At 32.1% G+C, this 57,671-nt stretch carries 48 protein-coding genes and 1 tRNA gene (1 of these 49 running past the window's edge); 20 read left to right on the top strand and 29 right to left on the bottom strand.

Annotated elements, in window-relative coordinates:
* The 5 genes from cysS to ACVC5O_RS01010 form a co-directional block, all read left to right on the top strand.
* On the top strand, window positions 1-489 hold the 3' portion of the coding sequence (cysS, locus tag ACVC5O_RS01030; protein ID WP_452219600.1) for a cysteine--tRNA ligase. 993 nt of this gene lie to the left of the window's left edge; 489 of the gene's 1,482 nt are visible here — the last part of the coding sequence; its start codon lies off the left edge, out of view; it ends in the stop codon at window positions 487-489.
* A gap of 30 nt (window positions 490-519) precedes the next feature.
* Window positions 520-753, top strand: coding sequence for a membrane protein insertion efficiency factor YidD (gene yidD, locus ACVC5O_RS01025; RefSeq protein ID WP_452219599.1), 234 nt, complete (start codon window positions 520-522; stop codon window positions 751-753).
* Between the two features lie 105 nt (window positions 754-858).
* Complete coding sequence (gene lgt, locus ACVC5O_RS01020; protein WP_452219598.1) at window positions 859-1,785, top strand: prolipoprotein diacylglyceryl transferase; 927 nt, start codon at window positions 859-861, stop codon at window positions 1,783-1,785.
* On the top strand, window positions 1,782-2,273 hold the full coding sequence (locus ACVC5O_RS01015; RefSeq protein ID WP_452219597.1) for a DUF192 domain-containing protein: 492 nt from the start codon (window positions 1,782-1,784) through the stop codon (window positions 2,271-2,273). Before lgt ends, ACVC5O_RS01015 begins: the two co-directional genes overlap by 4 nt.
* A gap of 96 nt (window positions 2,274-2,369) precedes the next feature.
* Window positions 2,370-3,959 carry a hypothetical protein gene (locus ACVC5O_RS01010; RefSeq protein WP_452219596.1) on the top strand — a complete coding sequence of 530 codons (1,590 nt, stop codon included), beginning with the start codon at window positions 2,370-2,372 and terminating at the stop codon, window positions 3,957-3,959.
* A 96-nt stretch (window positions 3,960-4,055) separates the two neighbouring features.
* Here the strand turns inward: ACVC5O_RS01010 and secDF are convergent, their stop codons facing one another.
* The 6 genes from secDF to gyrB all read right to left on the bottom strand — a co-directional run bounded on the left by secDF (window position 4,056) and on the right by gyrB (window position 12,741).
* Window positions 4,056-7,079, bottom strand: coding sequence for a protein translocase subunit SecDF (gene secDF / locus ACVC5O_RS01005; RefSeq protein WP_452219595.1), 3,024 nt, complete (start codon window positions 7,077-7,079; stop codon window positions 4,056-4,058).
* A 132-nt stretch (window positions 7,080-7,211) separates the two neighbouring features.
* Window positions 7,212-7,826 (bottom strand): hypothetical protein, encoded by a 615-nt coding sequence (locus ACVC5O_RS01000; RefSeq protein WP_452219594.1) that lies wholly within the window; start codon window positions 7,824-7,826, stop codon window positions 7,212-7,214.
* A gap of 67 nt (window positions 7,827-7,893) precedes the next feature.
* Window positions 7,894-8,556, bottom strand: coding sequence for a hypothetical protein (locus tag ACVC5O_RS00995; RefSeq protein WP_452219593.1), 663 nt, complete (start codon window positions 8,554-8,556; stop codon window positions 7,894-7,896).
* Window positions 8,557-8,660: 104 nt separating this feature from the next.
* A complete protein-coding gene (locus ACVC5O_RS00990; RefSeq protein WP_452219592.1) occupies window positions 8,661-9,587 on the bottom strand; it encodes a malate dehydrogenase in 927 nt (308 codons plus the stop codon).
* A 90-nt stretch (window positions 9,588-9,677) separates the two neighbouring features.
* Entirely contained in the window at window positions 9,678-10,694 is a 1,017-nt protein-coding gene (locus tag ACVC5O_RS00985) for a DUF6588 family protein (protein WP_452219591.1), read from the bottom strand.
* 97 nt (window positions 10,695-10,791) lie between these two features.
* Window positions 10,792-12,741: a DNA topoisomerase (ATP-hydrolyzing) subunit B gene (gyrB, locus tag ACVC5O_RS00980; RefSeq protein WP_452219590.1), complete on the bottom strand. Its 1,950-nt coding sequence runs from the start codon at window positions 12,739-12,741 to the stop codon at window positions 10,792-10,794.
* Between the two features lie 435 nt (window positions 12,742-13,176).
* Here gyrB and ACVC5O_RS00975 point away from each other — a divergent pair, with 435 nt between their 5' ends.
* Window positions 13,177-14,688, top strand: coding sequence for a hybrid sensor histidine kinase/response regulator (locus tag ACVC5O_RS00975; protein WP_452219589.1), 1,512 nt, complete (start codon window positions 13,177-13,179; stop codon window positions 14,686-14,688).
* Window positions 14,689-14,690: 2 nt separating this feature from the next.
* On the opposite strand, the gene ACVC5O_RS00970 is transcribed toward ACVC5O_RS00975, so the two are convergent.
* From ACVC5O_RS00970 to ACVC5O_RS00945, 6 genes are all read right to left on the bottom strand, one after another.
* A complete protein-coding gene (locus ACVC5O_RS00970; RefSeq protein ID WP_452219588.1) occupies window positions 14,691-15,278 on the bottom strand; it encodes a TMEM175 family protein in 588 nt (195 codons plus the stop codon).
* A gap of 176 nt (window positions 15,279-15,454) precedes the next feature.
* A complete protein-coding gene (locus tag ACVC5O_RS00965; RefSeq protein ID WP_452219587.1) occupies window positions 15,455-16,327 on the bottom strand; it encodes a pirin family protein in 873 nt (290 codons plus the stop codon).
* A gap of 62 nt (window positions 16,328-16,389) precedes the next feature.
* The gene (locus ACVC5O_RS00960; protein WP_452219586.1) at window positions 16,390-16,743 is read right to left on the bottom strand and encodes a hypothetical protein; all 354 of its coding nucleotides are present in this window, start codon (window positions 16,741-16,743) and stop codon (window positions 16,390-16,392) included.
* 100 nt (window positions 16,744-16,843) lie between these two features.
* On the bottom strand, window positions 16,844-17,446 hold the full coding sequence (locus ACVC5O_RS00955; protein ID WP_452219585.1) for a Crp/Fnr family transcriptional regulator: 603 nt from the start codon (window positions 17,444-17,446) through the stop codon (window positions 16,844-16,846).
* Window positions 17,447-17,542: 96 nt separating this feature from the next.
* Window positions 17,543-19,213 (bottom strand): asparagine synthase B, encoded by a 1,671-nt coding sequence (gene asnB / locus ACVC5O_RS00950; protein WP_452219584.1) that lies wholly within the window; start codon window positions 19,211-19,213, stop codon window positions 17,543-17,545.
* 310 nt (window positions 19,214-19,523) lie between these two features.
* Complete coding sequence (locus ACVC5O_RS00945) at window positions 19,524-20,156, bottom strand: 7-carboxy-7-deazaguanine synthase QueE (RefSeq protein ID WP_452219583.1); 633 nt, start codon at window positions 20,154-20,156, stop codon at window positions 19,524-19,526.
* A gap of 106 nt (window positions 20,157-20,262) precedes the next feature.
* Here ACVC5O_RS00945 and ACVC5O_RS00940 point away from each other — a divergent pair, with 106 nt between their 5' ends.
* The 7 genes from ACVC5O_RS00940 to ACVC5O_RS00910 all read left to right on the top strand — a co-directional run bounded on the left by ACVC5O_RS00940 (window position 20,263) and on the right by ACVC5O_RS00910 (window position 25,836).
* Window positions 20,263-21,789, top strand: coding sequence for a helicase HerA-like domain-containing protein (locus ACVC5O_RS00940; protein ID WP_452219582.1), 1,527 nt, complete (start codon window positions 20,263-20,265; stop codon window positions 21,787-21,789).
* A gap of 89 nt (window positions 21,790-21,878) precedes the next feature.
* Window positions 21,879-22,430, top strand: coding sequence for a hypothetical protein (locus ACVC5O_RS00935; protein WP_452219581.1), 552 nt, complete (start codon window positions 21,879-21,881; stop codon window positions 22,428-22,430).
* A 28-nt stretch (window positions 22,431-22,458) separates the two neighbouring features.
* The gene (locus ACVC5O_RS00930) at window positions 22,459-23,427 is read left to right on the top strand and encodes a YitT family protein (RefSeq protein ID WP_452219580.1); all 969 of its coding nucleotides are present in this window, start codon (window positions 22,459-22,461) and stop codon (window positions 23,425-23,427) included.
* 7 nt (window positions 23,428-23,434) lie between these two features.
* The gene (locus ACVC5O_RS00925; protein WP_452219579.1) at window positions 23,435-23,803 is read left to right on the top strand and encodes a cupin domain-containing protein; all 369 of its coding nucleotides are present in this window, start codon (window positions 23,435-23,437) and stop codon (window positions 23,801-23,803) included.
* Window positions 23,803-24,630, top strand: a complete 828-nt coding sequence (locus ACVC5O_RS00920; protein ID WP_452219578.1) for an alpha/beta fold hydrolase — start codon at window positions 23,803-23,805, stop codon at window positions 24,628-24,630. The genes ACVC5O_RS00925 and ACVC5O_RS00920 overlap by 1 nt, the downstream gene beginning before the upstream one ends.
* Window positions 24,631-24,645: 15 nt before the next feature.
* Window positions 24,646-25,401: a 23S rRNA pseudouridine(2604) synthase RluF gene (gene rluF, locus ACVC5O_RS00915; RefSeq protein WP_452219577.1), complete on the top strand. Its 756-nt coding sequence runs from the start codon at window positions 24,646-24,648 to the stop codon at window positions 25,399-25,401.
* Between the two features lie 12 nt (window positions 25,402-25,413).
* Complete coding sequence (locus ACVC5O_RS00910) at window positions 25,414-25,836, top strand: VOC family protein (RefSeq protein ID WP_452219576.1); 423 nt, start codon at window positions 25,414-25,416, stop codon at window positions 25,834-25,836.
* Window positions 25,837-25,838: 2 nt separating this feature from the next.
* On the opposite strand, the gene ACVC5O_RS00905 is transcribed toward ACVC5O_RS00910, so the two are convergent.
* From ACVC5O_RS00905 to ACVC5O_RS00890, 4 genes are all read right to left on the bottom strand, one after another.
* A complete protein-coding gene (locus tag ACVC5O_RS00905) occupies window positions 25,839-26,552 on the bottom strand; it encodes a YwaF family protein (RefSeq protein WP_452219575.1) in 714 nt (237 codons plus the stop codon).
* Window position 26,553: 1 nt separating this feature from the next.
* Window positions 26,554-27,432 (bottom strand): bifunctional 5,10-methylenetetrahydrofolate dehydrogenase/5,10-methenyltetrahydrofolate cyclohydrolase, encoded by an 879-nt coding sequence (locus tag ACVC5O_RS00900; protein WP_452219574.1) that lies wholly within the window; start codon window positions 27,430-27,432, stop codon window positions 26,554-26,556.
* 144 nt (window positions 27,433-27,576) lie between these two features.
* Window positions 27,577-28,905 carry a signal recognition particle protein gene (gene ffh / locus ACVC5O_RS00895; protein ID WP_452219573.1) on the bottom strand — a complete coding sequence of 443 codons (1,329 nt, stop codon included), beginning with the start codon at window positions 28,903-28,905 and terminating at the stop codon, window positions 27,577-27,579.
* A 181-nt stretch (window positions 28,906-29,086) separates the two neighbouring features.
* Window positions 29,087-31,126 carry a hypothetical protein gene (locus ACVC5O_RS00890; protein WP_452219572.1) on the bottom strand — a complete coding sequence of 680 codons (2,040 nt, stop codon included), beginning with the start codon at window positions 31,124-31,126 and terminating at the stop codon, window positions 29,087-29,089.
* Between the two features lie 132 nt (window positions 31,127-31,258).
* Here ACVC5O_RS00890 and ACVC5O_RS00885 point away from each other — a divergent pair, with 132 nt between their 5' ends.
* The 3 genes from ACVC5O_RS00885 (at window position 31,259) to ACVC5O_RS00875 (ending at window position 35,130) form a co-directional block, all read left to right on the top strand.
* The gene (locus ACVC5O_RS00885; protein WP_452219571.1) at window positions 31,259-31,774 is read left to right on the top strand and encodes an RNA polymerase sigma factor; all 516 of its coding nucleotides are present in this window, start codon (window positions 31,259-31,261) and stop codon (window positions 31,772-31,774) included.
* A 148-nt stretch (window positions 31,775-31,922) separates the two neighbouring features.
* Window positions 31,923-32,822 carry a FecR family protein gene (locus ACVC5O_RS00880; protein WP_452219570.1) on the top strand — a complete coding sequence of 300 codons (900 nt, stop codon included), beginning with the start codon at window positions 31,923-31,925 and terminating at the stop codon, window positions 32,820-32,822.
* Window positions 32,815-35,130, top strand: a complete 2,316-nt coding sequence (locus tag ACVC5O_RS00875) for a TonB-dependent receptor plug domain-containing protein (RefSeq protein WP_452219569.1) — start codon at window positions 32,815-32,817, stop codon at window positions 35,128-35,130. Before ACVC5O_RS00880 ends, ACVC5O_RS00875 begins: the two co-directional genes overlap by 8 nt.
* Here ACVC5O_RS00875 and argS read toward each other — a convergent pair whose 3' ends face one another.
* A complete protein-coding gene (gene argS, locus ACVC5O_RS00870; protein ID WP_452219568.1) occupies window positions 35,131-36,945 on the bottom strand; it encodes an arginine--tRNA ligase in 1,815 nt (604 codons plus the stop codon).
* 473 nt (window positions 36,946-37,418) lie between these two features.
* Here argS and ACVC5O_RS00865 point away from each other — a divergent pair, with 473 nt between their 5' ends.
* Entirely contained in the window at window positions 37,419-39,497 is a 2,079-nt protein-coding gene (locus tag ACVC5O_RS00865) for an ATP-binding protein (RefSeq protein ID WP_452219567.1), read from the top strand.
* A gap of 1 nt (window position 39,498) precedes the next feature.
* On the opposite strand, the gene ctlX is transcribed toward ACVC5O_RS00865, so the two are convergent.
* A complete protein-coding gene (gene ctlX / locus ACVC5O_RS00860; protein WP_452219566.1) occupies window positions 39,499-40,434 on the bottom strand; it encodes a citrulline utilization hydrolase CtlX in 936 nt (311 codons plus the stop codon).
* Window positions 40,435-40,684: 250 nt separating this feature from the next.
* Between ctlX and ACVC5O_RS00855 the strand changes: the two genes are divergently transcribed.
* Window positions 40,685-41,452, top strand: a complete 768-nt coding sequence (locus ACVC5O_RS00855; RefSeq protein WP_452219565.1) for a hypothetical protein — start codon at window positions 40,685-40,687, stop codon at window positions 41,450-41,452.
* Here the strand turns inward: ACVC5O_RS00855 and ACVC5O_RS00850 are convergent.
* The 8 genes from ACVC5O_RS00850 to porU form a co-directional block, all read right to left on the bottom strand.
* Window positions 41,449-42,132, bottom strand: coding sequence for an SDR family NAD(P)-dependent oxidoreductase (locus tag ACVC5O_RS00850; RefSeq protein WP_452219564.1), 684 nt, complete (start codon window positions 42,130-42,132; stop codon window positions 41,449-41,451). The genes ACVC5O_RS00855 and ACVC5O_RS00850 overlap by 4 nt on opposite strands.
* Window positions 42,125-42,997: a M28 family metallopeptidase gene (locus ACVC5O_RS00845; protein WP_452219563.1), complete on the bottom strand. Its 873-nt coding sequence runs from the start codon at window positions 42,995-42,997 to the stop codon at window positions 42,125-42,127. The genes ACVC5O_RS00850 and ACVC5O_RS00845 overlap by 8 nt, the downstream gene beginning before the upstream one ends.
* A complete protein-coding gene (locus ACVC5O_RS00840) occupies window positions 42,975-43,169 on the bottom strand; it encodes a hypothetical protein (protein WP_452219562.1) in 195 nt (64 codons plus the stop codon). Before ACVC5O_RS00840 ends, ACVC5O_RS00845 begins: the two co-directional genes overlap by 23 nt.
* Before the next feature lie 142 nt (window positions 43,170-43,311).
* Window positions 43,312-44,997, bottom strand: coding sequence for a pyruvate dehydrogenase complex dihydrolipoamide acetyltransferase (locus tag ACVC5O_RS00835; RefSeq protein ID WP_452219561.1), 1,686 nt, complete (start codon window positions 44,995-44,997; stop codon window positions 43,312-43,314).
* 3 nt (window positions 44,998-45,000) lie between these two features.
* Window positions 45,001-46,002: a pyruvate dehydrogenase (acetyl-transferring) E1 component subunit alpha gene (gene pdhA, locus ACVC5O_RS00830; RefSeq protein ID WP_452219560.1), complete on the bottom strand. Its 1,002-nt coding sequence runs from the start codon at window positions 46,000-46,002 to the stop codon at window positions 45,001-45,003.
* A 163-nt stretch (window positions 46,003-46,165) separates the two neighbouring features.
* Complete coding sequence (cdd, locus tag ACVC5O_RS00825) at window positions 46,166-46,648, bottom strand: cytidine deaminase (protein ID WP_452219559.1); 483 nt, start codon at window positions 46,646-46,648, stop codon at window positions 46,166-46,168.
* 70 nt (window positions 46,649-46,718) lie between these two features.
* Window positions 46,719-47,960, bottom strand: a complete 1,242-nt coding sequence (gene porV, locus ACVC5O_RS00820) for a type IX secretion system outer membrane channel protein PorV (protein WP_452219558.1) — start codon at window positions 47,958-47,960, stop codon at window positions 46,719-46,721.
* A gap of 33 nt (window positions 47,961-47,993) precedes the next feature.
* The gene (porU, locus tag ACVC5O_RS00815; RefSeq protein ID WP_452219557.1) at window positions 47,994-51,896 is read right to left on the bottom strand and encodes a type IX secretion system sortase PorU; all 3,903 of its coding nucleotides are present in this window, start codon (window positions 51,894-51,896) and stop codon (window positions 47,994-47,996) included.
* 259 nt (window positions 51,897-52,155) lie between these two features.
* Between porU and gldJ the strand changes: the two genes are divergently transcribed.
* The gene (gldJ, locus tag ACVC5O_RS00810; protein WP_452219556.1) at window positions 52,156-53,838 is read left to right on the top strand and encodes a gliding motility lipoprotein GldJ; all 1,683 of its coding nucleotides are present in this window, start codon (window positions 52,156-52,158) and stop codon (window positions 53,836-53,838) included.
* Between the two features lie 65 nt (window positions 53,839-53,903).
* Entirely contained in the window at window positions 53,904-55,181 is a 1,278-nt protein-coding gene (locus ACVC5O_RS00805; protein WP_452219555.1) for a UDP-N-acetylmuramoyl-tripeptide--D-alanyl-D-alanine ligase, read from the top strand.
* A gap of 46 nt (window positions 55,182-55,227) precedes the next feature.
* On the opposite strand, the gene ACVC5O_RS00800 is transcribed toward ACVC5O_RS00805, so the two are convergent.
* From ACVC5O_RS00800 to ACVC5O_RS00790, 3 genes are all read right to left on the bottom strand, one after another.
* A tRNA-Val gene (locus ACVC5O_RS00800) sits at window positions 55,228-55,302 on the bottom strand.
* 63 nt (window positions 55,303-55,365) lie between these two features.
* The gene (locus ACVC5O_RS00795) at window positions 55,366-56,583 is read right to left on the bottom strand and encodes a bifunctional folylpolyglutamate synthase/dihydrofolate synthase (protein WP_452219554.1); all 1,218 of its coding nucleotides are present in this window, start codon (window positions 56,581-56,583) and stop codon (window positions 55,366-55,368) included.
* Window positions 56,584-56,586: 3 nt separating this feature from the next.
* Complete coding sequence (locus tag ACVC5O_RS00790; RefSeq protein ID WP_452219604.1) at window positions 56,587-57,387, bottom strand: energy transducer TonB; 801 nt, start codon at window positions 57,385-57,387, stop codon at window positions 56,587-56,589.
* Window positions 57,388-57,671: the final 284 nt, after the last annotated feature.

Raw genomic sequence — 57,671 nt, 5'->3', positions numbered from 1 at the left:
GATTTAACAGATAACGGACTTTTAGCTAGCGAAAAAGGTTTTAATAGATTAATGAATGCTGTTGATGATTTAGAAAATCTAAAACCCTCAAACACCTCTTCGTTTAATGTTGAAGTATGGATCCAAAATTGCTACAATGCAATGAATGACGATTTTAACACACCTATTTTAATCGCTAATTTATTTGAAGCAGTAAGCCATATTAATGCGATAAAAGAAGGAAACAAAACAATTTCTACTGAAGACTTAGAGCGCTTTAAAAACGCAATAAATATTTTTGTTTTTGATATTTTAGGTTTAAAAAATGAGCAAAACACTACTGCAGGTGTAGATAAACTTACTGGAGCTGTAGAATTACTCATACGCTTAAGACAAGAGGCTAGAGCCAATAAAGACTTTGCCTTGTCAGACAAAATACGTGACGAACTCGCCGAAGTTGGTATTACCTTAAACGACAGCAGAGAAGGCACAACATTTTCTACAAACTAGGTTTTTATAAAAGCTTAATTGGTTCATATTATGAAAAAAATACTAATTGCACCAATTTTGTTTTTAATAAAAATTTATCAAACATTTATTTCGCCATTAACACCACCTACGTGTAGATTTCAGCCTACTTGCTCCCATTATGCTAAAGAGGCATTAGAGGTACATGGCTTTTTTAAAGGTGGTAAACTAGCATTAAGGCGGATTTTTAGTTGTCATCCCTGGGGAAGAAAGGGTTATGATCCCGTTCCAAAAAAAGAAGAGTAATACTTAACATGTAGCAACTAATAACATAAATTATAGTTAATCCTATTTAATAAATCCAAATAAATTCAGCATTAATACTATATTTACAGCTGTAAAATAATAATTATGTTTTTATTAAAATTTGATTGGAATCCAATAACAGGAATTGACATTGTAGGCAATTTCAAAATACATTTCTACAGTTTAATGTGGCTAGCTGCATTTCTTATAGGATTGCAAATCATAAAACGCATTTATAAAAAAGAAAAGGTAAGTTTAGAGTATTTAGATCCTCTTTTTATATACACAGTAATTGCAACCATGTTAGGTGCACGCTTAGGCCATGTATTATTTTATCAATCGGAATTAATTAAAGACGATTTTTTTAGCATTTTCCTCCCTTTTAGTTTCAAAAATGGTTTTGAATTTACTGGATTTCAAGGTTTAGCAAGCCATGGAGCTGCTATTGGCATTATAATAGGCATGTACTTTTACCGAAAAAAATACAATTACAAATCACTAATGTGGATTTTAGATCGCATTGTAATACCTGTTGCTTCTGGAGCAGTTTTTATTCGTTTTGGTAACTTTATAAATTCCGAAATTATAGGAAAAGTAACCAATTCTCCTTTTGGTGTTCGGTTTATCCAAGAAGAATATAATAAATACGAAATTGTTAAACTTACAGGAATTAAAGACGTCAAAAAAGCTTATGCTGCAGTAACCGATAATCCACAATTTGCCAACCTATTAAACGATGTCCCTTTTAGGCATCCAGCACAATTATACGAAGCTATTAGTTACGTGTTTTTATTTGCAATTCTATGGTATTTTTATACTAAAACCAACAAGAAAGACCAAACAGGATTCTTATTCGGCTTATTTTTAGTATTACTTTGGACTATTAGATTTTTTGTAGAATTTGTAAAAGAGGCTCAAAATCCAGAACGCGCAGACTGGCTTCTTAATACTGGACAATTATTAAGTATTCCGTTTATTTTAATAGGCTTGTATTTTATGTTTGTGTATAAACCTAAAACTGTTGTAAAATGAAAAAATTGAGTGTATTATTATTAACTATTTGCTTAATCGCTACTTTTTTATCTTGTAAAGAAGAAACCAAAGCACTTAAACAAGCAAAAGTGGAATTTAAAAAAGAAGGTGAATTAACTATATATAAATCGACTTCAGACTCTATAATTGCGAAATTAGACATTGAAATAGCAGATACCGATTACGACATCCAAACTGGATTAATGTATAGAGATTCCATGAAGGATTCTCAAGGTATGTTATTTGTTTTTCCTAGTAGCACGCTACGATCTTTTTACATGAAAAACACTAAAATTCCTTTAGATATTATATTTTTAAACGGTCAAAAGCAAATTGTGAGTTTTAAGGAAAATGCTGTTCCCTTTGACGAAAGTGGTTTACAGTCTGAAGTGCCTGCTCAATTTGTACTAGAAGTAAATGCTGGATTAGCCGAAAAATGGTTGCTAGAAGTTGGAGACCGATTAGAGTATTATGAATTTAGAGAATAACTACACGTTTTTTAAAAAATAATATAAATACCTTTAATTAGGTATTTTTTTTTGCTTTAAACTTTGTAGATTTAGATATCGCTAAAACAACCAACCATGAAAAAAATTATCTTTTTACTACTTTTAGTTATAGTATCCTTTGCTTCTGCGCAAGATTATATTCCTATAGATAATATTATAATAAACAACTCTGCTTACGAAGTACAAGCAAAGTTTGATTCCTCTAGTTTTAAATTGAAGACCATAGATGCTTCAAATAAAAATAAAGAAACAATAAATTATATGTATGATATTGAATTAGAGGTTTTTGCTGCGAGCTTTATTAACCATTTAAAAACAATAGATAATGGAGTAAAAGACAATATTCTTGAAGAAAAACAAGCCATTGAATCTCTACGAAAAAAAATATTAGCTAAAAAAGAAGCTTTAAAAACAGAATCGCAAAGGCTTACAGAAGGTATTGATGGACTTGAAGATGAATATTCTGGTAAAATTATTTTAAATAAAACAATAACTCTAAAGCCAGATAAGAAATGTAAAGGTCAAACAGACAATGTAAATTCTCTTACAGAAGCTACACTAAACATTGAAAAAGCGTATCTCAATTTTTTTAATAATAAAGCGTCAACCATTTTAATTGAAGGGAATATAAATGGTAACGACAATGTTGTAATCCTTAATGATGAATATAGTATTCCTATAAGATATTTTAATAACTCAGGCAATACCAATAGTTTTAAGGTAAACGGAAGCTGTTATACTATAGATTACAATTCGGTTTTTGATTTTAAATCCGATCAGCATTTTAACTATTCTCTTGCGAACGAAGAACTAGTTTTAACACCAGATAAACCATCGCAACGTGTTAAACAACGTCGCTTTTTCGATTTTTTTACTGCCATTTTATATACAGATGCTATGGCTTTTGACAATAACCAAACCAATAGTTTAGTAAATGCACAAGCTAGATTATTACTTCCTTTAAATCAACGAAATTCTAGTAATTTTCTATTTACAGGTGGCAATTACACCTTATTAAGGCAATTAACAACAGAAGTAAACGTGGCTTTATACAATGGATCAAATAACGAATTGAGAGAAATACAACTCGTTACAAATGGTAGTGAGCCACTAAGTTTTGAGCATTTTGAGTTACTTACCAAAAACAATTTTTCTGGGACGTTAAATTTAGAACTATTAACACATGAGGCTAAACGCTTTTTCTCTCATATAAGTTTAGGTTACAATGCTTCGTTTTACAGAACGGCAATTAATAATACTATTGTAAATACAGTTGGACAAGACGATAATAAAACAGGTTCATTATTTTCTGTTAGTCATGGACCAATTTTAAACATAGAAATTAGACCGCAAACTAACTTTGGTGCAGATGTAAATGTGAGTTTAAACAACTTAACATATAATGGAGCAGACAGTGTTGCTGGTATTGAAGATGTTTCAGCACTAATAAATAATAATGATATTAGACATTTTGTGGCTAAATATAATGTGGTAAATATTAAAGCCGATTTCTACTGGCTAACTAATCCTGAAAAAGGAAGCAAAAGCGGTATATTTGCTAGGCTAGGTGGCTTTTACCATGCAGACAGCTACCAAATTCACCCACAACTATTTGTTGGTTATGCTACCAATTTAACATCTTTTGTAAATCGTTTTAAAAAGTAAAATCTATTCGACGTTTAAATTGTTGTCGCATAGTAATATAAGTAAAAAGCCTTTCTGCTAAACAGAAAGGCTTTTTATATAATGGATATAAAAGAATTACGCTTTAACGTTTTCTAAATCATCCTCTTCTTCTTTTACTTTATCTTTTAACGCTTCGGTAGCTCCTCCTCTTTTAACAGAGTCATACATTATTGGCGTTGCAATAAATAATGAAGAGTATGTACCTACAATTACACCTACAATTAAGGCAAACATAAATCCTCTAATAGATTCTCCACCAAAAATGAAGATGGCTAACAACACTACTAAAGTTGTTAAAGAGGTATTTAATGTTCTACTTAAGGTACTACTTAAAGACTTGTCTATTACTTTATTAAACTCCCAACCTGTATGTTCATTAAAGAATTCTCTAATTCTATCAAACACAACAACCGTATCGTTTAACGAGTAACCAATTACAGTAAGTATTGCTGCGATAAAGGCTTGGTCAATTTCCATTGAAAATGGCATAAATTTATGTGTAATTGAGAATACACCTAATACAATTAATACATCGTGGAATACAGCTGCTACTGCACCAAGTGAGAATTGCCATCTTTTAAAACGGAAAAGAATATAAAGGAATACCACAACTAGTGATCCTAATATAGCCCAAAACGATGCTTTTTTAATATCATCAGCAATAGAAGGACTTACTTTGTATTGTTGCATAATACCTACTTGCTTATTTTGGTTTCCGTTATCAACAAAATCTTCGTAAGATTGTCCGTTTAAATAAGGTTGTAAAGCAGTATATAACGTATTACGCATTTCTTCATCTACTTCGTTACCTGTTGCCTCAACTTTAAATTTGGTTGTGATTTTTAGATTATTATTATCACCTACAGTTTTAGCTTCTGCACTATTAAACACATCTGGTTGAGATAACACCTCAGCAATTTCTGATGCACTTACATCCTGAGCAAAACGTACTTGGTACGTTCTACCTCCAACAAAATCAACACCTTGATCTAAACCATTAGTAAATAAAGAAGCGACACTACCTAAAATTAAAATTGCAGAAATGATATAAGCTGTTTTACGTTTCTTTAAGAAAGCGATATCGATATTACTGAATAAGTTTTTAGTGATTCCTGTAGAGAACTCTAACTTACCTCCTTTATTATCGTACCAATCTACAAGTAATCTTGTAATAAATATTGCAGTAAATAATGATGTTACAATACCTATTAATAAAGTAGTTGCGAAACCTTTAATTGGTCCTGTACCAAAAATAAATAAAATTAAAGCGGTTAAACCTGTTGTAATATTAGCATCTAAAATCGATGATAATGCATTTGCAAATCCATCTTTAATAGATGTTTTTTGGTCTTTACCTTTTGCTAATTCTTCTCTAATACGTTCAAAAATAAGTACGTTTGCATCTACAGACATACCTATTGTTAATACAATACCTGCAATACCAGGTAAAGTAAGTACAGCTCCTAATCCAGAAAGTACACCAAATATTAAAAGGATATTTAATAACATAGCGATATCTGCAAATAAACCTGCTTTACCATAATAAAACACCATCCATATTAATACTAACCCTAACGCAATTAAAAAGGACATAGAACCACTATCTATAGCTTCTTGTCCTAAAGATGGTCCTACAACATCACTTTGTATAATATCTGCTCTTGCAGGTAATTTACCAGCACGTAATACGTTTGCTAAATCGGTTGCTTCATTTAAAGTAAAGTTTCCTGAAATTTCAGTGTTTCCTCCAGCAATTGGTCCACTAGAAGATGTTGGAGCAGAATATACTTTGTTATCTAAAACAATAGCAATATGTCCACCTGTTTGAGATACAGTCCCTGTCATTTCCTCCCAAACTTTAGCGCCTTTACCATTCATTTGCATAGTAACTGTTGGCTTATTTGTTGGCCCATAAGACTGTCTTGCATCTGTAACCACACCTCCACTTAAAGGTGGCGCGTTATCTCTATTTCCTTGTAATACATAAAGTTCAGACACTTCACTACCTTTTGCAGCTTTACCAAATAAAAACTTTACATTTTTTAGTTCTGCAGGCAATAATGCTCTTACTTCTCTCATATTTAAGTAATCGAGTACTTTTTGCTCATCACTTATTTTAAACTGTCCTAATATTGGTCCTCCTTGGTAACCTGGTCCTTGGTATAAATCTAATAATGGATTTACCTCATCTGTAGTCACATCGTCTCCACCTGTTAAGGCTTCAATTGTTTTATCCACATCATCTTCTGCTGTGTTTGTATTAGAGGTGTCTTTGGTTTTAGTACCTTCTAATTTTTCTTTTAATAGGTTATTAGCTTCGACTAAAAAAGGTTGAAACTGTTCACCTTTAAAACCATACCAAAATTCTAGTTGTGCAGTACCTGTAATTAAATCTGTAGCACGTTGAACATCTTTAACACCTGGCATTTCTACTAAAATACGACCAGAACTTCCTAAACGTTGAATGTTTGGAGAACTTACACCAAACTCATCAATACGCTTACGTAGTACCTCGAAAGCTGAAACTATTGACTCATCAATTTTACGAGAAATCACTGCTTTTGTCTCAGAGTCAGACATATTCATGTTAATCTCATCTACTAACGTTCTGTTAGCAAAAATATCTGGAGATGCTAATTTTTTTCCACCACTAATTTTATCGAATGCTACATAAAAGTCTTCGATGTAGTCATTCTGACTGTCTTTTTGAAGCTCATCTGCATCATCTAATGCCTTATTAAATATTGGGTCTTTAGAGTTGTTGGCTAATCCTTTTAAGATGTCTTTTACAGATACTTGTAAGATTACGTTAAGTCCACCTTTAAGGTCTAGACCTAATTTCATTGCTTTGTCTTTAACTCCACTATAATCGTTTCCTAAAAAAACGGTTTCTTTTTGAGTTAATAGAGAATCTAAATAAGCATCCTCAAATTCTGTTACTTTGTTATTGTAATCTGCGTCAGATTGGTCGAACTTGCTTTCTGCAATTTCTCTTGCTTGTTTTTCAATTGCATTCTCCTTAAAAGTGAACGACAATTGATAAATACTTACCAATCCAAATAGAATTGCAAAAAGTATTACTAATCCTTTGTTTTGCATAATGTTGTTTTTTAGTCAAAATTTAACGCGCAAATATAATACATGCTGAAAAACTTGACACTGTTTTTAATATTTAAATGTAATTTTTGTTTTGCTCTTTATAAATTTTGAAAAGAGGCTTTAATGCTAGGTTTAGCAATTAGGTCCAGCTCTTACTTCTGGAATATTATAAGACCTATAATCTATAGCAAGTACTATAGTTTTATTTGAAGTGTTTTTAAATAATATAGTATTACAGAATTCATTAGCAGGCAATGTTCCTGAAAAGGCATTTGAATTAGGATTGTAAAACCTTATATATTCTTGCTTAAGCTCAAACACATATTTATTGTTTAAGCCAGAATTTGGATCTCCAGTTTTAATGTCGAAAACTTCTAAATTATAATTTTCAAACTGTTGATTTTTATGGTTTTCTGAGGGTAAACTATCCTTTTCTTTTGAAACGGATTTAAAAGAAAGATTCCGGTTAGAGAGAAGCTTTTGTTTTATTCTGAAGCTATTAGTGCTGCTGTAATATTTAATTTTTAATTGTCCGTTGTGAAGCTCTTCAACCTTAACATTAGAAACTCCTAATACAATTAATTGCTCCTTAACGGCATTAATAGTGGTTTGAGAAGTATTGGTAGAGACTTCTCCATGAGTAAACTGGATAACAATTTCCTGATTTGGTACATCTACCTGATTTTGGGAAACACCAAAATAGGTTAGAATAAGTAGTAAAGCACCAAAATACCATTTTGTTCTCATACGCCAAATATAAAAAAAGCAACTCTAATATAGAGTTGCTTTTTAAAAAATTGAAAATTATTATAAATTACATACCTTGTAAAGCATCTGTTTTTTCGTAACCCTCTGGTGGTGTCATATCAAACTTAGCGTCTGCAACAGTCTTTTTTTCAATACCTGTTACTTCGTAAGTCATTTTCATATCCATACCAGCTTGGTTAATATAAATGTTTAATAACAGTGGAAATCCTTTAAACTTATCGCCTAAAGCTTCAGTTTGTTGGTTAGCTGCACTAATTTTTTCGGTACTGTAAATATCCATTTTCATATCTACACCATCTTTACTCATAACCACATTATATTCTTGACATTCGTAACCTAAAATTGTTTTAGTTTTTTCACCTTTAGTTACTTTAATATCGTCTAAGTCTTCATTAGATACATCTATATCATTAATGGCATATTTTTTACCCATCATTGGGTTATTAATCATAGACATTGTTTTGTTAGCATCTTTGTCTATAATCGTAGTGGATTCTCCAGTCATTGGATTATTTAGCTCAGACCTTGTTTTATTGTTTTTAAAATAGGTAGTGATATTCATATCTCCAATCATAGCAAATTGCGCTTTCATTTGCTCATTATCGCTAGACATTGTCATTTTAGAAGCTATAACACCTTCGGTCATATTTTCTTGAGCTACAGCATTAAAGCTAATAGCGACTAATAAAATAAAAAGTAATTTTTTCATTGTTTTAAATGTGTTTTTAATTTAATATTTGTTTTAGATTTTTGTTACTTTATAGATTAAGACAAATACCTTGCCATAACATTTAAACAACAAATTTTATTGGTTTATAGTTCTAGCAAACCGTTAGTTTTTTTAACGCCTTCTGCGCTTTCTGCTAGTTTTTCTTTTTCTGCATCACTTAAACTAATTTCAACAATTTTTTCAATACCATTTGCACCTAATACACAAGGCACACCAATTGATAAATCGCTTAATCCAAACTCACCATCTAACAATGCAGAGCAAGGGAATATTTTTTTAGTATCGCATGCAATTGCCTGTACCATTGCAGATACAGCAGCTCCTGGTGCATACCAAGCAGATGTGCCAAGTAAACCTGTAAGTGTTGCTCCACCCACTTTAGTATCTTGTACTACTTGATCCATACGTTCCTCAGATAAAAACTCTGAAACTTTTACACTATTTCTAGCTGCTTTATTAATTAATGGTACCATACCTTTATCGCTATGTCCACCAATTACCATTCCATCTACATCACTAATCGGAGCTCCTAGAGCTTCGGCTAATCTGTACTTAAAACGTGCAGAGTCTAAAGCGCCTCCCATACCAATAATTTTACTTTTTGGTAATCCAGTGGTTTTATGTACTAAATAGGTCATTGTATCCATTGGGTTACTCACTACAATAATAATTGTATTTGGAGAGTTTTCGATAAGGCTTGAAGATACAGATTTTACAATTCCTGCGTTTATACCTATTAACTCTTCGCGAGTCATTCCTGGTTTTCTTGGAATTCCAGAGGTAATGACACAAACATCTGATCCTGCTGTTTTAGAGTAATCGTTTGTAACTCCTGTTATTTTTGTATCGAAACCGTTTAACGATGCTGTTTGCATTAAATCCATTGCTTTACCTTCAGCAAAACCTTCTTTAATGTCTAATAATACAACTTCGCTTGCAAAATCCTTAATTGCAATATACTCTGCACAACTTGCTCCTACTGCTCCTGCTCCAACTACTGTTACTTTCATTTTGTTATTTATGTTTTAAATTAGTGATAAATGTTTTGTTTCCACAAAATTAACATTTTAAAATAACTTTTACTTAAGAAATTATTAAATCTAGAACATGAAATGTATTCCTAACGAAGCACTATCGAATTCCGCAAGTGTGTAAGATGCATTTAAACCAAAGAAACCTAGTTTTAAATTTGCTCCTAATGTAGCTGTTACTCCACTAGTTTCGTAATCTACAGAAAAAGGGTCCACAATTTCTTCTGAAAACAATACACCATCGGACACTCTGTAGGTTCCTAATAAATCTGTAGTTGTGTTTGCATTTAAGTAACCCAAACCTGCATAAGCATTAAGCTTTTTAAATGTTGTGCCTGCAATTAATTGGTATAGCATGCTGTTTACTTTAGTTTGAACTTGCTGGTTGCTTCCATCCACAATATTAGTGCTAGTAAAATCATAATTACCATCTAAATGCGTATAGGCTATTAAACCAGATAGTGCTACTGGGAAATTATTATCTTCTGGCAACCAGGCTGTAAATTCTTGCTGAATACCAAATCCATACAAGCCAATTTCAACATCTTCGGTATTAATTTTTGGAAAAAATCTGGCTTTAACTTGTGTGCCTTTAAATACTGAAAAACTCCCTTGTAAATATGCCGTTGGTAATAGATTTACATTCTCTGCTCCTACTCCTGTTGGCAAAGTAAGTTCAAACTCTTGATTTCCAAAAATAGGATCGTCATAAGTTACAATAACATTAATTTCTGGAGTGTTATGGCCTAAAGCTGTTGCTACAGTTTTTGAAGGACTATTATCCGAAAATCTTATGTTTTCGTAATCTGAAACATTAAATTCAAAAGATTTACTCTCGTCTTTTATAAAGGAAGCATTACCAATAATAGACAATTGAAATTCATGTTGTTTTGGCGATTTTGCATTATCAAACCATCCATTATTGATGGCGTAGGCTAAACCATCGTTTGCTGGAGCTACATAATTTTGAGAAAACTGCTTAGCATCCTCAATACCTGCAGCTAATAAATCGTTTAAATTTTCTTGAGCAAAGCTTCCTATAGAAAAGCTTACTCCTAACATAACTAATAGACTCTTTTTTAACATTTTTTGGACTTTTAAATTTAATTTATACACTATAAACGAAAAAACACCCTCAAAAGTTTTATTGAGGGTGTTTTATTCGGATTATAAAGTTAATTATTTATGCATCAATATTAGCATAAATTGCATTTTTCTCTATAAATTCTCTACGTGGTGGTACTTCATCTCCCATTAACATTGAGAAAACTCTATCTGCTTCTACACCATTATCTATATGGATTTGACGTAAGGTTCTAAACTCAGGATTCATTGTTGTATCCCAAAGCTGTTCTGCGTTCATCTCTCCAAGACCTTTGTAACGTTGTATTTTAGAGGATTCTCCAAATTCTTCCATTATCTCTATACGCTCTTCATCGCTCCAAGCATAACGCTTTTTAGCTCCTTTTTTTACTAAATATAGAGGTGGAGTTGCAATGTATATATGACCATTTTCAATTAGTTCTTTCATATATCTAAAGAAAAACGTCAAAATTAGCGTTTCAATGTGAGAGCCATCAATATCAGCATCACACATAATTACTATTTTATGGTATCTTAATTTTGAAAGATTAAGTGCTTTACTATCTTCTTCGGTCCCAATGGTTACACCTAAAGCTGTAAAAATGTTCTTAATTTCTTCGTTTTCAAACACTTTGTGTGTCATGGCTTTTTCTACATTAAGAATCTTACCTCGTAATGGTAAAATGGCTTGAAATGCTCTGTCACGACCTTGTTTTGCGGTTCCACCTGCCGAATCTCCCTCAACAAGATATACTTCACATTTTGCAGGATCTTGCTCAGAACAGTCCGATAATTTACCAGGCAAACCACCAATACTCATTACTGTTTTACGCTGTACCATTTCACGCGCTTTTTGTGCTGCGTGGCGTGCTTGTGCTGCAAGTATTACTTTTTGTACTATAGTTTTAGCATCGTCTGGATGTTCCTCTAAATAATCGGTAAGCATTTCTGAAACCGATTGGCTTACTGCTGCAGAAACTTCTCTGTTTCCTAATTTAGTTTTTGTTTGTCCTTCAAATTGTGGCTCTTGTACTTTTACCGAAATTATTGCTGTTAGACCTTCGCGGAAATCATCTCCAGCAATATCAAATTTTAACTTGTCTAACATGCCAGACTCATCTGCATATTTTTTTAATGTATGTGTTAAACCACGTCTAAAACCAGAAAGGTGTGTACCACCTTCGTGTGTATTAATATTATTTACGTAAGAGTGTAAATTTTCAGCATAACTAGTATTATAAATCATGGCAACCTCAACTGGCACTCCATTCTTCTCGCCTTCAAAAGAAATGACATCTTTCATTAAAGGCTCTCTATTACCATCTAAAAATTTTATAAATTCTTTTAATCCTTCTTCAGAATGAAACGTTTCACCTTCAAAAGAACCATCTTCTTTTTTAGAGCGTTTATCTACTAAGTGAACAGTGATTCCTTTATTTAAATACGCTAATTCACGCATTCTACTTGCAAGAGTATCGTAATTATACTCTAAAGTTTGAGTAAAAATTGTTGGATCTGGTCTAAAAGTTACAGTTGTACCTCTTTTATCTGTATCACCAATAGCTTTTACAGGATATAAAGGCTTTCCTTTAGAGTATTCTTGTTCCCAAATTTTACCATTTCTAAATACAGTTGCTTTAAGGTGATCAGACAATGCGTTTACACAACTTACACCTACACCATGCAGTCCACCAGAAACTTTATACGAGTCTTTGTCAAACTTTCCACCTGCACCAATTTTAGTCATTACAACTTCTAGTGCAGAGACCCCTTCTTTTTTGTGTAAATCTACAGGAATACCACGACCATCATCTTCTGTGGTTATGGAGTTATCCTCATTAATTGTTACTGTAATATTATCACAATGTCCTGCTAAAGCTTCGTCAATAGAGTTATCGACAACCTCATAAACTAAATGGTGTAAACCTCTTGTACCAACGTCTCCAATATACATGGATGGACGCATACGTACATGCTCCATTCCCTCAAGTGCCTGAATACTATCTGCCGAATAATTGTGCTTATTAAACTCTTCTTTTTTTTCGCTCATATTTAAATGTTTTTTGCCTTTCCTGATTCCTTCCCAGAGGAAAGGACACTGTTGCGGCTTACTATTTTAATTTGTTTATTAAATCTCGATTTAATGGCATAAAAAAAGATGCGATTAAGCATCCTTTTGAATACATACAAATATACGAAATAATAAAGGTTATTCAAGCTATTTTAAGCAGAGAGATTAAAAATTATTAACATTTGTTAAAAACATAAAAGTGGCTTAAAACGATTAAAACACAGCTTAAAATCGATTTTAACTTGTTTTTTTTATTTTAAATAACGCAATAAACACAACGCAGCTTAAAACTCAAATTTTAAGACTTAGTGGAAAATAAATATTCTGTAAATAAGGCGATTTTTAAAACGTTTTCTTTAAAACCATATTCTGCCATTTTTTTTTATAAATTTGTAATCCCAAACTACTAACAAAATGACTAAAGACCTTAATCCTACTTACGTTAAGTTTCTTAAACTTATAGGTATTTCTAGCATTACACTTCTATTTATAAATAGTATTGCTATATATAGTTTAAACCACTCTAAAACAGCATTAATTGTTATTCTTGCTTTAAGCATAACTGCTCTTATTGCCACTTACATTTACTTTTATAAAAAAGCGATTAAAGATCCTTTAGATTTAATTTCTAAAGCAATCCAGTCTAATGATTTAAATCAAATTATAGAATTAAATGAATCTATTGGAGAGTTATCTCAAATTAGCGATTTTTTATATAAAAATCATTTTCAAAAAGTAGAATTACAAAAAGCCAAAGAAAAAGCTGAAGAAAGTGAAATCTTAAAAACCTCCTTTTTAACCAATTTGTCTCACGAAATCAGAACACCTATGAATGCCATTTTAGGGTTCTCGGATTTGTTAAGTACACAAAACACCTCAGAATCTGAACGCGTAGATTATATTAATGTTATAAAAAGAAGTGGTAAAAATTTAGTTTCTATTATCGACGATTTAATTGAAATGTCTAAGATTGACACTAACCAAGTAAAACCAAATTATGATGCTTTTAATTTAGATGAAACACTAAACGAGATTAAACAAACTGTTGAGATTACAATTGCAAAAGATAAACCACTTCGGTTGTTTTTTGATAAGCCTAAACTTCCTGTAGTTTTTCAATTAATAAGTGACGAAACAAAGCTGAGACAAATAATTGTAAACCTTTTAAATAATGCTGTTAAATACAGTGAAAAAGGGACTGTTAATTTTAGTTATACAATTAGTGCAGAAAAAAATGCCTTAGAATTTTACGTAAAAGATACAGGAATTGGAATGTCTAAAGAGGACATAAAAAACATTTTTAACAGGTTTAACCGCATCCAAAACGATAAAACTATTAACTTAAGTGGCTTAGGCTTAGGTCTAGCTATTTCTAAGGCTTATATAGAAATGTTAGGAGGAGAAATCACACTAGAATCGGTTGAAAATGTTGGGACTACGTTCTACTTTACCATTCCGTTAAAACTAAACAGTCTTGCGGCCCAATCTATTACTGAAGTGCCATTAAAAGCAGCAGATAAAATAAAACACTTAACTATTCTTATTGCAGAAGATGATGATATTAATTTTATGCTTATTAAAAGAGTAATGAAGATTAGAAACTACACTATTATTAGAGCAAGAAATGGAGAGGAAGCTGTAGAGATTTGCAAAAAAAATGATGACATACAATTAATAATAATGGACATGAAAATGCCAAAAATGGGTGGATTAGAAGCAAGACAACTTATTAAAACATTTAAACCATATCTACCTGTAATTGCACATACAGCATATTCTTCTGCAGAAATAAATAGCGAAGTTTACGACGCTGGATTTATAGATTGTGTTACTAAGCCACTAGATAAAGCTAAACTATTTAGAGTAATTGATAGGATTGAGCATTTAACACCAGATGTTGCAATTTCTAATGCTTTTGCCAATTAAATTTAATCAGACTCATTCATTAATTTCTCTAGATTTTTATCGGGAATTAACCACATTAAAGCAACAATCACATAACACGCTATAGCAATCCACGTATTAACATAAGCTAAAGGTATAGAAGCAATATAAATGGCTATAGATATGTAATCTTTTGTACTATTAGAGCACAGTTTAGATAATGCATAATTTTCATCATGGTATTTAATTAACAAACGCTCTAAAATATGGTAAGCCACTGCACACATAAAAAGGACAAATCCATACGTTGCCACAGGCAAAGCAACTGTATAATGCTCGTTTTCACCTAACCAGCTTGTAGCAAAAGGGATTAACGACAACCAAAACAATAAATGCAAATTAGCCCACAAAATATATCCATTTACTTTTTTAGAAACTTGCATTAAGTGGTGATGATTGTTCCAATAAATACCAACGTAGATAAAACTTAATAAATAACTTATAAAAACTGGCGCTACGGCAAGTAAACTCTCTATTGATGTGTCTTTTGGAGCAGACATTGCAAGTACCATAATTGTAATAATAATGGCTAAAACACCATCGCTAAAAGCTTCTAATCTTCCTGTTTTCATTCTTTTTTGTACTTATTTTTAAATTATTAATCTATAAATGCATAGCAAGAATTTAATCAAATTTTAAAACGCTTCTTGTCTTCATTTTTAAAAAGAAAAGTGTTTTCAAATTCTGTTCTCATTGTCTAAATATATAAAAAAAGTAGCTCAAATTTTTGAACTACTTTTTAAAGTTATTAATCTTCTAAATACCCAAACTTTCCTGTATTGTAATCTTGAAACGCTTTAATTAATTCCTGTTCGGTATTCATTACAAATGGTCCATGTGCTGCAATAGGCTCTTGTATTGGCTCACCACTTAATACTAAAATAATGACATCTGTTAAAGCTTCAACTGTAAAGGTATCTCCATTGTTGTTAAATAAGGCGAAGTGGTCTTGATGCACTTCTGTTTCATTATTAACTTTAGCGTTACCTTCTACCATTAATAGAGATGTTGTGTAATGTTCTGGAAACGTTAATTGCGTTTTCGCCCCTTTTTTTAGCTTTACATTATACATGTGAATAGGTGAAAATGTGGATGCTACACCTTTATTGCCACTGTAATTCCCTGCAATCACTTCTACTTCTCCCTCATGATCTGGCAATGCTACTTTTGTAATATCCGAATTGGAAATTGCTTGGTATTTTGGTGGACTCATTTTATCTTTTGCAGGTAAATTTACCCAAAGTTGTACCATTTGGAACTCGCCTCCTTTTTTACTCCACTCGGTTTCGTGAAACTCTTTGTGTAACACTCCAGAGGCTGCTGTCATCCATTGTACATCGCCTTCTCCTATAATCCCTCCACCTCCTGCACTATCTCCATGCTCTACACGACCTTTGTAGGCAATTGTTACAGTTTCGAAACCTCTATGTGGATGCACACCAACGCCTTTGGGTGTATCTGTTGCTGGAAAATTATATTTTGAATTGTAATCTAGCATAATAAACGGATCCATACGCTGCATTGTGGATGTTCCTGGAATAAAATTATGCACTCTAAATCCGTCGCCTACAAAATGTGGCGTTCCTGGTTGTGTTATTTTTTCTATGCTTCTTATTTTCATAGTAATATTGCTTTTTAAAAGAAGATAGGCTTCAAATTTACTTCGCCTAACCTTCTTGTTAATTAGTAATTGAATTGAATTGAATTTGCCAATTTAATTTCAAAGGAATTGTCTAATACTTTACGCTTTGCATTTGGCTTGTTTTTGCTCCAATAAGCAGTTTTAACTACTTCTTCCAACGATTTATCACTATTATATTTTACTAAAATGGTATCACTTGTTATAATAGGTAATAGCTGAATTAATTTACGTATTTCTACTGCATCTATAGCCTTAGAAACAGCAACCACTTTATATGGTTTTTGTTGTAATTTTTCGATGGCAGTTTCTATTGTATTAACTATTGAAACCTTCCAGTTTAAAATTTTTGGGACTGTTGTTTTTTCGGTAAGTACTAACACTTCTAAATGTTTCATGATTTTCCTTTCTTTTTTTAATTACTGTAAATTTACTGCAAAAAGAAAGTGTATGCATTGACATTTGGTAAGAAGCAAAACACCAATTAATACTGCGAGTTTATCTGTTTTGAGGCTTAAAATTTTTGTTTGCTAAAGCTTTACGAACGCGACTTAAACTTTCTGGTGTGATGCCTAAATAAGAAGCAATCATTAATTGCGGAACACGTAGCATAATATCTGGATACATGGCTACAAACTCTAAATAACGAGCTCTGGCTGACGCGCCAATTAACAGATTGATGCGTTTGTATAAATGACGAATATGATTTTGCAAAAGTTTTTCGTTTTCTGCTCTAAAATTTGGGTTGATTGTAGCAACTGTATTTATAAATTCTTCGTTAATGAATATTGCTAATGTGTTTTCCAAAGCATCTATGAAATAGGTAGAAGGTTCTTGAAAAAACACACTTCCTCGATCGCTTACTATCCCGTTTTCTGTTGCAAATTGCAAAATGTTTTCTTTTCCTTCTTCATTTATAGCATAAAAACGCAACAACCCTTGTTCTACAAAAAAGGAATGCGAGCATACGTCACCTGCTCTTAACAAAAAGTCATTTTTGGAGAGTTGTTTTGTTTTAACAAAAGGAAGGATTTGAGTGTAATCCTCTTCTGTTAATCCTCCTTTTTCTATTAAAAACGTTTTAAAATTAGGCAGTTGCATAGTGTAGTTTAAAGTACTAAAGTTACACTATAATTAGGTATAAAAAAAAGACCAATATTTATATACATTGGTCTTTTTTAAAAAATTCAAAACTTATTATTCTGCATAAGCTTTATCATGCACATTAGCAATTGCTCGACCAGAAGGCTCGTTCATGTTTTTAAAGGCTTCATCCCATTCTAAAGCAATTGCAGTACTACAAGCTACACTTGCTTCTTGCGGTACACTTAAAGCTGCTGCATCACTTGGAAAATGTTCTTCGAAAATAGAACGATAGTAAAATTCTTCTTTGTTTAATGGTGTATTTATTGGAAAACGAAATTTTGCATTTTCTATTTGCTCATCGGTTACTGCTGCATCTACAACTTCTTTTAATGTATCTATCCAACTGTAACCAACACCATCACTAAATTGTTCTTTTTGTCTCCACGCTACACTTTCTGGTAACATGTCTTCAAAGGCTTTACGTACAACCCATTTTTCCATACGTTCGCCATTAATCATTTTATCTTTTGGATTGATGCGCATGGCAACATCCATAAACTCTTTGTCTAAAAATGGGACACGGCCTTCAATTCCCCAAGCAGCCAAACTTTTGTTTGCTCTAAGGCAATCGTACATGTGTAATTTCTCTAATTTACGCACTGTTTCTTCATGAAACTCTTGTGCATTTGGTGCTTTATGAAAGTATAAATAACCACCAAATATTTCATCTGCTCCTTCACCAGAAAGCACCATTTTAATTCCCATAGATTTAATAACTCTTGCCATTAAATACATTGGTGTAGAAGAGCGTATTGTAGTAATATCATAAGTTTCAATATTATAAATAACATCTTTTATGGCATCTAACCCTTCTTGTATAGTAAATTTTATTTCGTGGTGAATAGTACCAATAAAATCGGCAACTTCTTTTGCTGCTTTTAAATCTGGAGAGCCTTCTAATCCTACAGAAAAACTATGTAGTTGCGGATACCAAGCTTCTGATTTATCGTCACTTTCAATACGTTTTTGAGCATATTTTTTTGCAATTGCAGAAGTTACAGAAGAATCCAAACCTCCAGATAATAAAACACCATAAGGTACATCACTCATTAATTGTCTGTGTACTGCAGCTTCTAAAGCTTCCTTTATTTCTGCAATACTTGTTTCGTTGTCTTTTACTGCATCGTACTCACTCCAATCTCTATTGTACCATTTTACAAACTTTCCATCTTTACTAGACATATAATGACCAGGTGGAAATAGTTCGATTTTAGTGCAAATTCCTTCTAAAGCTTTTAATTCTGAGGCTACGTAAAAGGTTCCGTTTTGATCCCAACCAATGTATAAAGGAATGATTCCCATGTGATCGCGAGCAATAAAGTACTCGTCTTTTTCGGTATCGTAAATAGCAAAGCCAAAGATTCCATTCATTTCATCTACAAAATCAACTCCTTTTTCTTGGTATAATGCCAGGATAACTTCGCAATCACTTTGCGTTTGGAATTGGTATTTCCCTTCAAATTGCTTACGTAAATCTCTATGGTTGTATATTTCGCCATTAGCAGCCAATACTAATTTTTTATCTGGACTAAACAAGGGTTGTTTTCCAGAAGCTGGATCTACAATTGCTAAACGTTCATGAGCTAAAATCGCTTTATCATCACTATAAATACCAGACCAATCTGGTCCACGATGACGAATGGTTTTAGACATTTCTAACACTTGAGGTCTTAAGTCTTCACTTTTCTGTTTAAGGTCGAAGGCACATACAATTCCACACATAACTTATATCTTTTAATTCTTTTATTAATAATTACATAGCAAATATGTGATTAAAGTTTCAATATTAAAACATTAAACACAAAAACACTTACATATTTAAACTAAAAAAGGATAATAAGCATCTAAATGAATCTATAGCGACTAAAATACTGGAAATGAATTAAGATTTTTAAGTTGTTGGTTTGTTATTACTTCTCAATACAATTTGCTCATGCTTCACGAATCACTCGAAGTGACGAAACTATATACAAATTCCTGACTACTGAATACTGAAAACTGAATACTGAATACTGAATACTGAATACTGAACCTAAGGAATATCCAAATACTTATGTGTTTGAAGAGAGACTTTCCATTTTGGGTTGGCCATCACATAATCTACGATTTCAGGTATCATTTTATCGCGCTTACTCCATTCTGGCTGCATGTATAAAATACAGTCTGCGTTAACCTTTTCGGCTTGTTCTTCCGCAAATTTAAAATCGTCTTTATTATAAATAATACATTTTAATTCGTTAGCTTTTTCGTAAACCGCTTGTGTTGGGAGTTTTAACTTTTTAGGCGATAAACAAATCCAATCCCATTGTCCTGTAAGCTCGTAAGCACCAGAAGTTTCAATATGCACTTGCATTCCTTTTGCCTTTAATTGTGCAGTTAATTCGTCCATGTTCCACATTAAGGGTTCGCCTCCTGTAACAACAATAGTTTTGCTATACTTAGCAGCATTTTCTACTATTTTGTGAGTTTCGGTTGGAGGATGCAATTCTGCTATCCAACTTTCTTTAACATCACACCAATGGCAACCCACATCGCAACCTCCAATTCTTACAAAATAAGCGGCTGTTCCTTTGTGGAAACCTTCGCCTTGAATGGTGTAAAACTCTTCCATTAATGGCAAAAGCAACCCTTTATCAATTAATTGTTGTTTTTCGCTTCTCGTCATAGTTTGCAAAGATAATCTTATAAGTTTAAAATTATGATTATTTAAAGTTGAAAAGTTCTAAAGAAATGTAAGCTAAGATTACTATTTTTATGCAAATTTTATATCAATGAGCAGAAAAGACGAATTTTTTAATCACATAACAGAAGGAAATGCAACCAAAGGAGAGTTTATAACCTTAGGATCTGCAATGTTAGATGGCGAAACTATTAAAGATGCCTTTGTAAAAGTACCATTAAAAACTATGAACAGACATGGTTTAATTGCTGGTGCAACAGGAACAGGAAAAACAAAAACATTACAAATTTTAGCCGAAAACCTAAGTGAGCAAGGTGTCCCAGTATTATTAATGGATATAAAAGGAGATTTAAGTGGTATTGCAAAACCAAGTCCTGGACATCCTAAAATAGACGAGCGACACGCCAAAATTGGTTTACCTTTTGAAGCCAAAGGGTTTCCTGTGGAAATAATGAGCTTGTCGGAACAAGATGGTGTGCGTTTACGAGCAACCATTAGTGAGTTTGGACCTGTTTTAATTTCAAGAATTTTAGATGTTACCGAAACTCAAGCAGGTATAATTTCTGTAATATTTAAATACTGTGACGATAATAAACTACCGCTTTTAGATTTAAAAGACTTTAAAAAGATTTTACAATATGCAACTGGCGAAGGCAAGAAAGAGTTTGAAGATTCCTACGGAAGAATCTCTACAGCATCTACAGGAGCTATTCTTAGAAAACTAATAGAAATAGAACAACAAGGAGGCGATTTGTTTTTTGGAGAAAAGAGTTTTGAAGTCGAAGACTTAATGCGCACAACTAGAGATGGCAAAGGTTACATCAACATAATTAGATTAACAGATATCCAAGATAAGCCTAAGCTATTCTCCACATTTATGTTAAGCTTACTTGCCGAAATCTATGAGACTATGCCAGAACAAGGCGACTCTGGCAGACCAGAACTTATTATGTTTATAGACGAAGCACATTTAATTTTTAACGAAGCGAGCAAAGCACTTTTAAATCAAATAGAAAGTATTGTAAAACTAATACGTAGTAAAGGTGTTGGATTATATTTTGTAACTCAAAACCCAACAGATGTGCCAGAAGGTGTGTTAAGCCAATTAGGTTTAAAAATCCAACATGCACTACGAGCATTTACAGCAAAAGATAGAAAAGCTATAAAACTTACAGCACAAAACTATCCAGATACAGAGTATTACGACACTGCCGAAATACTAACCTCACTAGGCACAGGAGAAGCACTAGTCTCTGCATTAGACGAAAAAGGAAGGCCAACTCCATTAGCAGCAACAATGATGCGAGCTCCAATGAGTAGAATGGATATTTTAACGCAAAACGAATTACAGGCACTTTTAGACGATAGCAAATTAGTCTTAAAATATAATGAGGAAATAGACAGAGAAAGTGCTTATGAAATGCTTAATGATAAAATTAAAAAAGCCGAAGAAGTAAAAGCAAAGCAAGAAGAAAAAGAAGCCAAAGCTAAAGCTGCTAAGCAATCAAGAAAAACATCAACTAGACGTCGTAGTACTGCACAAAACCCAATAGTTAAAGTCTTAACCAGTGCTACATTTATTCGTAGTGTGTTTGGCATTTTAAAAAAGGTAATGTAATTCTGTTACCAGTAATCTGTCTTCAATTAACAGTACTATAACTCGAATATTAAATTAAAATAAGATTTCCGCTTTCTCGGAAAATAAATATGAAAAAACTAATTTTTACCCTATTAACCCTTTCAATACTATTAACTTCTTGCACTAAAGAAGTCGATACTTTTTTAATAAGCAAACAAAATATTGGTTTACTTACAGATTCTACACAAGTTAAAGACTTAGAAGCCGTTTTTATTAAAGATTCTATTGTAAAAACCATTGCTGGAGACGAGTTTACAGGCAGAATAAACGATATAGAAATTTTTGAGAAAGGCGGAAAACACTTATTAAGCCTTACACCTACTCAAGCTTTAGATTCTACAGCAACAATTAAAACCATTAAAATTATAGACTCGCGTTTTAAAACCAAAAAAGGAATCACTACTTTAAGCACTTTTGGCGATTTACAAAACAATTACAACATATCAAGTATTCAAAATACATTAAATAATATTGTGATTTTTATAAACGAAAACAACACGTTTTACACAATAAGTAAAGATCAATTACCACCAGAATTAAGATTTGATATTAATACAAAAATTGAAGCTGTTCAAATTCCTGAAACAGCAAAAATTAAATATTTTATGGTAGGTTGGTAATAACCTTATAACAACTAATTAAAAAAGTATGAATCCATTTATATCCAAAGTATTAGTTGATATTGCTCAAAAAAGAATTAAGTCTAAAAATGGCGACCCTAATTCTAAAAAAGACATAGAGCCAATAGTTAACAACATTAAAGTTGAAATAAGACATGCCATAAAAGAGGCAATTTTTGTTATAATTGGAGTGTTTTCTGCTGGGTTTGGACTAAAAGGATTTTTACTTCCTAATCATTTTATAGATGGAGGAGCTACTGGTATCTCATTACTATTAGAGAATATTACAAACCTATCCATTAGCTACTTGTTGATTATTGTAAATATTCCATTTTTAATATTAGCGGCAAAAACAATTGGAAATAAATTTGCTTTAAAAAGTATTGTAGCAATAACCTTACTCGCTTTAGTGGTTCACTTTATAGACTATCCAATAATCACAGAAGACAAATTACTCATCTCCATTTTTGGAGGGTTCTTTTTGGGTTTGGGAATAGGAATGGCTATGCGTGGAGGAAGCGTTATTGATGGCACAGAGGTTTTGGCTATTTTTATAAGCCGAAAACTATCCATTACCATTGGAGACGTTTTATTTTTAATTAACTTAATTATATTTTCTTTTGGAGCATACATCCTTTCTATAGAAACTGCTTTATATGCCATTTTAACCTATTTGGCTGCAGCAAAAACAGTAGATTTTGTAGTTGATGGTGTTGAAGAATATGTTGGCGTCACAATAATTTCTGAACATCACGATGCTTTACAAGCTATGATAATCGAAAAACTTGGTCGTGCTTGTACTATTTACGCAGGTAGAGGTGGCTATGGTAAAAACGGAAAAAGCTACGATAAAGACATTATTTATACTGTAGTAACTAGATTAGAACTTGCCAAACTGCATACAGAAATAGATAAAATAGATAAAAAAGCCTTTATAATTATGGGAATCGTAAAGGATTTAAGAGGTGGAATGATTAAGAAAAAACCCATGAAATAGTATTAAGATGAAAAACAAAAAATACACCATACAAAACAGCCCCTTTGTTGTACCAACAACAGATGGCAAATTAATTGAAGAACATTTTGGACAAGCAACCAATGGAAATAAAGAAATTAGCGTTGCTCACATGGTTGCTCCAGCAGGTTGGAGCGAACCCTTTCAAACTCCAGAATTTGACGAGTACACTTACATCATTAAAGGCAAAAAACAATTTATTATAGAAGATGAAGAAGTTATTTTAGAAGCTGGACAATCCATAAAGATTGAACGCCATACACGTGTTCAATATTCTAATCCATTTACAATTGCTTGCGAATACATTTCAATATGTACACCAGCCTTTTCTATAGATAAAGTAAACAGAGAAGCGTAATGGCAAACCCAATTATTAAAATTATAGGAAACTCTTTAAATGCAATAAGCTATATTTCGCCACGATATGCTTCAAAACAAGCTCTAAACTTATTTGCCACACCTCGAAAAGGTCGTGTTTCTGAAAGTCAGAAAACATTCTTAGATACTTCGGAAGCATTTCAGTTACATTACAAAAACCTCAACATCGCCACCTACCAATGGAAAGGAAGTGGACAAACCATTTTATTAGCACATGGTTGGGAGAGCAACTCGCAACGTTGGGAACCTTTAATTAATGTGTTAAAAAAATACGAGTATAATATTATTGCAATGGATGCTCCTGCTCATGGTGCTTCTGGCGGAAAACAGTTTAATGCAATTTTATATTCAGAATGTATAAATGTAGTTGCAAAACACTTTAATCCGCAAATAATTATTGGCCATTCGGTTGGCGGAATGGCTGCAGGTTTTTACCAATATAACTATCAAAATAAAAATCTCGAAAAGCTTATTTTATTAGGAGCTCCTTCAGAATTTACTGGTGTATTTAAACGCTATGTAGATATGATGGGTTATAACGAGCGTATTGAAAATGGATTAAATAGTTTAGTTTTAAAACGTTTTAAATTTAAACCGTCTTACTTTTCGCTTGCCAATTTTGTAAAAGCAATAGATACCAAAACATTAATCATACACGATACTAACGATAAGATTATACCTTATAATGATGCCGAACTTATTGCAAACAGCCATAAAAATGCCACATTTGTAAGTACCAATGGTTTTGGACATGGCTTAAGAAACGACGAGGTAAACACGCATATTTTAGATTTCATCACTACATAATTGTAACTTTGTAAAATGAGCGAAAAACTAACAAGATTAAACAAATTTTTAAGTGAAGCTGGTTACTGCTCGCGTCGCGAAGGTGATCGCTTAATAGAAGCTGGTAGAGTAACAATTAATGGCGAAGTACCAGAAATGGGAACCAAAGTTAAAGAAGGTGACATTGTAGAAGTAGATGGAAAACCAATTACTGAGCGTAAATCAGACTTCGTTTATTTGGCATTTAATAAACCTGTTGGCATTGTTTGCACAACAGATACAAGTGTTGAAAAAGATAATATTATTGATTTTATAAAGTATCCAAAACGTATTTTTCCAATTGGTCGTTTGGATAAAGCGAGTAATGGTTTGATATTTTTAACCGATGATGGCGACATTGTAAATAAAATTTTAAGAGGAAGTAATAATCATGATAAAGAATATTTAGTTACTGTAGATAAACCCATTTCACAAACCTTTATTAAAAGAATGGCTGGAGGTATTTATCTTGAAGATTTAGACAAAACCACAAAAAAATGTACAGTTAGAAAAATAGACTCTCATACATTTACTATTATTTTAACGCAAGGTTTAAATCGGCAAATTCGTAGAATGTGCGAATATTTAACTTACGAAGTGACTTCCTTAAAACGCACCAGAATAATGAATATAAAGCTAGATGTGCCAGTTGGAGAATATAGAGAGTTTACAGATGAAGAGTTTAAGACTCTAAATTTACTTTTAGAAAATTCGACTAAAACCTACGAAGAAAATCTAAAGAAAAACAAGTAAATCACATAAAAGATGTCTCAGCTTTCTCCTTTTCATATTGCAATTCCTGTTCATAATTTAGAAGCTTGTCGCGTTTTCTATCGTGATGTTTTAAACTGTGAAGAAGGTAGAAGTAGCGACCATTGGGTTGACTTTAATTTTTTTGGTCACCAGTTAGTCATTCATTATAAAGAAAAATCTTTAAGTGATGATAGTGCAAATGAAGTTGATGGAAAACAAGTACCAGTTCCGCATTATGGTGTTGTACTCAATTGGAATGATTTCCATGAATTTGCTAATTATTTAAAATTAAAAAACGTTGAATTCATTATAGAACCTTATATAAGATTCGAAGGTTTAGTTGGCGAACAAGCGACTCTGTTTTTTAAAGATCCTGCTGGTAATGCACTAGAATTTAAAGCCTTTAAAAATAGCAATCAATTATTTGCTAAATAAAATTAGTGCTTCTTTATTTTTTCTGAAATGAAGAATGGGAAATAAATGATTAAAAAATAAGGAATCAAAAAGATTTCGACTATTAAAATATAGGTTGGCCAATCGCCTAAATGGTCTAAAACCGAAGCTGAAGAAGGCTTTTTGTTTAAATAAGAATAATTAGCATCTAACACATAATTTACAACAAATAATCCTAACATATAAACCTGTAAAGCTAAAAAGGATTTAAATACACTTTTAAATTTAGGTGTCATTTTAAACACAAATACTGCGTAAAAAATAATGATTAACAACCCTAAATGTACTATCCAATACCTAAGGTAATCTAAACCAGGAAACCCTTCAGAAATATCTGGTGTAATTACGCCTTGCGAAGTGCCAGCAATAATCCAAAATAATAAAATTTCGAACATCCAATATGTTCTATAATGCGCAAAAACGGGAATTATTAGTGCTAAAAAGCTACACAAGTATAATGGTAAATCTGTTGAGAGACTGTAAGTCCCTTTACCAATACTGTATAAATGAAATACTACAACGGAAAGACTTACAAAATAGCTTAAGTAGATAAATCCTTTTACTTGTTGCGAAGCATTCCATTTATTTTTGGAATAGTTAATAAAAACAATAGCAAAAACTAAAGCGATACCAATTGGCAATAGGTGTTCTAAACTGCCTATTGAAACTTTACTTAATAAACTATTACTAGCTAACATCTTACAGTCTGTGACGCTCTCTTGCTAACAACGTGTTTTTTAACAACATTGCAATAGTCATTGGTCCTACTCCTCCAGGAACTGGTGTAATAAAACTTGCTTTTTTACTAACATTATCAAAATCGACATCTCCAGTAATGATGTAGCCTTTTGGGTGAGACTCGTCTGGAACTCTAGTAATACCAACATCTATAATTACAGCATCGTCTTTTACCATTTCTGCTTTTAAGAAATTTGGGACTCCAAGTGCAGAAATTATAATATCTGCTTGTGAGGTGATTTGCGTAATGTTTTTGGTGTGACTATGGGTTAATGTTACTGTAGAATTTCCAGGAAAGCCTTTACGACCCATTAAAATACTCATTGGTCTTCCTACAATATGCGAACGTCCAATTACAACAGTATGTTTTCCTTTAGTTGACACATCGTAACGGTCTAACAATTCTAAAATACCAAATGGAGTTGCAGGAATAAAAGTGGACATATCTAATGCCATTTTTCCAAAATTCATAGGGTGAAAACCATCCACATCTTTATCTGGATGTACAGCCATTAATACTTTTTGAGTATCTATTTGTGGAGGTAATGGTAATTGAATGATAAAGCCATCGATATCGTCGTTAGCGTTTAACTCTTCAATTTTATCTAATAATTCTATTTCGCTAGTGGTATTAGATAATCTTACCATTGTAGATTCAAAACCTACACGCTCACAAGCTCTTACTTTACTACCAACATAGGTTAAACTTGCACCATCGTTACCAACAATAACAGCAGCTAAATGAGGGACTTTCTCACCATTAGCTTTCATTTTATCAACTTCCGCTTTAATTTCGTTTTTGATATCGTTACTTACTTTTTTTCCGTCTAAAATGGTCATGTTTTGTTGGTTTTCTTGCAAAGTAGTCGCTAAGGCGCAAAGCCAAATTTATAAAATTACTTTTTAAATTTAATATTTTGCATTTTACAGACTACTACTAACTACTGAAGACTGCTTACTGCTTACTGATTACTGATTACTGAGCTACTTCATTTTATTCATAGCATTCATCATTGCTTTCCCTCTTCCGCCTTGCATCATCTTCATCATTTTACTCATTTGGTTAAACTGTTTTAGTAACTGGTTAACTTCTTGTACAGAAGTTCCTGATCCTTTACCAATACGTTTTTTTCTACTTGCATCAATAATTGCAGGATTTGTTCTTTCTTTTGGTGTCATAGAATGGATTATAGCTTCGATACCTTTAAAGGCATCATCATCTATATCGATATCTTTCATCATTTTTCCAGCTCCAGGTATCATACCAATAAGGTCTTTCATGTTACCCATTTTTTTGATTTGCTGAATTTGCTTCAAGAAATCATCGAATCCAAACTGGTTTTTTGCAATTTTTTTCTGAAGTTTCCTCGCTTCTTTTTCGTCAAATTGTTCTTGAGCTCTTTCTACTAAAGACACAACATCTCCCATTCCAAGAATACGATCTGCCATACGCGAAGGATAAAACACATCTATCGCTTCCATTTTTTCACCTGTACCAATAAATTTAATGGGTTTATTGACTACAGATTTAATAGAGATTGCTGCTCCACCTCGTGTATCTCCATCTAATTTTGTTAGAATTACACCATCAAAATTAAGAACATCATTAAAGGCCTTAGCAGTGTTTACTGCATCTTGACCTGTCATCGAATCCACAACAAATAAGGTTTCTTGTGGTTGGATGGCTTTATGGATGTTAGAAATTTCGGTCATCATGGCTTCATCTACTGCCAAACGACCTGCTGTATCTATAATTACAACATTATGTCCATTTGCTTTTGCATGTGCAATACCTGCTTGTGCAATTGCTACTGGATCTGTATTTCCTTTATCACTAAATACATCAACTTTTATTTGCTCTCCAACAACATGAAGTTGATCTACTGCTGCTGGTCTGTAAACGTCACAGGCAACAAGTAATGGTTTTTTAGTTTTTTTATTTTTTAAGAAGTTGGCTAATTTACCAGAGAATGTGGTTTTACCAGAACCCTGTAAACCAGACATTAATATAATACTTGGCGAACCAGAAAGGTTAATACCTTCGGCCTCTCCTCCCATTAACTGCGTCAACTCGTCCTTAACGATTTTTACCATTAATTGGCCTGGTTGCAATGTGGTTAATACATCTTGACCAAGTGCTTTTTCTTTTACTCTGTTAGTAAATTCTTTAGCAATTTTAAAGTTAACATCGGCATCTAATAAGGCTCTACGTACTTCTTTAAGGGTTTCGGCAACGTTTACTTCTGTAATGCTACCATGTCCTTTTAGTACGTGTAAGGCTTTATCTAATTTATCACTTAAATTATTAAACATATTCTTTTAGTATTCAGTATTAAGTTTGCAGTATGCAGTCTGACTCGTTATTTAGAATCGCAAATTTAAGAATTTGAAGCTTATTTATGAAGTTTAAGCTATAATTAATTCCATAAAAAAAGGCTACTAAAATTAGCAACCTTTTAATAGATTAAATTAATAACCAACTTAAAACTAAAACTTAACCACAGTCTTTATCCAAAACTAACTCTATGTTAGAATTACTTGGGTCATGAAATATCATTTGATTTGGCGTACATTCTACTAAAATAAAATTACCTTCTAACACCTGAATATTACCTCCAGATATATTTGAAAAATCTAAGTAAATCTCTCCATCTAAGGAGACTGTCCAATTTGCTGTGTATTCTTCATTGCCGTTTGGTGTAAAAATTACAGCCTCATTATTGTTTTGAAAATCTATATTAAAAATATTAAAACCACTATCATTATTGTAGCTAGAGATTGTCCATTCACAATCCAATAAATTATTTTCTACTTCAGCTTCAGTACATATATCATTTGTATTGCACGCTTGTTCCATAACCATCATGTCTTGGTTTTGTACCATTTGCAAACGGTCTGAATCGCACTCTACAACTAGCCAGCTTCCACTTACTACTTGAATGTTTGCAGCATTTACACCACTAAAATTTAGCATAATTCCATCGTTAGTTTGAGTGGTGTACCATGAAGCATCTATAGTGTTGGTTGGTGTGTAAATAACTACTATTCCGTTAGATTCAAAATCGAAATTCCAAACTATTAAATCGTCACTTCCATTATAATTTACAACATTCCATTGGCACTCTAATAAATAGGCATTAACTTCAGCCTCTGTGCATCCTGAATTATTAGTACAATCTTCAACAATTAATTGTATTTCAAAAATTTCGAATTCACTGTTTTCAGCTTCAATTCGTAAATAAATAGTTTTGGATATGGATTGATATGCTTCTGTATTTGCAATAGCATTAGTGTTATTTTCTGCATCTGTAATGGTCTCATGAAATGTTGCTAAAAAATAATACTGACAATCTACGAGTCCAATAGTGTTTTCATTAAGATTAAAAATGGCATCAATTACAGGATTAGTGGTGTCTAATTCGCAGGCTTCAATTACAAAATCACCAAAACATTCAAATGGATTTGGATTAGTATTATCGTCACAATCTTGTTCTAATTGCATCGTCTCTTGAGTTTCCGAATTAATAAAATTAAATTCGTCTTGATCGTTACAGTTTTCAATTATCCAGTCTCCTGCTAAGTCTTCAAAATCTGTTAGTAATGTTAATACAAATGTAGTGTTAGATTCCGATACAGACCATGAAGCATTATCTCCAATTACTTGACCGTTTTCAATGATTTCGAAACTAAAATCGCTATTAAATCGCAAAACAAGACCAACAAATTCTGGAAAGCTTGAGTAGGCTGTAAGTTCCCATACGCACTCTTTTAAGGCAAGCTCTATAGCTTCTTCAGAGCAGTTGTCGTCATTCCAATCGTAATCATCGTCTTCATCACAATCATCCTCTGCCTCTGCTATTGCTGTTTCTAATTCATTATTATTATTTACCACAACGACTTCTCCATTGGCAAGTACTAAGTTTATTGGAAAATCTAAGCTTGCTAACACGCCTCCTTCTAAATTTTCGATAAAATTAAAGAGTGCTTCATCGTTATAAATCACTACTGTTTCTAAAACTTGAAAGCTTGAATTGTAAATAGATACTGATATTGGATATTGAAAATCTATACATTCTATATCATCATCCTCTTCATTTTCGCCATTACATTCAGCAATTAAAACGTTTAAGGCCTCTTGATTTTCGATAACTATTTCTGTATAATCGCTTAAAATTATAGTAATTGGGAAGACGATTTCTAACTGGTCGTCATCATTATCAAACTCATTAAAAATGGTTTCGAGAGTTTCAAAATCTGTTTCAGAATCTATAATAATTTCTAAATCGTTAATTACAACAGTCACAGGCAACTCTACCTCTAAGCAATTGGCATAATCAATTATATTATCGTTGGAGCCATCATTTGTTGCAGTTCGAAGCATTAAAGATGCTAAATTAGAATTCGCAACTACTAATTCTTCTTCTTCAGGGTTTGTAATTTCAACTTCTTCTTTTTGGCAAGACGTAATTAGCATTAAAAATAATAATGGCAAAAAAAGTAAGCTTCTAAAATTTAACTTTAAGGTTGGTTTCATTATTTGTGTTTTTTATTTTGCTAGCAGGATTTTTCTGCTTTACACACATAAAACAAAATACTTTAAAAAAGTCCTACCTTTATATTTTAAAAAAATTATCTCTTCTTTGTATAAATTAGTATATTATTTTTAATGAGTAAACCGCTACACAAAGACATTTGCAACGACCAACTTTATAGTGCGCTTTTTAAAAAGCATGCTAAAAATTTGTATAATTTCTTGTACTACAAGTTTGGAGATCGACTAAATCCTAAAGACAAAGTGCAAGAGGCATTTATTAAGCTTTGGGAAAACTGTGGAAAAGTAACTCCAGAAAAAGCAAAAAGCTATGTGTTTACCATCGCTAATAATTTGATGTTGAATGAAGTAGCACACCAAAAAGTGGTTTTAAATTACACAAAAACGAAACCTAAGCATTATACCAATGAAACACCAGAGTTTTTAATGCAGGAAAATGAATACCTACAAAAACTACAAAAAGCGATTGCCAATTTAACTGAAGCTGAACGTGTTGCTTTTTTAATGAATAGAACCGAAGGAAAAAAACATAGAGAAATTGCCGAACTATTAGGCATAAGTAGTAAAGCTGTTGAAAAACGAATTTATGGAGCACTAAAAAAGTTAAGAAAAGAGATTGAAGAATTATAATGAATAGTGAGGAGTGAAAAGTGAAAAATGAAAAAAATAAAACAGATAACTGACAATTGATAATTGATAATTGATAACTAATAATTGACAACTGATAACTGACAACCAAGGTAGGAGTTTTAAGACTTTACTTGTTATATAGTAGATTATGGACAAAGAAATACTAATAAAAAAGTGGTTAGACAACGAACTGTCTGCAGAAGAATTTGAGGCTTTTAAAGCACTTGAGGAGTATAACGATTTTATTAAGTTAAGTGAAGCTTCTAAACGTTTTAAAGCTGAAGATTTCGATACTGAAAAGGAATTACAAGTAAATTTAGAAAAAATAAAATCGGAAAAGCGCACTAAAAACAACTGGATAAAATCATTTTTTAAAGTTGCTGCTGTAGTATTAATTTGTTTTGGAGTGTACCAATATACAACTGGTTTAGATACTACAATTTCAACTTTAGCCTCCCAAAAAACAAGCTTAGAATTACCAGATCAGTCTAAAGTTTCACTTAATGCAAAATCACAATTAACTTATAATAAAAGTGATTGGAAAACAGAGCGCAAGCTAAACTTAAAAGGCGAAGCTTATTTTAATGTCACAAAAGGCAATACGTTTAAAGTGATTACAAATAGTGGGACCATTACTGTTTTAGGGACACAATTTAATGTGAAGCAACGCAATAATTATTTTGAGGTTGTGTGTTACGAAGGTTCTGTAAAAGTAGATTACAATACAGTTTCTAAAGTGCTAAAACCACAAGATATTTTTATGGTTTATAACAACAAAGTAATACACTCAGAAAACAACAGCACTTTACAACCTACTTGGATTACTAATGTAAGTAGTTTTAAAAGCGTACCTTACCTTGAAGTTTTAAAGGAATTTGAACGCCAATTTAATGTTACAATTAAAGCAGAAAATATTGACAAGCAAACTCTTTTCACTGGTAGTTTTGAACATACGAATAGAAATAATGCCCTTAAATCTATAACTATACCATTACGTTTAAAATATAAAGACACTAACAAAAATACTATAGTTTTAACACGTGAGTAAATCCGTTTTTACTGTTTTACTTTTTATTACATTTTTGGTTTCAACGTTTAATCTCATTGCACAAAACGAAACCAACAAGATGTCTTTTGCTCAATTATTGACTACTTTAGAAACGCAATATAACGTCACATTCTCTTATGCAGACGACAGTCTTAAAAACGCAACTTACCAAACACCTAATACTACATTTACTTTACACGAAACGCTAGTGTTTTTAAATAATACTAGTAATTTAGAATTTAGGCTATTAGATAATAACATAATAGTTATTAGAAAAAAAAATGACTCTTACCAGCCTAATTTTGAAACTTTAGAAAATGTTTTAATCACCTCTTACTTAACTAAAGGAATAGCACTAAACACCTTAGGCTCTATAACGATTAAACCTAAAACTTTCGAAATATTACCTGGCTTAATAGAACCAGATATTTTACACACAGTACAAGCATTACCAGGCGTTACTAGTGTTAATGAAACAGTGTCTAACCTTAATATTAGAGGTGGTACAAACGATCAAAATTTACTACTTTGGGATGGCGTTAAAATGTACCAATCTGGTCATTTTTTTGGGTTAATATCTGCTTTTAATCCTTATGTAATTAATACTGTTGATGTGACTAAAAATGGAACGTCGGCTAAATATGGAGATGGCGTTTCTGGCACAATACACATGCAATTAGATAAAGATGTGAATACACAATTTTCTGGAGGAAGTGGATTTAATTTAATACATGCAGATGGTTTTGCAAAAATACCCTTTAGTGATAAGTTAGAGTTACAAATTTCTGCACGACGTTCCCTTACAGACCTTGTAGAAACACCAACTTACACTTCTTATTTTAAACGTATTTTTCAGGATACCGATTTAACAAATAATAAAACGCAAACAAACAATACTGTAACTACAAACGAAGCGTTTTATTTTTATGATATTACAGGAAAATTAATATATAATCCTTCGGAAAAAGATAAAATAAGCATTTCGGCTATAAACATATATAACACACTAAATTATTTAGAAGAAGCTACAGTAAACAACACACAACAAGCATTACAAAGCGGTATTACACAGCGAAATTTTGCAGGAACTATTAATTATTATAGAGATTGGAATCCACGTTTTAAAACTAATGTTCAAGCATATTTTTCGCATTATCAATTAAGTGCTACAAATTTCGACTTAATAAGTAATCAACGTTTAATACAACAAAATACGGTTTTAGATACTGGTATTTTTTTAGATGCAGAGTATAAATTAAACACAAACTTTAAATTAAAAGGAGGATTTCAGTTTTTTGAAGTTGGTGTCAAAGATTTTGAAGATGTTAATAATCCTATTTTTCGAAGTTCTATAAAAAATGTTCTTAAAAGTCAACACACTTATACCGAAGCAAAATATGTATCTAATAACAAAATAACTTCAGCTAAAATAGGTGTTAGAAGTAATTATTTTTCGGAGTTCGATTTGCTTCTTATAGAACCAAGACTAAGCTTTAGTCATAAATTTTTAGACCATTTTAGAGTAGAAGTTTTAGGAGAATTTAAAAGCCAATCGACCTCACAATCTATTGATTTACAAAACGATTTTTTAGGTATAGAAAAACGACGATGGGTTTTGGCAAATGATAAAGATGTGCCAATTATTGAAAGTAAACAAGCGTCTTTAGGCTTACATTATAATAAAAACAAACTTCTAATAAGTACTGAAGCTTACTATAAAAAAGTAGAGAACATTACTGCTAGAAGCCAAGGATTTCAAAACCAATTTCAATTTATTAATGCCTTTGGAAACTATACTATAACAGGTATCGATTTTTTAATTCACAAACAATTTAAAAACCTAAATAGCTGGCTAAGTTACACTTATAGTAATAACAATTATACCTTTAAACCTTTTAATGAAGGAAAACCGTTTGCCAATAATGTGGACTTAAACCATATTATTACTCTCGCAAATACTTATAAATACAACGATTTTAAATTTGCAATTGGCGTAAATTGGCGAACAGGAAAACCAACAACTTTACCACAACCAGAAAACTCCACCTCTGGAGGATTAATTAATTACCAATTACCAAATAGCAGTCGTTTAAATAATTATATACGCGTAGATTTTTCTACCACTTACAACTTTGAATTTTCGGAGGCTGTTAACGCTAAAGTTGGTGTATCGATATGGAATATTCTAAATACAAAAAACAGACTGAATACCTACTCAAGTTTAGACCTTAATGACAATTCGGTTTCTAGAATAGATAACAATGCTTTAGGCATTACACCAAACATTAATTTTAGAGTTCATTTTTAATTACATACGTTCTGGTACATTAATACCAAGCAAGCTAAAGGCGTTTTTAATGGTATTAGCAACAACTCCAGAAAGTTGTATTCTAAAAACTTTGTCGTTGTTAGAATCGGCTCCAAGAATAGGTACGTTTTGGTAAAATGAATTAAACGCCTTTACCAAATCGTAAGTATAATTAGCAATTAAAGCAGGACTGTGGTTTTTTGCAGCTTGCTGAATCACCTCTGGAAAAAACTCTAATTGTTTTAATAGTTCCTTTTCTTTTTCATGTAACTGTACTTCTACATCAACAGAAGACGCTTTGTTTTCAGCTGAAGCTTTTCGTAAAATAGACTGTATTCTGGCATAAGTATATTGTATAAAAGGACCTGTATTGCCTTGAAAATCTATAGACTCTTTAGGGTCAAATAAAATACGTTTTTTAGGATCTACTTTTAAAATATAATATTTTAATGCGCCTAAGCCTATTGTTTTATAAAGTTCTTGTTTTTCAGCCTCACTATAACCTTCAAGTTTACCTAACTCTTCCGAAATGGATTGTGCAGTTTCAGCCATTTCAACAATTAAATCGTCTGCATCTACAACTGTACCTTCTCTACTTTTCATTTTCCCAGATGGCAAATCGACCATTCCATAACTTAAATGAAACAGATTATTAGCCCAATCAAAGCCTAATTTTTTAATAATTAGAAATAAGACCTGAAAGTGGTATTCTTGTTCATTTCCAACAGTATAAACCATTCCGCCAACATTTGGAAAGTCTTTTACTCGCTGAATTGCTGTACCAATATCTTGTGTCATGTAAACAGCAGTACCATCACTACGCAAAACAATTTTCTCGTCTAAACCATCTGCTGTTAAATCGCACCAAACAGAACCATCTTCTTTTTTAAAAAACACTCCTGTTTTTAATCCTTCGGCAATAAATTCTTTTCCTAATAAATAGGTTTGGCTTTCGTAGTATAATGTATCAAAATCAACTCCTAAATTTTTATAGGTTATATCAAAACCACTGTAAACCCAACTATTCATCATTTCCCAAAGCGCTACGACCTCTTTGTCTCCAGCTTCCCATTTTTGTAGCATGTGTTGTGCTTCAATTAAAATTGGAGCTTCTTTTTTTGCTTCGTCTTCAGTTTTACCACTAGCTATTAATTGAGCAATTTCTTTTTTATATTCTTGATCAAATTTTACATAATAATGACCAACTAACTTATCGCCTTTTGATAAATCAGGATTTAATGTCGTTAAAGGCGTTTCCTTTTTACCATCACTTCCATTAGGTGCAAAACGATGCCAAGCTAACATACTTTTACAAATATGAATCCCTCTATCATTAATTATTTGTGTTTTGTAAACTTGCTTACCAGACGCTTTAAGAACCTCTGCAACACTATAACCTAACAAGTTATTTCTAACGTGTCCTAAATGCAAAGGCTTATTTGTGTTAGGCGAAGAATACTCTACCATAATCGCTTTTTCCAATGTGTTTGTAGGCTCAAAACCAAATGTTTTATTGGTTTTAATAGTATTAAAAAACGCTAAATAATAGGCGTCGTGTATTTCAATATTTAAAAAGCCTTTTACTACATTAAACGCTTTTACCTGCTCTACATTTTTTAATAAGTACTCACCAATTTGCTCACCAATTTGTACTGGGTTTCCTTTAATTGTTCTTAACATAGGAAAAACTACAACAGTAACGTCTCCAGCAAACTCTTTTCGAGTAGCCTGAAATTCTACTGTATTTAACTCAGCATTGTAAATACTCTTAACAGCATTTTTTACTTGTGGTAATAGCAAATCTTGAAGCGTCATTTTGTTTAAATTTTAAGGTGGCAAAGGTACAATTTTTTATTATTCTTTGTTTTTAGTTTTTGGTCTTTACTTGCTGAATTTTTTATAAATAAATTCGAATTTTATTTTCTATTTTAAAAGATTTTAATTCGCAACTTTTTAGTTAAAAGTTACAGACACACAGCTATAATTCATTTATCGAGAATGTTGATTATTATTCGATTAAAGTCGTTTTCTCCTCATTATTTACCTTTAATCTGTTCGTCGAGAATATAGAATAAATCTAGTTACTTTTAATCTAATTTATAGGTTATAAAACCTGAAAATTAGATTTTTTAAATGCTTTTTCCAATTTTTGTCTATTGTGAAATGTTGCTATTTTTTTAAAAATTTTCACAAAAAACTAAACTAACTATAACACAATAGCTTTAAAGTAATACTTTTTATACAAGTTTAAAGTATAAATTGTTACTTTTGGAAACGCTATATCAATAATGAATAAATTATTTGCCCTAATAATATTTCTGTGTGTGTTCTCTGGTTTCTCACAAAATGAGGAATTGGACAGTTTAACTATTCAATTAGCTTATCAAAATCCAGATACTACTAAGGTAAATACTTCAATAAAAATTATAAAACACCTTTACAATGCAAAATCCTACGATAGAGCATTGCGTTTTATTAATCAAAGTGAAATTCTCTCTAACAATTTAAATTTCACAAAAGGTTCTGCAGAAATCTTTAAATACAAAGGTCTTATTTATGCAGAAAACGAAGACTATATTAATGCACTAAATAACTTTAATAGCTCTAAAGAATTATATACAATTTTAAAAGACACGCTTAATATTGCAAAAATTAACAATAATATTGGTGTATTAGAAATTGAAAATGGAAATTTTGAAACCGGATTACACTTTTCTCTTAAAGCTATTAATGAATTAGAAAACAGAGGTCTTAAAAAAGACTTATCTAAAGCTTATAAAGGTTTAGCCGAAGCTTATTTTAGTACTGGTGCTTTAAATAATGCTTTAGAGTATAATTTAAAAGTGTTAGAAGTTGAAGAAGAATTAAAAAATAATGAAGCCATTATATTAGCTAATTATAATATTGGAAATTTATATGCTAAGGATAATAAACACAATAAAGCAATAGATTATTTAGAGAAAGCACTTATTTATCCAACAACTAACTCAGACAGCTTAAAAACGATAGTCTATCCAAAATTAGGAAAACAATATCTTACCCAAAAACAATACAAAAAAGCAACTTTTTATTTAACTAGAGCTATACGATTAAACAGGAATGCAGAAAATAAATCTGGCATTGTACATTCTTTAAATAGTTTAGCACAATTAAATTATGAGCAAGGTGATTTAAAAACTGCCGAAAGCCAATTAACAGAAGCAGGCTCTCTTGCAAGATTTTTAAAAGATGACCACTCCCTTTTAAAAACCTATAAACTATTAAAAACAATAGATAGTAGTAATAATAAATTTGAAAAGGCTTACGCATGGCAACGCGAATACTACGCCTTAAAACAAAAAATAGATTTAAAAAAACTAAAGCAGAAAAAACAACTAACTCAATCTAGAGTTTCTACAAACTCAATTATAGATGAAGTAATTGAAACTCCTATAGTTGACACTCCAATTAAAGACACTAATAAAGCTGAAAACCAAGCAAAAATAGACAAGTTAACACTTATAACTTATGCCTTACTTGGCGCTTTTTTAATAGCCTCTACATTTTTATTACTTATTTACCTAAAGCGCAATAATAGAATAAAATACATGCGCGAATTAGAAGAAAAAAACAAAAAAATTGAATTACAAAACGACGCTATTTTAGAACAAAGTAAACACTTAGAAGAAATTAACAAAGTAAAAGATAGATTATTCTCTATCGTATCTCACGATTTAAAAGATTCGCTTAGCTCAACAAAAGGCTTTATAGATTTATTAAAAGAAGGGTCTCTCTCTCACGAAGAATTTAATAGAATGCTTCCTGAACTTAGTGAAAACGCTAATAACGCTTCTTTGCTATTGTTTAATCTATTAAATTGGTCTAAATCGCAAATGCAATCTTTAGAACCAAATCCAAGCTTGTTTGATATACAAGAAGTCTTTGCCGAAAAGCTAAAACTCGTAGAACACAAAATTGAAACTAAAGGTATTATTTTAAAAGATAAAACGCTACGTGATTTTGTATATGCAGACCGAAGTATGGTAGAAATTATTATTCAAAATTTGTTAGCCAATGCAGTAAAGTTTTCTAAAAAAGACGATGTTATTTCGGTATCAAACCATATAAGTAATGGCAATTGTATTATTAGTATTGCAGATTCTGGTGTTGGAATATCTAAAGAAAATCAAGCGCTTTTATTCAAAAAAGATGCATTTACTACCATTGGTACAAAAGAAGAAAAAGGTACAGGATTAGGCCTCACAATTTGCAAAGAATTGGTAGAGCTTAACCATGGAAAAATTTGGGTAGATAGTACAGAAAATATTGGCAGTACGTTTTATGTAGAACTACCAAAAAACAAAGTTAACGTACCAGTTAACACATGAACTAGCGTTTTGGCAAAAACACCTCAGCCATCATACAACGAGCACTACCTCCACCACAAGCTTCAATAGTATCTAGCGAACTCGATACTATTTCACAATGCTTTTCTATTATTTTAATTTGTGCTGCACTTAAAGAATCATAAGCAGCCTGACTCATTATTATATATAATTTATCGTCTTTCCCCTTTACTTGTAACATATTACCAGCAAAATTACTGACTTGCGCTTCTGTTATTCTAATTACTTCCTTGCCATCATTTTCAAGGTTTTTTATAACACTATTACGTTCCTTTTTATCGTCTATACTCTCTAAACAAATAACCGCAAAAGTTTCTGCCAAACACATCATCACATTGGTATGATAAATTGGTTTACGTATGCCATTTACAGTTTGGTATGCAGTAAACACAACAGGTGTATATTCAAAATCTTCGCAGAATTCTATAAATAATTCTTCATCTGCTCTAGGAGATAAAGCACAATATGCTTTTCTGTTTTTACGATCTAAAAGCAAACTTCCTGTTCCTTCAAGAAACAAGCCTTCGTCTTCAGCAGATCTATAATCATAGATATGTTCTATTACAAACCCTTCGTCTTCCAATTTATGCAATACGTCTTCACGTCTTTCATAACGTCTATTTTCGGCAAACATTGGATATAAACCTACGTTACCATTTTCATGAAAAGAAATCCAATTATTTGGGAAAATAGAATCTGGCGTATCAAACTCCTCTGTATCGTCAACTACAATAACATTAACACCAATAACACGCAATTTTTCTACATAAGCATCAAACTCTTGCTGAGCCTTTTTATTTACCGTTTCTGGTAAAGTATTATCCAATACTTTTTGGTAATAATTATTTACAGCTGTTTGCTCGTTCATCCTAAAATTAATAGGGCGAATCATAAGTATCGTATTGGTGGTTTGTTGCATGACTTTAAAATTTAGTTTGGCAAAATTAATCTAAATAAATAGAAATACGATACTGTAGAGCGTACAATTTATTTACTCTATCCACTAAATTAGAAATTACTAAAATCTTAGTAAAAGTTGCTTAAAATTATAAGATTATTAGTGCAGAAAACTAATTGTTACATAATTATAAAAAAAGCTTTGAATATTATATAAAATATGTTATTATTGCTCAGCGAAAATAAATTATCCCTAACATTAATAGCAACTAATGAAAATATCCCTAATTTTCTTGTTTGTACTTTCCCTAAGTACAATCCAAGCTCAAGACTACACAAAAACTTCAAAGAAATCTCAGAACACAATAAAACGACCAGAAATATTTAAAAAGTCTTCAAAAAAAATTGAAAGACCAACTGTTTCTAGCGAAGCAGAAAACACTTCAAAACTATCGTTAAAAATAGTAGAAGCTCCTTTAAAAAAAATGGAAAGACCTACGGTTTCTAGTAAAACTAAAATTACAACGGAATCATCACAAAAAGTAGTCCAAGTTCCTTTAAAAAAAGAGTCGAAGCGCACTGTTATATCTCCAAGCATTAAAGAAAATAAAGCACAGCTTAAAACACCTCAAGTTGTTAAGTCTGCACAAAACAACTTAATAAAATACAGTTATACAACAAATCCTAACGACCTCTTAAAAGTAACACGATATATGATTTCTCCAGAGGAATTAAATCTTCAAGATGAGTTTACTGAAGATAAAGTATATATAAAAGTGTATTATAAGGAAAAAAGTAGTATTACCGAGGACTACCACTATTTTAAACCAAAGAAAAATGAAATTTTATTTTTTTATGGTAAAGATGAAAAAAAGAAAATCTCTCAAATGTATTTTAAATTTGATGATACTTTAAAAACCATCTACAAAAAGAAAGACATTAATAAAATGATTAAAATTATGGATGTTTTAGAGTACAATGTATTCTCTAACAAAGATTTTTCTATTGCTGAAGCTTATACAGCTTTAGACAACATTTAAGGTGTAGAGTTAGACACTTGTAACACTTTACCATTATAAAACTTATTCCCATTTAACGAAAAATCACAGATGTATTCTGCCATTTCCTTTGCTGTTGTTGGTGCTTTATAATCTGGGAATGCCTCTGCTAACATTTCTGTTTGTACAGCACCCAAAGCCAATACATTAAATTGTGGACCAATGTCTTTATATTCCTCTGCCAATAATTCTGTTAATGTAATCACTGCTCCTTTACTAGAACTGTAAGCAGCTAAACCAGGAAACTTCATACTGCCTTGTATGCCTCCCATTGAGCTAATAGTCACAACATGGCTATTTGCTTTCATAAAAGGTAAAACTACACGAGTCATTTCGGCAACACCAAATACATTGGTTTGGTACACTTTTGTAAAATCTTTAAAATTGGTGTTTGCAAAAGGTTTATTAATAATCATACCAGCATTATTAATTAAAACATCAACATGTTTCCATTCAGATTTTATAAACGCTTCTACTTTTTCGTAATCCTTTTCGTTGCACAAATCAAAAGCTAGAGAGGTAATATTCTCATAGTTTAGATTATTTACTGGTTGCGCATTTCTGGATAATGCTAATACATTATGACCTTGATTAGCGAATAAATGCACTAACTCAAATCCAATACCTCTACTTGTTCCTGTAATAATTATGTTTTTACTCATTTTTTAATATAACTTCTTTAGTTGGTGCATTGATCATGCCTTTTAGAGCAGGAATCATTTTATTTATAAAATTAGACATGTGTTTATAATCCATTTTATCTGCTTCATCATCTACATGATGATAATAGTCGAAATTTGTAAAATCGAAAGTAGAAATAGCGTGCGCAGGAATTTTAAATTCGGCATAAAACGGAAAATTATCAGATCGCATAAACAAATTAAACTCTTTTGCTTTTGGGAAAAACCCAACTACTTCTTCTCCAGCATATTTATTTAACGTTTCTGCAAAGTTAGAGCGTTCATAACCACTCATATAAGCAATCGATTGATTTGTAGCTCTTGGCACACCAATCATCTCAAAATTTATCATTGTGTAAACATCCAACCCTTCCTCTTTTAGTCTTTTAGCTAAATGAGAAGACCCTTTTAATCCTAATTCTTCGGCATCATAAAGTGTAACAAGAATACTACGTTTATTTGTTTTAGTTTTTGCAAAATAGGCAACTAATTCCATTGCTGCAATAGTACCAGAGGCATCATCGTTGGCACCATTAGCAATAGCATCTCCATTCACTTCTTTTGCAGTTCCAATATGGTCGTAATGACCTCCAAGAATAATAAATTCGTTTTTAAGTTTTGGGTCATTTCCTTCTACAACTCCAACAATGTTAACTCCTTTTATAGTTTCAAAAACGTCGCTATCTCTAGATTTTCGGTGCTCAAACTCAAAATAATCTCTGTAAGTATCAAAATAAGGTTTTATGTTATTCGCTTTTAAAAACCTTTCTATATAAACAGCAGCTTTTTCAATACCTGCACTTCCTGTTGCTCTTCCTTCTAATTCATCTGAAGCTAAAAACTCCATACTTTTTTTTAATTGATTCTGCAGAAATCAATAGCTCCTTAGGTAAATTAGTATTTACTTGATTTGTGTTTTCTGAGACCGTTTCTTTAGTAGCATTTTTAGTAGAAACTACTTTAGTAGAGTGACAACTAAAAGCTACGATTAAACTTAGTACTGCTAGTATTTGTTTCATAAGTATTGTTCTTAAATTGAGCTTGTATTATAGATTACTATTTTATTGTGTTTAAAGATAAAAAAATCCTGACTTGAAATATTATCAAATCAGGATTATATTATAGTAAGATGCTTTGTATTTGCTCTGAATAACAATAGTATTACACTAACATTGTTACAGGGTTTTCAATATACCCTTTTAAGGTTTGTAAAAATTGTGCTCCAGTTGCTCCATCTACAGTTCTGTGATCGCAAGCTAAGGTTAATTTCATGGTGTTTCCTGGCACTACTTGTCCGTTTTTAACCACTGGCTTTTCTACAATTGCTCCAACAGATAATATTGCAGAGTTAGGTTGATTTATTATTGAAGTAAAACTTTCTATACCAAACATTCCTAAGTTAGAAATTGTAAACGTACTCCCTTCCATTTCGTCAAGTCCTAGTTTTTTATTTCTAGCTTTCCCTGCATATTCTCTTACAGCTGCTCCAATTTGTGGTAAACTTTGGTCATTTGCAAAACGAACTACAGGCACTAGTAAACCATCTGGTACTGCTACTGCAACTCCAATATGCACATGGTTATTTAGTTTCATTTTATCGTCAAACCATTGAGAGTTTACTTGTGGATGTTGCTTTAAAGCTAAAGCACAAGCTTTAACAATCATATCGTTATACGAAATTTTAATATCTGGAATTGAGTTGTACTGCGCTCTAAATGCCATTGCATTTTCCATGTCAAATTCCACATTTAAATAATAATGTGGTGCAGTAAATTTAGATTTCGCTAAATTTTTAGCAATCGCTTTGCGCATGTTAGAATTAACAACCTCATCAAAATCCTCTTGTCCTGAAGGTACAAATTTACCTACAGTTGCTGCAGACTGAGCTGATGGTGTAAAATTCTCTATATCTCGTTTTATAATTCTACCATTTTCTCCAGTGCCACTAACTTGATTTAAATCTATGCCTTTTTCTTCAGCCATTTTTTTGGCTAAAGGTGATGCTAAAATTCTTCCGTTAGATTCTGAAGTTGTAGGCTTAGATTGCGCTTTCTTAGACTCTTCGGCTACGCTCGAAGTTGTCTTTTCTTTATTTTTAGTCTCCGTTTTTGGCGCTGCTTCTTTTGTTGCTTCTTCTTTTTTAGGTGAATCGCCTTCGGCTTTAAAATTTTTTGCAATATTAGACACGTCTGTTCCCTCTGGACCAATAATGGCTAAAAGCGAATCTACTTTTGCTGTGTCGCCTTCGTCTAAACCAATATGTAATAAAGTACCTGATTGAAAAGACTCAAACTCCATTGTGGCTTTATCTGTTTCAATTTCTGCAAGGATATCTCCTTCTTCAACTGTATCTCCTACTTTTTTAAGCCAAGTTGCTACAGTTCCTTCTTCCATAGTATCACTTAAACGTGGCATGGTTACAACGGTTACACCTTCTGGCAATTCTTGAGATTCGTTAGTGGAAGTTTCCTTATCATTCTCTGAGTTACTCTCTTCTTTACCTTCTTGTGATTCTGTATTAGAAGTTTCAGACTTATTTTCTGCATTATTAGCCTCATCATCCTCTTCATTAGAAGCACTTCCGTTTAATAATCCTGAAATATCTTCTCCTTCGTCTCCAATAATTGCTAAAAGCGTATCTACTTTTGCAGTTTCTCCTTCTTGAATACCAATATGCAATAAGACGCCTTCGTTAAAAGACTCAAATTCCATAGTTGCTTTGTCTGTTTCGATTTCGGCTAAAATATCGCCTTCCTCAACTTTATCGCCTACTTTTTTAAGCCAAGTTGCAACAGTTCCTTCTTCCATTGTGTCGCTTAAACGCGGCATATTTATTACTTCTGCCATAGCTTATTTTATTTTATGCTCTATAAATGGATACTCTTTTTGCTCGTAAACGGCATCGTACATAACGTTAATATCTGGATATGGAGACTCTTCTGCAAACTTCTCACATTCGCTAACTAATTTTTTAACGCGTTTATCTATTGCTTTTAGCTCCTCTTGGGTTGCATATTTTTCTTGTAAAATAACTTCTTTTACTTGTGTAATTGGGTCTATTTTTTTGTATTCTGCCACTTCATCTTTAGTTCTATAATGCTGAGCATCACTCATAGAATGACCTCTGTAACGATACGTTTTTAACTCTAAAAACGTTGGTCCATCTCCTCGTCTTGCTCTAGCAATTGCCTCGTCAAAAGCTTCGGCTACTTTAACTGGGTTCATACCATCTACTGGTCCGCAAGGCATTTCGTAGCCTAAACCTAGTTTCCAAATATCTGTGTGGTTTGCTGTACGCTCTACAGAAGTTCCCATTGCATAACCATTGTTTTCACAAACAAAAACTACTGGTAATTTCCAAAGCATTGCCATATTAAATGTTTCGTGTAAGGAACCTTGACGTGCTGCGCCATCTCCAAAACAACATAAAGTAACAGCATCACTATCGTGATATTTATCGCCAAATGCAATTCCTGCTCCTAAAGGGATTTGTCCTCCTACAATACCATGACCTCCATAAAAACGATGTTCTTTAGAAAAAATATGCATGGAGCCTCCAAGACCTTGAGACGTTCCTGTAGCTTTACCATAAAGCTCTGCCATAACCCGTTTAGGATCAACTCCCATACCTATTGGCTGAACGTGATTACGATAAGCGGTTATCATTTTATCTTTAGTCAAATCCATAGCGTGTAAAGCACCTGCTAACACTGCTTCTTGACCATTATATAAATGAAGAAATCCTCTTACTTTTTGTTGAATATATACTGCAGCTAGTTTGTCTTCAAACTTTCTCCAAAAATACATGTCTTCATACCACTTTAGGTAAACCTCTTTAGTTACTTTTTGCATCTAAAATTATTATTAAGTAAAATAATATTCTTGAAAAACGATTTTATAATTTTTCAAGAGTTTTCAATTTAAAATTGAAAACAAGCGAATAACAAAAGTAATACTTTAGTTAGGAATAAAAAAGAGTGTAAAATAGATTTATAGTATAAAAATAACTATATCGTTATAGAACCGACTTATCGAAAATTAATGGTAGTAAATTAGCTAAGGATTCTGAGTACACAACTTTGCCTGTTTCTCCCATAAAATAGATTTGAATTGGCGAATCTTGCTTTACTTCGTATTCTGCAATGGCTTGCCTACAAGCTCCACAAGGCGGAATAGGTGTTGTTGTAGGTGTTATTTTAGAACCTGCAATAATAGCCATTTTTAATATTTTAGCATCTGGATATTGCGCGCCTGTGTAATAAATTGCTGTACGCTCTGCACATAAACCAGAAGGATAGGATGCATTTTCTTGATTACTACCTGTTACTATTTGATTATTGTCTAAAATTAAAGCAGCTCCTACAGCAAAGTTAGAATATGGTGCATACGCATTATCCCTTACCTCAGAAGCTTTTTGCATTAATAATTGTATTTGTTCTGGCAGTTCACTTAGAGTATTGTAAACCTTTAGTTTTGTTTCGATTATAACTTCCTTCATAGTTATTATTTTAGACAAAAAAACTATTACAAATAGCAATAGTTTTTTTATAATTTATGTTTAAATGGTATTAATACTCATTATACTCATCAACACCTAAGTTAAATGTTAAAGAAAAACGAAGCGTGTTTTCTAATGGATTCTGTACTTTTCCAGAAGAGAATAAATACGATAAATCAATATTTACTACGTTTGCTTTAAAACCTGCTCCAAGTGCAAAAAACTTACGTGCACCTTTAGTTTCATTTTCGTTAAAATACCCTAATCTAAATGCAAATGAGTCTTGGTATAAATATTCTGCTCCTAAGGCATAGGTAAATTCTTTAAGCTCTTCGCTAAATCCTCCTGGTGCATCTCCAAAAGATTGAAACACTCCAGAAATAAAACTTACATCAGGATCACTACCTTCAATAATAACATCTGTTCTATTAGGACTAGACGCTAAATCATCTACATCTTCGTCGTAAACTCCATTTCCGTTATTATCTGTATAATCAAATTCGCTTCCGTATCTAGGAGGTGTAGGGACTAATAGTTTTGCAACTTCAGCAGTTACTCCTAATTTATTATACTCATCAAAGATAAAATCGAAACCTCCACCTAAACGTAAGTTGGTTGGCTGAAAGTTTTCTTTTCCACCTTCATCGTACTTAAATTTTGGCCCTAAATTTTGAATGGCAAAACCAGCTCTCCAACGTCCATTAAAACTGTCGTAAGCATTTTCTTCACTTTGGTAGTATCCATTAATATCTACTCCAAAAGTATTTGCTGCATTAGCATCTGCATCAATAGCCTGAATTTTTAAATTTGAAGAAATATATCGCATAGCAACAGACATTGCAAATTGATCACTTAATCGTAAAGCATAAGACACATCTACAGCAAATTCACTCGGTTTTTGAATTAATGGAGTTTCCTCTGCATTATTTCTAAGCTCAATCTCTCCTAAACCAAAATACCTTAAACTGGCTCCAAAAGCACTTTGCTCATTTAATCTGTTATAATAAGTGATATAACCTAAACCAATATCATTAACTAGTTTGGTTAAATATGGTGTATAACTAAGTGAAATACCAGATTTGGTGGTTGAAAACACATATTTAGAGGAATTCCATTGTTGTGAGAAGGCATCTGGTGCTGTTGCCACTCCCATGTCTCCCATACCTGCAGACCTTGCGTCTGGTGCAATCAATATAAATGGCACTCCTGTTGTGATTACTCTAGAGTCTGTATCGTTTGGTATTACAGTAGTTTGCGCATTCATTTTAAATGCAAAACATAATGCGACTAGTATTAAAATTTTATTATTCATGTATTTATTTTATTTAGCAAATATAAATTTTTATTAGAGTATTACAAGTTTCTCTATTTTTTCGACTGTTTTATTTGTAGCGTTTGAGTGCACTTTTAGCTTATAAACATAGACGCCTTTTCCTATTTTGTCTCCAAAATCATCGCGTCCATCCCACATAATATCTCTAGACACTGAGCTAGTTATTTTTGTTCCGTTTTCTGTTTGCCCATTTAAGGTACGTACTAATTTACCTGTAATGGTAAATATTTGTACTGTTATATCTAAAGCATCGGAACTATTATGGTTAAACCAAAACTCTGTATAACTCACAAAGGGATTAGGGTAATTTAGCACATTAGTTATTACAAGCTCTTGATTTTCGTCCACTACTAAAAATTGAATTTCGGCAGTACCAGAGTTATTATATACATCCCAAGCTTTTAGCGTTAAGGTGTGTAATCCTGGTTCTAAATCTCTAAATGGAAAGGTTACTTCTCCTCGTTTATAGTCATCTACTTCTGTTTGGTAATAATCATTAAGTATATATGGATTAGTTTCATCTCCATCTAGGATTGCTACAATATCATGGCCAATACCACTTGCAGTATTTATTCCATTATCGTCCTCTAATTTCACTAAAAGTGTCGGTGAACTATTTGTGATACTACCAGACACAAAGTTTTCGTCATTCATGTACAAGTTAACTAATGGTCCAATATTGTCTTCGGCTGCATTTTCATTAATACCACCAATTTTAATTGCATCTGTATTTGCTCCTGTTTGGTCTAGTAAAGCATTAGTGGCTTTAGAGTAAAAACTTATTTTACCATTACCTACAGGAATACTAATGTCTCTTGGTACAACAAATTCAAATTCAAATTCTCCATTTACTACTGAAGCTTGACCTCTAAAAACAATTTCTCCTAGTGTATTAAAATCTAATCTAATTTTTTGTGACTGTGCACAATTTGTTCCTCCACCTATACAAATATTATCGTTTGCTAGAGTTTGTCTTTGTATTTCTTTATCGTAAATAGTTGTAGATACCACACCATTATAATTGGAGAGTATGTTGCCAGACACATCTGTTACTTCTCCTGCGAGTTTGACAAAGCCTAATGCTTGCAATACATCTGTTTCTTGGTCTATTGGTACATCATTAATTTTAGTTAATCTTATGTTTGGTTTTGGAAAGGCGAGCTTCATTGCTGGATCTCCAATAAAAAATATTAAAGATTTTTGACTTTGTGATGACACTAGTAATTCAGGATCGTTTTTTGCTAACCTTAACGCTTCAGCCATTGTTGGATACTCGTGGTCCGCATAATCGTCTTCATCATTAAAAGAAAATAAATATTGTTCTAAAATAACATTAAAATCTACTCCTGCAGTTACAAATATTTGTCGAGTTGTTGTAATTAAGGATATGGCTCCTCCACGATCGTTCCAAAAAATAAACTCACCCGCAGTTTCTCTTAATGGGTTATCGAATCTCGTATATTCGCAAGTAACGGTTACAAAACAGTTTAGTTTACAAGTATTTCTAAGGTTTTGCGCTTCTGGTTTTTGGTATATACGTTCTTTTGCTAATCCATCTTCACCTCCATGACCAAAATAGTTTGCAACCAATACACCACTTTCTATAACATTGCTAATTTCTTCAGTAACTTGTGGATAACGGTCTCCTCCTGCAGAGGCTTCTTGTTGAAAGGCGTCTGCGTGTAGTTTTACCACATTAATAAATGGCTTTTCTTGGGTTACTGCATCGCCTATTTCGTCTGTTGTATTTTGTAATATTTTTTCCCATTCTTCATCTATATCATCAGAGATTACTAAAAATTTATTTCTCCAACTACCATAAGCATCAGGAGCATAATAAGATTCTATTTTATCTACTAATGTCTTAGCTCTTTGCGGTGTGTCTGCTAAAATTCTTCCTACTGCTATGTCTAATTTATTAGAAGACTCCATAGTCCCTTCATTAAAGTCCATCATCCCGTAAAAATCGTCAGACACAAAAGAGCTGGTTAAGTTTTTACTAATGTATGCATGCCAAGAAGGCACAATATTGGTGTTGTTTTCAATTCTATCTTTATAATCATAGGAGCTATCACCAAAGAGACATAAATACTTTATTCTATTTTCTGGTGTACTCGCATTATCATAAATATATTTAACAAAATTTCTAATAGCACCTATATCTGCGTTACCTGTATTAAATTCGTTGTAAATCTCATTTAGTGTAACAACTTTAACATTTAAATTATATTGATTTCTATTAATTTCTGCCAACCTATTAGCTTGAGTAAGCATATTACTTTTAGTAACTATAAGATAATCTACGTCTTGGAAGCTACCTTGTTCATTTAAAAATATTCTCCCTTTTAAATCTTGGTTTGTTACAAGAGAATTACTCTCTATAGTTGGACTATAAAAATCTGAAGGAGATATAGCTACAAAATTTTTGAGCGTACCCATTTCTGATTTAAATGAGAATGCAGCATCATTATTTGTGTTTTGATAGGTGGTTACATTATGAATATCGGTCACATCCCAAACTTCTGGTAAATTTGAAGCGTTACTAATTGTATATTCTGCAATACCAGAAAGATTAGCCGTTTCGTTAAGCTTAAATTTAAATTGACTTCCGTAAAAGGATAAATTTCCTTTTGCTCTAATTGTGATATAGTCTATATAAGCAGTTGCACTTGGGTTTCCAAAATTATCATGAATATATTCTACAGAAATGGTAGGCGAATTCACTATAATATCATCTTGATAACTATTATCATTTAACAAATTTGGAGGTGAAGCTCCTGCTAAATTTACATTAACAATTTCAGTCCCATTAATCCTTATAGCCATAGTTGATGTTTCACTAGATGCAGTAGCTAAAAAAGTTTTAAAGTTTATAGGTTCTTCTGTTTTTAAATTTGGAAAATTAAAATCGAAGGTTTTAGTACTTTCAATGTCAAATTTATCTCCAAACCAACGTCTTCCAACAGAAGCTAAATTATATTCGTCAACTTCATGAAACTGAAAATCATCGTACTCATCAATAATTAAATCTGCATTTCCAGAAGGTTGTAATGCAGTATTTATTCGCTTTCCATTACCTGCACTAACGTTTATATAATAATATGCTTTATCGATGTATGGATTTAAATTGGTGTTTATTAAAGGATTATCGATATCTCCCTCTGGCCCTTGTCCATAAAACAATATATAATCTCCATTATTAATAACTCCATCCTCCTCACCTACAAATTGTATAGCATTTTCTGTAATGTCAAATAAAGACACCTCAGAATTCAAGTAAGGAATCATTTTTCCTCCATTTCCATATAATTTAATGGTTTTAGGATTTACTGTATTTACATTAACGCCAATACTACTTAAAAAGTCTTTTGAAAGTCTAAATACACCAGATTTATTAATAGAAAACCTATACCAAGAGCCATTTAACAAAGCCGAATTAACTAATGGTTGCTGAGCAGCTGCGCTAGACCTTCCACTATAGTTAGTATATTTTACTGTAAAAGACTCTACTTTTTTATAAACATTATTACTAGATTTAATTATAGGACTTACACTTAAATAAGCGGATTTTTTGTTTCTATCAATAGAATTTTTTAATGAATATTTTATTGAAGAAGGAATTGTAGAACGATCGATTCCTTTTAAATCTTCAGATGATATACTAGAATAAGTAACATTTTCTAAAGTTACCGAACGCTCGTCGATAAGGTTACTAATTTTCCATTGGTCGGAAAACTGTAAACCTTCACTAAAAGAATAGCCAAAATTCTTTTTGGGTTTAAAAGCAGGTACTGTAGTAGAAAAACTCTCTGTAAGTATAAGTTCTTCACCTTCCCAATTAATAGAGTACTGTTTTTGCTGCGCAAAAAGGCATACTGTTGCCAGTAATAATAGTGGTGTTAGAATCTTTTTCATTGTTAAATAACGCAATTATATTTAGGATATTATTAAGAATTAAAAAAAAACTTAACAAGGAATCAAAATTACAATAATAAAATAGAAAATACAGCGTTAATAGAACACAAAACATCGTCAAACAGCTTAAATAACATCGATGTAAAGTAAATAAACAGGGTAAAACGCATAATTTTTTTACTCAATTTTTATTATTTCCCTTGTATTATTCGGTATAATCCTTATATTGCGAGACTAAAATATTAGCTTACTTAAACGTATGAAAATGAAAAACGTAACAAAATCAATCGCCTCAAAGGTATTAATGCTATTGGCACTTTCAATTGTCTTAGTTGGATGTAAGAGATCAGGTTCATCTAATGTAGATAGTGCAACTGGTTGGCAAATCAACTCTAAAGATGGAGGATTTCAATACAACACTAAATTTAAAGAACAAGAAACGCCTCCAGGAACGGTATTTATTGAAGGTGGTACTTTTACAATGGGAAAAGTTCAGGATGATGTTATGCATGATTGGAATAATACTCCAAACCAACAACACGTTCAGTCCTTTTATATGGATGAAACTGAAGTTACCAACCAAAACTATTTAATGTATTTAGATTGGATAAAAAGAGTGTATCCACCAGAAGATGAAAATTTTAGAAAAATTTACGAAGGTGTTGTACCAGATACTTTAGTTTGGAGAAACCGTTTAGGATATAATGAAGTTATGACGGAAAACTACTTACGTCATCCTGGTTATGGTCAATATCCTGTGGTAGGTGTAAGTTGGATTCAAGCTGTTGAGTACGCTAATTGGAGATCAGACAGAGTACAAGAACTTAATTTAGAAAAAGAAGGTTACTTAGCAAAAGATGCTAAACTAGGTGCTACTGCAGATGCTAATTTTAGTACAGATACCTATATAAATGCACCAACACAAACGTATGGTGGGAACGATAGTATTATTAAACCTGCTAAGTCACGTAAAAGAGTACAAACTACTGCTGCTGGAGATACTATTAATGTATTTGCTACACGCGAAACAGGAATTATTGGACCAAAATACAGACTACCTACAGAAGCAGAGTGGGAATACGCTGCGTTAGGTCAATCAGATATTAGAAGTTACAATAGCTATAGAGGTCGTAAAAAATATCCTTGGGAAGGTCAATACACACGTTCTGGAAACAGAAAAGTACGTGGTGATCAATTGGCTAACTTTAAACAAGGAAAAGGAGATTATGGCGGAATTGCTGGTTGGTCTGACGATGGAGCAGATATTACTGCAAAAGTAAAAAAATACGAACCAAACGATTATGGATTATATGATATGGCTGGTAACGTTGCAGAATGGGTTGCAGATGTTTACAGACCTATTGTAGATGATGAATTTAATGATTTTAACTATTACAGAGGTAATGTTTATACTAAAAACGCAATTAATGACGATGGAACTGTTAAAATTGTAACAACAGATGAAATTGTTTACGACACCTTATCTAACGGAAAAGTTGTAGCAAGAAACCTACCTGGAGAAGTTGCTAAAGTTGGAGTAGATGAAAACGAAACCTATTTAAGAACTAACTTTGATAAAAGTGATAATAGAAACTTTAGAGATGGAGACATTAGCTCTTCTCGTTACTACGATACAAGTTTTGATGAAGAAGAAGATGCTTCTAACACAAGAAAAATGTATAATTCTCCAAAGCATAACGTAGAAGTTGATTCTGCTGGAAACTTTGTAAAAGAATATGATAAGTCTAATAAAAGGACTTCTCTAATCAACGACGAAGTTCGCGTATATAAAGGAGGCTCTTGGAGAGATAGAGAATACTGGTTAGATCCAGCACAACGTCGCTACTTCCCTCAAGATATGGCAACAGACTATATTGGGTTTAGATGTGCAATCTCTAGAATTGGATCAAAAACTAAAGGAAGAAATAAAAGTAAAAACTAATTTTTACACAATAAATAAACTAAAAGCTCTAATTAAAATTAGAGCTTTTTTTATACATTTATTTTATGGAAATAAATAAACTACATAAGCTATTCTTAAATTGTAATGGAGTTTCTACTGATACCAGAAAAATTAAAGAACACTCCATGTTTTTTGCATTAAAAGGGGATAATTTTAATGGGAACACCTTTGCTCAAAAAGCATTAGAAAAAGGTGCTAAATACGTTATTATTGATGAAGCGAAGTACAAAACCAATAAAAACGTATTACTTGTAGATGATGTTCTTAAAACGTTACAGGAATTAGCTACTTATCATAGAAATTATTTAAAACTACCTATAATAGCTTTAACTGGTAGTAATGGTAAAACAACGACTAAAGAACTTATACACTCCGTTTTAAAACAACAGTATAATACTACAGCAACTGTAGGCAATTTAAACAATCATATTGGAGTGCCTTTAACTTTACTCTCTATGACCAAATTAACAGAAATTGGTATAGTTGAAATGGGAGCAAATCATAAAAAGGAAATAGCGTTTTTATGCAAAATTGCTCAACCAGATTTTGGATACATTACTAATTTTGGAAAAGCGCACCTCGAAGGTTTTGGAGGAATAAAAGGTGTAATTGAAGGAAAATCGGAACTCTATACCTATTTAAAAGAAAATAATAAGAATATATTTTTAAATGCAGACGACGATATCCAATTAGAAAAACTAAGCAGTTACATCAAAAAATTTGGATTCTCTAAAAGCAATTCTAACTTTTTTAAAATAGAGTTATTAACTAGCTTACCTTTTGTAGAATTAAAAGTAGAAAACACAAAAATACAATCAAACTTACTTGGAGAATATAATTTTACAAATATTTGTGGAGCTATAATTATTGGTAAGTACTTTGGTATTGATATTAACAATATTAAACAAGGAATTGAAAGTTACACACCTAAAAATAATAGGTCTCAACTTATAGAAGACGCCAATTCTAATAACATAATATTAGATGCTTATAACGCTAATCCATCTAGCATGGCAGCTGCATTAGATAACTTCTCTAAATTAAAGGACGAACATAAAGTTGTAATTCTTGGCGATATGTTTGAATTGGGAGCAGTAGCAGCTACAGAACACCAATACATTGCATCATTAGCAGAAAGTTTCAATTTTGAAAATTTACACCTAATTGGAGAACACTTTAATGCAATCACTAAAGAAAACGCAAATACATATAAGTATAATTCTTTTGACCACTTTAAAAAGAATTTTAAAATGCCTAAAAACAAAACTATGCTTATAAAAGGCTCTAGAGGAATGGCATTAGAGCGCATTTTAGACCTATAGAAAAAACTAATAAAAAAGCCACTCAATTTGAGTGGCTTTTTTGTTGTGGGCGCGAAGGGATTCGAACCCCTGACCCCTTGGGTGTAAACCAAGTGCTCTGAACCAACTGAGCTACGCGCCCTAATTATTAGGACTGCAAATATAGAGTAGTTTTTGATTCTGCAAAAGCTTTTTTAAAAAAATTTTAAATTATTTCTGCAACAACAAATGTACTTCCACCTACATAAATAACATCATCAATCGTAGCACATTGTAAAGCAGTAAGATATGCGTCTTTTACTGAGTTATAGGCTTCGCCTACAAATCCTTTTTTATTAAAAAAAGTTTTTAATAAATTAACTGCAAGACCTCTTTTTATATTTGGTGTACAAAAATAATAAGTCGCGTTTTTTGGTAGTAAATGCATTATAGACTCTAAATCCTTATCGTTAACTACACCAAATACAATATGGAGTTCTTTATGCGCTTCTAAAAGAAGTTGCTTCATAGTATAGGCTAAACCCTCTTTGTTGTGAGCAGTATCGCAAATAACTTTAGGTTGGTGTTGTAAAACTTGCCATCTTCCTTTTAAATTCGTGTTGTTAACTACGTTTTGCAAGCCATTAACTGTATTTTGCTTTGATATTTTATAGCCTTTATTTTTAAGCACTTCAATAGTTTGTAAAACTGTTTTTATATTATGCTTTTGGTAATTTCCTTTAAGACCACTGTCGTAATTTTGTTTTACATTTTTATCTGCAAAAAAGAGTTGAGCTTCTTGTTTTTTTGCAATAGCTTTAAAAACGGATTCTGTGTCTTTTTGAGTCTCACCAATAACTACTGGTATATTCTTTTTAATAATACCTGCTTTTTCTTTAGCAATTTCTGGTAAAGTAGTTCCTAAAAACTGCGTGTGATCTAGTCCAATATTTGTGATTACAGCAGCTTCTGGAGTTATAATATTTGTAGAATCTAATCGTCCTCCTAATCCTACTTCAATAATCGCAATATCCACTTTTTGTTTTGCAAAATAATAAAATGCCAAACCCACAGTCATTTCAAAAAAAGACAATCTATTAGCCTCTAAAAACGATTTGTTGCTCTTAATAAAACCTATTACAGCTTGCTTGCTTATAACTTGACCATTTATGCTAATTCGTTCTCTAAAGTCTTTTAAATGAGGTGATGTATATAATCCTACTTTATATTCTGCTTCTTGTAAAACTGAAGCTAACATGTGGCTAGTAGAGCCTTTACCATTTGTACCTGCAACATGTACAGATTTAAACTGCTGTTCCGGAAAATTTAAATGTTCAGCAAGTTTTATGGTATTTGATAAATCTTTTTTATAAGCAGACTTACCTTGGTTTTGATACATTGGCAATTGAGAAAACATCCAATTTATAGTATCTTGATATGTCATGTTTTACTGCCCTAATTTGAAATTTATACTCACAAACCCAACTTGGCGTGCAGGCGCTTTAGAATCTGGTTTCCATTTATGAGATAGCGCAATTTTTTTGGCAGGTTCTAGTAAACAAGGATGCGTATTTTTCGTTCCTCTTACTCCTGGTTCTGCTTTTACTACACGTCCGTTTTTATCTACTTCTATTCTTACAACTACTAAACCAGACTCATTACAGTCTTGCTTAAATACTTGTTTTGTTGGTGCTCCTCGTCCATTTAAGCCATAACCTACTCCTCCACTTCCTGTTCCTGGATCTCCAAAATAGCTTGTTGCGTAAGGATTGCCATCTAATTGGCCTTTATCGCCAGCTTTATCATCATCACCTTCACTTCCTGAAGATTCTCCATTAGAGTTGTTTAAGCCTCCCATCATTTCGTCTAGCTTACGTTTTTTCTCTTCTTCTTCTTTTTTCTTTTTTGCTTCAGCTTCCGCTTTTGCTTTGGCAATTCTATCTGCTTCAGCTTTTGCTTTAGCTTCAGCTTCTTTCTGCTTTTTAATTTTAATAGCTTCAGCACTTTCTTGTGTTAAAATATCTTCAGCCACTTCTTCTGCTTTACTGTTTTCTGGTTGAGCGTCTTCAGCTTGAGTTTCTTGTGGAGGTTTATTAATATTTAAATCTTCAGATTTTACAGGTTTATCTGGTTGAATAGTTCCGCTACCAAAATTTGTGTTTCCAAAGTTTACTGCAACTCCATATTCTTCAGGAGGATCCATATAAGTTTGACCTACAACGAAAAGCAAGACCAAAAGACACAACATAACTATTGTTGTTAATATTTTAGATCGTCTTTTATGTGTAAGTCCTTTTACTTTCCATACTATAACGAAAAGTATAAGTACAACTAATAAGATTCTAACAGGTACACTAAACATGTATTTTATTTTTACTACTTAAGGATACTTATTTACTACTGCGATTTTACGGCTAAAGTAGATTTAATTTTATTTCTGTTTGCGATGTCCATGATGTAAACTACGTGTTTCATCTCCACATCTTGGTCTGAGCGTATGGTTATGGTTGGCGACTCTGTATTGCCTATTTT

The organism is Lacinutrix salivirga, assembly GCF_053604675.1.
This window is presented reverse-complemented; position numbering and strand designations above follow the sequence as displayed.

Excerpts from the sequence above, each read along its gene's own strand:
- yidD (WP_452219599.1), top strand. The coding sequence starts at position 520 with ATGAAAAAAATACTAATTGCACCAATTTTGTTTTTAATAAAAATTTAT.
- lgt (WP_452219598.1), top strand. The coding sequence starts at position 859 with ATGTTTTTATTAAAATTTGATTGGAATCCAATAACAGGAATTGACATT.
- ACVC5O_RS01015 (WP_452219597.1), top strand. The coding sequence starts at position 1,782 with ATGAAAAAATTGAGTGTATTATTATTAACTATTTGCTTAATCGCTACT.
- ACVC5O_RS01010 (WP_452219596.1), top strand. The coding sequence starts at position 2,370 with ATGAAAAAAATTATCTTTTTACTACTTTTAGTTATAGTATCCTTTGCT.
- secDF (WP_452219595.1), bottom strand. The coding sequence starts at position 7,079 with ATGCAAAACAAAGGATTAGTAATACTTTTTGCAATTCTATTTGGATTG.
- ACVC5O_RS01000 (WP_452219594.1), bottom strand. The coding sequence starts at position 7,826 with ATGAGAACAAAATGGTATTTTGGTGCTTTACTACTTATTCTAACCTAT.
- ACVC5O_RS00995 (WP_452219593.1), bottom strand. The coding sequence starts at position 8,556 with ATGAAAAAATTACTTTTTATTTTATTAGTCGCTATTAGCTTTAATGCT.
- ACVC5O_RS00990 (WP_452219592.1), bottom strand. The coding sequence starts at position 9,587 with ATGAAAGTAACAGTAGTTGGAGCAGGAGCAGTAGGAGCAAGTTGTGCA.
- ACVC5O_RS00985 (WP_452219591.1), bottom strand. The coding sequence starts at position 10,694 with ATGTTAAAAAAGAGTCTATTAGTTATGTTAGGAGTAAGCTTTTCTATA.
- gyrB (WP_452219590.1), bottom strand. The coding sequence starts at position 12,741 with ATGAGCGAAAAAAAAGAAGAGTTTAATAAGCACAATTATTCGGCAGAT.
- ACVC5O_RS00975 (WP_452219589.1), top strand. The coding sequence starts at position 13,177 with ATGACTAAAGACCTTAATCCTACTTACGTTAAGTTTCTTAAACTTATA.
- ACVC5O_RS00970 (WP_452219588.1), bottom strand. The coding sequence starts at position 15,278 with ATGAAAACAGGAAGATTAGAAGCTTTTAGCGATGGTGTTTTAGCCATT.
- ACVC5O_RS00965 (WP_452219587.1), bottom strand. The coding sequence starts at position 16,327 with ATGAAAATAAGAAGCATAGAAAAAATAACACAACCAGGAACGCCACAT.
- ACVC5O_RS00960 (WP_452219586.1), bottom strand. The coding sequence starts at position 16,743 with ATGAAACATTTAGAAGTGTTAGTACTTACCGAAAAAACAACAGTCCCA.
- ACVC5O_RS00955 (WP_452219585.1), bottom strand. The coding sequence starts at position 17,446 with ATGCAACTGCCTAATTTTAAAACGTTTTTAATAGAAAAAGGAGGATTA.
- asnB (WP_452219584.1), bottom strand. The coding sequence starts at position 19,213 with ATGTGTGGAATTGTATGTGCCTTCGACCTTAAACAGAAAAGTGAAGAC.
- ACVC5O_RS00945 (WP_452219583.1), bottom strand. The coding sequence starts at position 20,156 with ATGACGAGAAGCGAAAAACAACAATTAATTGATAAAGGGTTGCTTTTG.
- ACVC5O_RS00940 (WP_452219582.1), top strand. The coding sequence starts at position 20,263 with ATGAGCAGAAAAGACGAATTTTTTAATCACATAACAGAAGGAAATGCA.
- ACVC5O_RS00935 (WP_452219581.1), top strand. The coding sequence starts at position 21,879 with ATGAAAAAACTAATTTTTACCCTATTAACCCTTTCAATACTATTAACT.
- ACVC5O_RS00930 (WP_452219580.1), top strand. The coding sequence starts at position 22,459 with ATGAATCCATTTATATCCAAAGTATTAGTTGATATTGCTCAAAAAAGA.
- ACVC5O_RS00925 (WP_452219579.1), top strand. The coding sequence starts at position 23,435 with ATGAAAAACAAAAAATACACCATACAAAACAGCCCCTTTGTTGTACCA.
- ACVC5O_RS00920 (WP_452219578.1), top strand. The coding sequence starts at position 23,803 with ATGGCAAACCCAATTATTAAAATTATAGGAAACTCTTTAAATGCAATA.
- rluF (WP_452219577.1), top strand. The coding sequence starts at position 24,646 with ATGAGCGAAAAACTAACAAGATTAAACAAATTTTTAAGTGAAGCTGGT.
- ACVC5O_RS00910 (WP_452219576.1), top strand. The coding sequence starts at position 25,414 with ATGTCTCAGCTTTCTCCTTTTCATATTGCAATTCCTGTTCATAATTTA.
- ACVC5O_RS00905 (WP_452219575.1), bottom strand. The coding sequence starts at position 26,552 with ATGTTAGCTAGTAATAGTTTATTAAGTAAAGTTTCAATAGGCAGTTTA.
- ACVC5O_RS00900 (WP_452219574.1), bottom strand. The coding sequence starts at position 27,432 with ATGACCATTTTAGACGGAAAAAAAGTAAGTAACGATATCAAAAACGAA.
- ffh (WP_452219573.1), bottom strand. The coding sequence starts at position 28,905 with ATGTTTAATAATTTAAGTGATAAATTAGATAAAGCCTTACACGTACTA.
- ACVC5O_RS00890 (WP_452219572.1), bottom strand. The coding sequence starts at position 31,126 with ATGAAACCAACCTTAAAGTTAAATTTTAGAAGCTTACTTTTTTTGCCA.
- ACVC5O_RS00885 (WP_452219571.1), top strand. The coding sequence starts at position 31,259 with ATGAGTAAACCGCTACACAAAGACATTTGCAACGACCAACTTTATAGT.
- ACVC5O_RS00880 (WP_452219570.1), top strand. The coding sequence starts at position 31,923 with ATGGACAAAGAAATACTAATAAAAAAGTGGTTAGACAACGAACTGTCT.
- argS (WP_452219568.1), bottom strand. The coding sequence starts at position 36,945 with ATGACGCTTCAAGATTTGCTATTACCACAAGTAAAAAATGCTGTTAAG.
- ACVC5O_RS00865 (WP_452219567.1), top strand. The coding sequence starts at position 37,419 with ATGAATAAATTATTTGCCCTAATAATATTTCTGTGTGTGTTCTCTGGT.
- ctlX (WP_452219566.1), bottom strand. The coding sequence starts at position 40,434 with ATGCAACAAACCACCAATACGATACTTATGATTCGCCCTATTAATTTT.
- ACVC5O_RS00855 (WP_452219565.1), top strand. The coding sequence starts at position 40,685 with ATGAAAATATCCCTAATTTTCTTGTTTGTACTTTCCCTAAGTACAATC.
- ACVC5O_RS00850 (WP_452219564.1), bottom strand. The coding sequence starts at position 42,132 with ATGAGTAAAAACATAATTATTACAGGAACAAGTAGAGGTATTGGATTT.
- ACVC5O_RS00845 (WP_452219563.1), bottom strand. The coding sequence starts at position 42,997 with ATGGAGTTTTTAGCTTCAGATGAATTAGAAGGAAGAGCAACAGGAAGT.
- ACVC5O_RS00840 (WP_452219562.1), bottom strand. The coding sequence starts at position 43,169 with ATGAAACAAATACTAGCAGTACTAAGTTTAATCGTAGCTTTTAGTTGT.
- ACVC5O_RS00835 (WP_452219561.1), bottom strand. The coding sequence starts at position 44,997 with ATGGCAGAAGTAATAAATATGCCGCGTTTAAGCGACACAATGGAAGAA.
- pdhA (WP_452219560.1), bottom strand. The coding sequence starts at position 46,002 with ATGCAAAAAGTAACTAAAGAGGTTTACCTAAAGTGGTATGAAGACATG.
- cdd (WP_452219559.1), bottom strand. The coding sequence starts at position 46,648 with ATGAAGGAAGTTATAATCGAAACAAAACTAAAGGTTTACAATACTCTA.
- porV (WP_452219558.1), bottom strand. The coding sequence starts at position 47,960 with ATGAATAATAAAATTTTAATACTAGTCGCATTATGTTTTGCATTTAAA.
- porU (WP_452219557.1), bottom strand. The coding sequence starts at position 51,896 with ATGAAAAAGATTCTAACACCACTATTATTACTGGCAACAGTATGCCTT.
- gldJ (WP_452219556.1), top strand. The coding sequence starts at position 52,156 with ATGAAAATGAAAAACGTAACAAAATCAATCGCCTCAAAGGTATTAATG.
- ACVC5O_RS00805 (WP_452219555.1), top strand. The coding sequence starts at position 53,904 with ATGGAAATAAATAAACTACATAAGCTATTCTTAAATTGTAATGGAGTT.
- ACVC5O_RS00795 (WP_452219554.1), bottom strand. The coding sequence starts at position 56,583 with ATGACATATCAAGATACTATAAATTGGATGTTTTCTCAATTGCCAATG.
- ACVC5O_RS00790 (WP_452219604.1), bottom strand. The coding sequence starts at position 57,387 with ATGTTGTGTCTTTTGGTCTTGCTTTTCGTTGTAGGTCAAACTTATATG.